The organism is Micromonospora inositola, assembly GCF_900090285.1.
Lineage (GTDB): Bacteria > Actinomycetota > Actinomycetes > Mycobacteriales > Micromonosporaceae > Micromonospora > Micromonospora inositola.
The window spans coordinates 225,237-281,909 of sequence record NZ_LT607754.1 but is presented as its reverse complement, the minus strand read 5'-3'; the positions used below and the strand labels follow the sequence as shown (position 1 = coordinate 281,909).

Below are 56,673 nucleotides of genomic sequence, written 5' to 3'. Positions count from 1 at the left end.
CCGACCCGGGACGGCATCAACGGCTCGGTGCTCGACCGGTTCCTGCACGGCCTCACCGAGACCGCCGACGCCGCCGGCTACCGGGTCATGCTCTACACCGCCACCGACGACGGCCAGGAGATCGCCACCTACGACGACCTGCTCGGCGCGTACGAGCTGGACGGCTTCGTGCTGACCGGCACCGACCACGGCGATCCCCGGACGGCCTGGCTGGCCGACCGGAGCGTGCCCTTCGTGACCTTCGGCCGGCCCTGGGACGCCCCCGAGTCCCACCCCTGGGTCGACGTCGACGGCGCCGCCGGCACCGCCCAGGCCACCTCGCGGCTGCTGGCGAACGGCCACCGCCGGATCGCCTTCCTCGGCTGGCCGGAGGGCTCCGGAGTCGGCGACGACCGGCGCGCCGGCTGGCGTACCACCCTCACCGCGGCCGGCCTCGACCCGGACGGCCTGCACCGGGAGACCGAGGACGGCGTCGCGGACGGCGAGCGGTCGATGCGCGAGCTGCTGGCGACCCCCGAGCCGCCGACCGGCGTGGTCTGCGCCAGCGACTCCCTCGCCCTCGGCGCGCTCCAGGCGGTCCGGGCCGTGGCCGCGGAGACCGCCGTCATCGGATTCGACGACACCCCGGTCGCGGCGGCGGTCGGGTTGACCAGCGTCAGCCAACCGCTCGCGGTCGCCGCGGCCCGCTGCGTCGAGCTGCTCACCGGCGTGCTCGACGGCCACCCCACCGACCCCCAGGTGCTGCTCCAGCCCGCGCTGGTGCTGCGGCACACCGCGTGATCCCCCGTTTCCCCCACCAGGAGAAGAAGATGGCATCTCGATCCCTCACCCGGGCGGCGGTGGCCGGCCTCGCCGCCGTCGCCCTGTTCGGCTCCGCCGCGTGCGGCAGCGGCTTCGACGACTCCTCCAGCGACGCGAAGCAGTCCAGCGGCCCGGCGAACCTGCAGATCCTGATCGGCTCCTCGGGCGAGGCGGAGACCAAGGCCGTCCAGGACGCCGCCGCGAAGTGGGCGTCGTCCTCGGGCAACCAGGCCACCGTCACCCCCGCCCAGGACCTCGTCCAGCAGCTCGGCCAGGCCCTCGCCGGCGGCAGCCCGCCGGACGTGTTCTACGTCGACGCCAGCCGGTTCGCCGACTACGCGAGCGTCGGCGCCCTGGAGCCGTACGCCGACAAGATCAGCAAGCCGGACGACTTCTACGAGAGCCTGCGCACCGCGTTCAGCTACGACGGCAAGTTCTACTGCGCGCCCAAGGACTTCTCCACCCTCGCCCTGCAGATCAACACCGACCTCTGGACGAAGGCCGGGCTGACCGACGCCGACGTGCCGACCACCTGGGACCAGCTCACCGCCACCAGCCAGAAGATCAAGGCCAAGGGTCTGGTGCCGCTCGCGCTCGGTGACACCCGGGACCGGATCGGCGCGTTCCTGGTGCAGAACGGCGGCTGGCTGATCAGCAAGGACGGCAAGCAGCCCACCGCGGACACCCCGGAGAACCTGGCCGCCCTGCAGTACGTCAAGACCCTGCTCACCAGCGGGTACGCGAAGTACCCCAAGCAGCTCGACGCCGGCTGGTCCGGTGAGGCGTTCGGCAAGGGCAAGGCCGTGATGACCATCGAGGGCAACTGGATCAAGGGCGCCCTGCAGAACGACTTCCCGAACGTGAAGTACAAGGTCGTCCCGCTGCCCGCCGGCCCGAAGGGGCAGGGCACGCTCTCCTTCACCAACTGCTGGGGGATCGCGGCGAAGTCGAAGTACAAGGACCAGGCGATCAAGTTCGTCGAGGCGATGACCGCCGGCGAGCAGCAGATGGCCTTCGCCAAGGCGTTCGGCGTGATGCCCTCCCGGCAGTCCGTCCGCGACCAGTACACCGGCGCCTTCCCGGCCGACAAGCCGTTCATCGACGGCGCCGCGTACGCCCAGGGCCCGGTGAACGCCCCGAAGATGGACAGCGTCCTCGGTGACCTGGACACCGGCCTGCAGGGTCTGACCAACGGCGACCCGAAGAAGACCCTGGAGAACTTCGACAAGAACGCCAAGGCGGCGCTCGGCGGCTGAGCGGGACCGGAGGGCCCGGCCCGCACCGGGCCCTCCGGCCGGCTCCCACTCACCAAGGGAGGGGAGATGGCAACCGAAGCACTCGCCGGGGCGGCCATCGCGCAGGCCGGCCCACCCGGCCCGGGACGCGGCATCCGGAGCAACGAGAACATGGCCGGGTGGCTCTTCGTCGCGCCCGTGATCGTCATCCTCGGGCTGTTCCTGCTGTTGCCGATCCTGATGGCGCTCTGGGTGAGCCTCACCGACTGGAACGGGCAGGGCAGCCCCTTCACCGGGAAGGTGCCGTTCGTCGGCGGCGAGAACTACACCCGGCTGTTCAGCGAGGACGGGCTGGCCCGCCGCGACTTCATGACCAGCATCCGGAACAACGTCTACTACGTGGTGATCGTGGTGCCGACGCAGACGGTGCTCGCCCTCGCGCTCGCCCTGGTGGTCAACAACCGGATGCTCAAAGGGAAGGGGTTCTTCCGGACCGCCTTCTACTTCCCCTCGGTCACCAGCTCGGTGGCGATCAGCGTGGTCTTCCTGTTCATGTTCGCCAACTCCGGCGCGGTCAACGCGCTGCTGCGCCTCTTCGGCATCGACGGACCGCAGTGGTTCGCCGACTCGCGGGGCGTGCTGCACCTGCTGCTCGGCGCGGTCGGCGTGGACTCCCCGCCCGCCGCGCTCACCGCCGGCGGCCCGTTCGGGCTGACCTGGTGGGACTGGCTCGCCGGGCCCAGCGTCGCGATGATCTCGATCATCAGCCTGGTGGTGTGGACCACCTCGGGCACCTTCATGCTGATGTTCCTCGCCGCGCTGCAGAACGTCCCGGTGGCGCTGGACGAGGCGAGCATCCTTGACGGGGCCACCCGCTGGCAGCGGTTCCGGCACGTCACCCTGCCGCTGATCAAGCCGACCACGTTCCTGGTGCTCACCCTCGGCCTGATCGGCTCCTGGCAGGTCTTCGACCAGGTGTATGTGATGAGCCAGGGGGAGCCGGCCAAGACCACGCTCACCCCGGCGTACCTGTCGTACCGGACCGCGTTCCGGGACTTCGACTACGGCTCCGGGGCGGCGATCTCGTTCGTCCTCTTCCTGATCATCATCGTGCTCACCCTGGTCCAGCGCCGGGTCATGGCCGACCGGGACGAGCCCCGGCCCCGGCGCGGCCGGTGGCGGCGACGCGTACCGGAAGGGTCGCAGACATGACCGCGCTGACAGACCGGCCGCCGGCGCCGGCGGCCACCGCGCGCCGCGCCGACCGCGGTCCGCGCACCCTGGTTAACAGTTTCGTCGGGTACGCCGTCCTGATCTTCTTCGGGCTGGTCTTCCTCTACCCGTTCGTCATCCAGATCGGCAACTCGCTCAAGACCGAGCCGGACGCGGCCGCGAACCCGCTCTCCCCGGTGCCCGACCCGCTGTCGCTGGCCGGCTTCGAGCGGATCTTCGCGGGCACCGCCTTCCCGCTCTGGCTGGGCAACTCGCTGCTGGTCACGGTGCTGGTGACGCTCGGCCGGGTGTTCTTCGACTCGCTCGCCGGGTACGCCCTCGCGCGGTTGCGGTTCCGCGGCCGGGCCGGGCTGTTCGCCGCGATCATCGCGGTGATGGCGGTGCCCGGTGTGGTGCTGCTGATCCCGAAGTTCCTGGTGCTCAACCAGCTCGGCCTCTACGACAGCTACGCCGGGCTGATCGTGCCGCTGCTCGCCGACGCGGCCGGCGTCTTCATCATGAAGCAGTTCTTCGAGTCGATCCCGGTCAGCGTCGAGGAGGCGGCCCGGATCGACGGCGCCGGCACCTTCCGCACCTTCTGGTCGGTGGTGCTGCCGATGGCGAAGCCGGCGCTGATCACGCTGACCATCCTGTCGTTCCAGGGTTCCTGGAACGAGTTCCCGCACAGCCTCGTCGCGGTCCAGGACCCGGGCCTGTTCACCCTGCCCCGAGGCCTGGCCGACCTGGTCAGCGGCTCGCTCGGCAAGGGCACGCAGTATCCGCTGAAGCTGGGTGCCGCGCTGCTGGCCACCATCCCGGTGGCGGTGCTCTTCGTGATCTTCCAGCGGTACTTCGTCCGGGGCGCCAACGAGGGCGCCGACAAGGGCTGACCCGACCGTCGGCGGTTCCCGGCCGCGCGCCCGGGAACCGCCGACGGTTCACCGCTGTTCGAGCACGGACATGACGTTGCCGGCCGGGTCGGTGAACCAGGCGATGGTCGGGCCGTGGCCGCGCATGATCCCCTTCTCGTCCTGGGGCATCCCCTCGTACCGGGCGAACCGCACCCCGCGCGAGGTCACCTCGTCGACCGCCCGGTCGACGTCCGCCACCGGGAAGTTGAGCACCGTGTAGCTGGCCGGCACGTGGTCGGCCTTCGGATAGACCAGGACCGGCCGATCCCCGGCGATGTGCAGCGTCAGCAGCCCGCCCATCTCGTCGTCCCGCGACACCCGCAGGCCGAGCGTCTCGGCGTAGAACCGCTCGGCGTGGTCGATGTCGTCCACCGAGAACCCGCTGAACGCCTTCGTGTCCCTGAACATCTGGTCTCCTCACTCTCCGTGGCGGTCTTGGTGCTCCTGCTTGTGGCGTACGGGGGGGTGGACGACGCGTGGCGCGTGCTCAGGCCTCCGGGACCGGCTCGGTGGGGACGGCGACGTGCAGCCGGAGCTGGGGGACCAGCATGTCGTCGACATCGAGGGCCCGGGCCGCGCCTTCCGGCTCCCAGCCGGTGCTGGTGAGGAACTTCCGGGTCGCCTCGTCCCCGTCGAACGCCCAGGCCACCGCCCGGGTGAAGCCGTCGGCGCGCCAGAGGTCCACGGCGGCGGCGAGCAGCCGGCTGCCGTGCCCGCGCCGGCCCCAACGCGGCTCGATCAGCAGGTCGGTCACCGCCACCACGCCGTCGGCGAGCGCGTCGGCCGGCTCGCCCGGGGCGAGTGCCTCCGCGTCGGCCGGACCCGATGCGGCGAAACCCACCAGATACGATTGCTCGGCCTGTTCGACGGCGACCAGCACGCGGTGCGCGCCCGAGGGCGGCTCCTGCACCGCCGCGCTCCACCGCCGGGCGAGGTACGCCTCGTCCAGGTTGTCGAGCACGTGCCGGGGCAGGATCCGGCGGTACGCGACCCGCCAGGTCGCGAGCTGGATGCGTGCGATCTCGCCGGCGTCCTCGGGACGCGCCGGGCGGACGTACCCGAGAGCCATGGGACGTGAGCCTACGCAGGGCGAGGGAGGCGACGGTGGCGCAGGGTGCCAGGCGGACGTACGGGCAGGTCGTCGGGGTGCTGGTGCTCGCCGCCGCGGTGGCCGCCTTCCTCTCCGTCGCGGCCGTGCGGCACGGCTTCTTCGACCTGAAGGTCTACTACGGCGCGCTGACCTTCTGGGTGCACGACGGCGGGGAGGTCTACGACTTCCTCAAGGCCGGCACCCAGTACGGCTTCACCTATCCGCCGTTCGCCGCGCTGGTCATGCTGCCGATGGCGTACCTGCCCTGGCCGGCGGCGATCACGGTGAGCGTGGTCGCCAGCGTGGTGACCAGCGCCGTGCTGATCTGGTGGCTGGTCGACCCGATCGCCCGCCGGGCCGGCTGGACCCGCTGGTTCGCCCTCGCGGTGGCGCTCTGCCTGGCCGCCGCGTTCGAGCCGATGCGCGAGACGGTCAACTTCGGCCAGGTCAACACGCTGCTGCTCTTCCTGGTGGCGGTGGACCTGCTGCGACTGCTGCCGGCCGGAAACCGGTGGGCCGGGGTGGGCATCGGCCTGGCCACCGCGATCAAGCTGACTCCGGGCGTCTTCATCGTCTACCTGCTGGTCACCCGGCGCTGGCGGGCCGCGTTCACCGCGATGGCCGCCGCCGCCGGGGCGACCCTGCTCGCCGCGGCGCTCTTCCCGGACGCCTCGCGGGAGTTCTGGACGTCGGCGCTGTGGAACACCGGCCGGGTCGGGGAGCTGGCGTTCGTCTCCAACCAGTCGCTGCGCGGGGTGGTGGCCCGGCTCGATCCGGAGCACCCCAGCACGGTGGCCTGGCTGGCGCTGGTGCTGGCCACCCTCGCCGTCTGGGCCTGGCGGTCCCGGGCCGCGGTGGCCGCCGGCGACGAGGCCACCGGCCTGGCGCTGACCGGCGCGATGATGTGCCTGGTCAGCCCGGTGACCTGGGTGCACCACCTGGTCTGGCTGATCCCCGGACTGATCCTGTTGGTGGACAACGCCATGGCCGCGCCCGCGCGCGGCCGCCGGCGCCGCGTCCTGCTGGCCGCCGCGATCATCGGGTACGGCTTCCTGATCAGCCGGATCGTCTGGGCCTGGGAGAAGGACTTCACCGGCGTGGACGGCTTCCTCGGCAGCAACACCTACGTCTGGATCAGCCTGGCGCTGCTGCTCGGCCTGCCGATCCGCCGCTGGGCCGTGCCGGCCGACGGCGGGCCGGCCCGGGAGCCGGGGCCGGCGGGTTCCGTCGGTGAGCGGGGGCCGGCCGGGTCAGCCGTCGAGCCGGGCGGTGTACCGCAGCTCGACCAGGCCGACGGGTTCGCGGCCGCCGGAGAGCGGCACCGGGTAGACGGACTCCGCCCCGTCGGGTGACAGCCCGGCCCGCTCGTAGAAGCTGCGGGCCCGGACGTTGTCGGCCAGCACCCAGAGCCGGTACTCGGTCCAGCCCCGCTCGGCCAGTCCGGCACGGGCCGCGGCCAGCAGCGCCCGGCCGGTCCCGCCGCCCCAACGCGCCGGCTCCACGTACATGGTCACGATCTCGCCGTACGCCGGGTCGAGGTCGGCCCGGTCCTGGTCGTTCCGGTACGGCCCGAAGGTGGCGAAGCCGGTGACCGCGCCGTCGACCTCGCTGACCAGGGTGGTGAACGGGTGCTCCGGGTCGGCGGTGCCGAGGTCCCGGCGGCGCTGCGCCCAGGCCGCCGGGTTGAGCCGACGCAGCACCTCGTCCGGCATGAACCCGGCGTAGCCGGCCTGCCAGCTCCGCACGTGCACCCGGGCGATCGCCTCGGCGTCGTCCGGCTCCTCCCGGCGAATGGTGAGCATCCGTCCGTTCTATTCCCTCGCGGGCGATCGGTCCAGCGTCCGCTCCGGCGTCGTACCCGTGGATTAGGGTGCCCGACGATGGCTGTACCGGAATCGCTCTCGCTCGCCCAGGCCCGGCGCGTCGCCCTCACGGCCCAGGGCTTCGCCGACCCGGCCCCCGGCGGCGCGCCCACCCGCCGGCACCTGCGCCGGGCGCTCGACCGGGTCGGTCTGATCCAGATGGATTCGGTCAACGTGCTGCAGCGCGCGCACTACCTGCCGCTCTACAGCCGGCTCGGGCCGTACCCGACCGCGCTGCTCGACGCCGCCGCCTACCGCCGCCCCCGCGAGCTCTTCGAGTACTGGGGGCACGAGGCGTCGCTGGTCCCGGTCGGGCTGCACCCGGCGCTGCGCTGGCGGATGGCCAAGGCGCAGGACGAAGCCTGGGGCGGCATGCGCCGGATCGCGCAGGAGCAGCCGGAGCTGGTCGCCTGGGTCCGCGACGAGGTGGCCGCCCGGGGGCCGCTGACCGCCGCCGAGATCGAGCACGACGCGCCCCGGGAGACCGGCAACTGGGGCTGGAACTGGTCGGCGGTGAAGCGGGCGCTGGAGTTCCTGTTCTGGGCCGGCGAGGTGACCGCCGCCGAGCGCACCACCTCGTTCGCCCGCCGCTACGACCTGCCCGAGCGGGTGCTGCCGGCCGCCGTGCTCGACGCCCCCACGCCCACCGACGCCGACGCGTGGCGGGCCCTGGTGTCGATCGCCGCCCGGTCGCTCGGTGTGGCCGCCGAGCCGGAGCTGCGCGACTACTTCCGGCTGCCGCTGGCCGGCGCCCGGCGGGCGGTCGCCGAGCTGGTCGAGGCGGGGGAGCTGACGCCGGTCACGGTGCAGGGCTGGCGGCAGCCGGCGTACCTGCACGCGCAGGCCCGGCTGCCCCGGTGGGTGCGGGGCAACACGCTGGTCAGCCCCTTCGACCCGCTGGTCTGGGAGCGGGCCCGCACGGAGCGGCTCTTCGACTTCAGCTACCGGATCGAGATCTACGTGCCCGCCCCGCAGCGGGTGCACGGCTACTACGTGCTGCCGTTCCTCCAGGGGGAGCGGTTCACCGCCCGGGTCGACCTGAAGGCCGACCGGAAGACGGGAGTGCTGCTCGTGCCGGCCGCCTGGGCCGAGCCCGGGGCCGTCCCGGGGGAGACGGCGATGGCCCTGGCCGCCGAGCTCTACCGGCTGGCCGGCTGGCTCGGTCTCGACGCGGTGGCCCCGCCCGTGGCGGGGGACCTCGCGGTGCCGCTGGCCGCCGCGCTGGCGGGCGTCGCCGGTGTACGGTGAGCGCGTGACGAGCGTCGACCGGCCGGCCACCCAGCCGGGCCAGCAGGTCCCCGACGGTGTCGCCCCGACCGCCCCGGCGGTCCCCGGCGTCGGGCACGCGGAGCCCGGGCCGGCGGCGTGGCCCACCGGCGAGGTCCCGGCCGGCGGCTGGCCGCAGCCGGCGGCCTACCAGCCTGTCGAGCCGGACCGGTTCACCCGGCTCGTGATCCGTCTCCATGAGCGCGCCCCGCGCTGGGCGGTGCCGCTGGCAGCGCTCGGCTGCGTCGGCATGGGCATGGCGTACGCGCTGGTCAGCGACCCCACCCACAGCGACCCGGACGCCCGGCCGACCTGCCTGCTCAAGCTCACCACCGGGCTGGACTGCCCGGGCTGCGGCGGCACCCGCGCCCTCTGGTACGTGCTGCACGGGGACCTGCCGGCCGCCGCCCGGCACCACTTCCTGTTCGTCTTCTCGCTGCCGTTCCTCGCCTATCTCTTCGTCGCCTGGGCGGGAAACCAGGCGTTCGGCTGGCGCCTGCCGGAGCTGCGGCTCAGCCCCAAGGTGATCGGCGGCTTCCTCGCCGCCTGGCTCGCCTTCTCGGTGCTGCGCAACCTGCCCTGGGCCCCCTTCACCTCCCTGTACGTCTGACCGGTCGCGCGGTCTCCGCGTGACCGGGGTTGCACCGGGCGAGCCTGGCTTGGGTACGGGCCCCGGAGGCCACTACAGTCCCAGGAATGCCGGAGATGGTGCAGCCCCAGGTCAAGCTGATCGCGTGGACCCAGTTCCAGGCCCCGGACGACGTGCCGTGGTCGACCGACGCCGAGGGCGGCCAGGCGCTCGCCGAGTTCGCCGGTCGGGCCTGCTACCAGAGCTGGAAGAAGCCGAACCCGGCCACCGCGACGAACGCCGGCTACCTGGCGCACATCCTGGAGGTCGGGCACCTGTCGGTGCTGGAGCACGGCTCGGTGAGCTTCTACTTCAGTGGCGTGTCCCGCTCGTTCACCCACGAGCTGATCCGGCACCGGCACTTCTCGTACTCCCAGCTGTCCCAGCGGTACGTCCCGGAGCGGGACGCCGCCATGGTCGAGCCGACGGTGATCGCCGACGACCCGGAGCTGCACAAGAAGTTCGTCGAGGCCGCCGAGGCGAGCGTCCGGGCGTACAACGAGCTGCTGGAGGGCCTGGAGCAGCGCTTCGCCGACGAGCCGAACCCGACGCTGCGCCGCAAGCAGGCCCGGCAGGCGGCCCGGGCGGTGCTGCCCAACGCCACCGAGACCCGGATCGTGGTCACCGGCAACTACCGGGCCTGGCGGCACTTCATCAAGATGCGCGCCACCGAGCACGCCGACGTGGAGATCCGCGAGCTGGCCGTGGAGTGCCTGCGGCAGCTCAAGGGCGTCGCGCCGAACGTCTTCGCGGACTTCGTGATCTCCGCCCTGCCGGACGGCACCGAGGTGGCGGCCAGCCCGCACGCCGAGTGACTCCTGAACCCTTCCCCGCCGGGGCCCCGGTGGTCGTCCGCTAGGTTGTGAACATGACGCACGACCACCCTGCCGCCCCCGACCGGGGCGCGTCGCGCCCGTTCGGGCGACTGCTCACGGCCATGGTGACCCCGTTCACCCCGGACGGGTCCCTCGACCTCGACGGCGCCGTACGCCTCGCGCAGCACCTCGTCGAGGAGCAGGGCAACGACGCGCTGGTGATCAACGGCACCACCGGCGAGTCGCCGACCACCACCGACGCGGAGAAGGAGATCCTGATCCGCGCCGTCGTGGAGGCGGTCGGCGACCGGGCCAGGATCGTCGCCGGGGTCGGCACCAACGACACGCGGCACACGATCGAGCTGGCCGCGTCGGCGGAGAAGGCCGGCGCGCACGGGCTGCTGGTGGTCACCCCGTACTACAACAAGCCGCCGCAGAGCGGGCTGCTGCGCCACTTCACCGCGGTCGCGGACGCCACCGGGCTGCCGATCATGCTCTACGACATCCCGGGCCGATCGGGCGTGCCGATCGCCACCGAGACGCTGGTGAAGCTCGCCGAGCACGGCCGGATCGTCGCGGTCAAGGACGCCAAGGGCGACCTCACCGCCACCTCCTGGGTGCTCGCCCGCAGCGACCTGGCCTACTACTGCGGCGAGGACTCGCTGACCCTGCCCGCGCTCGCCGTCGGCGGCGTCGGCCTGGTCGGCACCTCGACGCACTTCACCGGGGCGCTGGCCAAGCAGATGATCGAGGCGTACGACGCGGGGGACACCGCCACCGCGCTGCGCCTGCACCGGCGGCTGCTGCCCCTGTTCACCGGCATCTTCCGTACCCAGGGCGTGATCCTGGTGAAGGCGGGCCTGGCGGCCAAGGGCCTGCCGGCCGGCCCGGTACGACCGCCGCTGGTGGACGCCACCGCCGACGAACTGGCCCAGCTGCGCGCGGACTGCGCGGCGGCGGGCCTGGAACTGCCCGAATGATCGAACGACACGACGGACGCCGAGTGACGGCGTCGCAGAATGAGGTGGACGCGTGACCGAGGCGCATTTCGAGGGTGAACTGCCCCCGCCGCTGCCGGAGGGCGGCCTGCGGATCATGCCGCTCGGCGGACTCGGCGCCATCGGCCGGAACATGACCGTCTTCGAGTACGACGGCAAGCTGCTGGTGGTCGACTGCGGGGTGCTCTTCCCCGACGTCGAGCAGCCGGGCGTGGACCTTATCCTGCCCGACTTCGGGCCGATCCTGGACCGGCTCGACGACGTCCAGGCGATCGTGCTCACCCACGGTCACGAGGACCACATCGGCGCGGTGCCGTACCTGCTCGCCCACAAGTCGGACATCCCGCTGGTCGGCTCCCAGTTCACCCTCGCCCTGGTCGAGGCGAAGCTGGCCGAGCGGCGGATCCAGCCGTACACGTTGACCGTGCGGGAGGGCGGCCGGGAGCGGCTCGGCCCGTTCGAGCTGGAGTTCTTCGCCGTCAACCACTCCATCCCGGACGCGCTCGCGGTGGCCATCCGCACGCCGGCCGGCCTGGTGCTGCACACCGGCGACTTCAAGATGGACCAGCTCCCGCTGGACGGCCGGATCACCGACCTGGCCGGCTTCGCCCGGCTCGGCGCCGAGGGCGTCGACCTGCTGCTGTCGGACTCCACCAACGCGGAGATCCCCGGCTTCGTCACCCCGGAGCGGGAGATCGGGCCGGTGCTCGACTCGATCTTCGCGAAGGCCAAGGGGCGGATCATCGTCGCCTCGTTCGCCTCGCACGTGCACCGGGTGCAGCAGGTCTTCGACTCGGCGATCGAGCACGGCCGCAAGGTCGCGCTGATCGGCCGGTCCATGGTCCGGAACATGGGCATCGCCCGGGACCTCGGCCTGCTCAACATCCCGGCCGGCCTGGTGGTCGGCATCGAGGAGGCGACCACGCTGCCGCCCGAGCAGATCGTGCTGATGTCCACCGGCTCGCAGGGCGAGCCGATGAGCGCCCTGGGCCGGATGGCGAGCGGCGACCACCGGCACATCACCATCGCCCCCGGCGACACGGTGGTGCTGGCCTCCTCGCTGGTGCCCGGCAACGAGACCTCCGTCTACCGGGTGATCAACCGGCTGGCCCGGGCCGGCGCGGTGGTCGTGCACAAGGACGTCGCCAAGGTGCACGTCTCCGGCCACGCCCCCGCCGGGGAGCTGCTCTACCTGCTCAACATGGTCCGCCCGAGCAACCTCATGCCGGTGCACGGCGAGTGGCGGCACCTGCGCGCCCACGCCCGCCTCGGCATCGAGTCCGGGGTCGCCCCGGACCGGGTGGTGCTCTGCGAGGACGGCGACGTGGTCGACCTGGTCGAGGGCCGCGCCAGCCTGGTCGGGCACGTGAAGAGCCGGTACGTCTACGTCGACGGTCTCGCCGTCGGCGACGTCAGCGAGTCGTTGCTGACCGAGCGGCGGATCCTCGGCGACGGCGGCTTCATCGCCACCACCGTTGTCGTCGACTCGGTGACCGGCAAGGTGGTTGCCGGCCCGACCCTGTCGGCGAAGGGCTTCTCCGAGGACCCGGCGGCGTTCAACCCGGTGATCCCACTGGTCACCGAGGCGCTCAACCGGGCCGCCGCGGACGGCATCACCGACCCGCACCAGCTCCAGCAGATCGTCCGGCGCACCGTCGGGCGGTGGGTCAACGACGCGTACCGGCGGCGGCCAATGATCGTCCCGACCGTGGTCGAGGTCTGACCCCACCGGCTCCGCACGCCGGTCCACCGTCCGCGGTGGGCCGGCGTCGTCACTCTCCGGGTACGCCCGGATGTCCCCCGACCACGCTCGGTCGATCGTCGTCGGTCGCTTCAACCGATCGGCGTCCGTCTCCGTACTCCGCTCCGGCAGGCGTAACCCGCGCCGGCCGGGAGGAGCGTGGCGGATGGACCGCAGACGGATCACAGCCATCGGCGTACTGGTGGCGGCGGCGGGAGCGGCGGCGGCGGTGACCCTGCCGTCGTTCGCCGGGGAGGGCGCGGCGCCCCGCGGCGGTGCGTCCGCGGCGTCCGACGGCGTCGCGCCGGAGGTGGTCGACGCGCTGAGCCGCGACCTCTCGCTGAGCCGGGAACAGGCCGCGAAGCGCCTGACGACCGAGCGCCGGGCGGCCGCCACCGTCGCCCGGCTCCGGACCGAGCTGGGCGAGGACTACGGCGGCAGCTGGCTCAGCGCCGACGGCAGCCAGCTGATGGTGGCGGTGGCCGACCCGGCGCGGGCGGATCGGGTGCGGGCGGCCGGTGCGGTGCCGAAACCGGTGGACCGGGGCGTCCGCGAGCTGGACGCGGTGAAGAGCCGCCTGGACGCGGCCGGCGGCCAGGCCAGCCCGGACGTCTCCGGCTGGTACGTCGACGTCGCCACCAACTCGGTGGTGGTGCTCGCCTGGCCCGGCGCGGAGGCGGCCGGCCGGCGGTTCGCCGAGGCCAGCGGCGTGCCCGCCGGGTCGGTCCGGGTGCGGGCCGCCGCGGAGGCGCCCCGCCCGCTGTTCGACGTACGCGGCGGCGACGCCTTCTTCATCAACAACGCCGGCCGCTGCTCGGTCGGCTTCTCGGTGGTGGGCGGATTCGTCACCGCCGGGCACTGCGGCCAACCGGGCGACCGGACCACCGGCGCGAACCGGATCGCCCAGGGCACCTTCACCGCCTCGTCGTTCCCGGGAGACGACTGGGCGGTCGTCGAGGTGAACGGCGAGTGGACGCCGCAGGGCGTGGTGAACGACTTCAACGGCGGCACGGTGCCGGTGAACGGCTCCACCGAGGCCGCGGTCGGCGCCTCGGTCTGCCGCTCCGGCTCGACCACCGGCACCCGGTGCGGCGTGATCCAGACCAAGAACGCCACGGTGAACTATCCGGAGGGGACGGTCACCGGGCTGACCCGGACGAACGTCTGCGCCGAACCGGGCGACTCCGGCGGCGCGTGGCTCTCCGGCGACCAGGCGCAGGGGGTCACCTCCGGCGGGTCCGGGGACTGCACGCAGGGCGGGGTGACGTTCTTCCAGCCGGTCAACGAGATCCTCCAGCGCAACAACCTGACCCTGGTCACCGCGACCGGCCGGTCGGCGCCGCCGTCCGAGCCGCCCGCCGGGGGCGGCGCCACCGCCCCGCCCGCCACCGCCGCCCCGGGCGCGCCGCCGGCCGGGGAGCAGGCCGCGTGCACCGGCCAGGTGAGCCGCGTCGGCCAGATCGCCGCCGGCCGGGCGCAGAACCAGCCGGACGGTCGCTGGTTCCGGGCCGCCGCCGGGAGCCAGGAGGCCTGCCTGGAGGCGCCGGAGGGCGCCCTGGTGGCGGTGCGGCTGCAACGCTTCACCGGGACCTCGTTCGAGACCGTGGCCAGCGCCGACACCTCCGGCGGCTTGGCCCGGCTGACCGCCGACACCCCGGCCGGCGTCTACCGTTACCGGGTCGTCGGGCTGGACGGCGCCGGGGCGTACACCCTGGCCTTCGCCGCCCGCTGAGTCGTCGCCGGGCGGCCCGCCCGGCGATCCGGACCGCGGCCCCCGGCCACCACCGCCCGGTGGCCGGGGGTCGCGCCGCGTCCGGCGGTCGGTCAGGGCAGGGCGGCGACCGCGGCGGCGTACCCGACGCCGGTGGCCACCGTCGCGTCGATCAGCACGTCGAGCTGGACGGGGGCCACCCCGTGCTCCAGGTCGGTGCTGACGTCCCCGGCCAGCAGCAGCTCGCCCTCGGCCACCTCGTGCACGTACGCCTTGGGCAGCAGCCGGTCGTGGTTCCAGGCGTTGCAGAACGCGTACGCCTCCGCGCGCCGGGCCGCCGGCAGCCGGCGGGTGGCGACCACCCGGGCGTGCAGGATCTCCCCGCGCCGTCCCAGCCGGCGGTACCGGATCACCGCCTCACCCCAGCGGCCCACCACCGTGCCGTCCGGCTCCACCACGTACCCGTCGCCACGCCGGTCCAGCGCGGCCGTCACCAGGGCCAGGCTGAGCGGGGCCAACTCCTCCTCGGCCGGTTCGGCCCGCCCCGCCGGGTCGTCGGCCGGCCACTCGTCGGAGTCGTCGTCGGCCGGCAGCGGCACCAGGTCGGCGACCGGCCGTTCGGCCAGCCAGGAGGCGATCCGCCCGGACTGGTGGCCGGTGCCGTTGCGGGCGTCGAAGCTGCCCGCCAGCTCGGTCGCCAGCGCGAACAGGTCCGCGCCGAGGGTCGCCACGTCCACCTCCGCCGCCGGCCGCCGGCCGTGTCCGGGACGGTGGACCCGGCGGCCGCCCCGGCCGGCCTCGGCGGCCAGCGCGCAGAGCAGCGCGCCGGCGGCGGCGAACTCCATCGCGGACAGGTCGTCGTACGGGTGGTCGAGCCGGGGCAGCTGCTCGGCGAGGATGTCCAGCCCCCGGTCCAGGTGCCCGCCCAGCGCGCAGAACCGCAGGTGCGCGGCGAGCTGCGGGAAGGCGGTGCGTTCCCGCCGGTGCCGCCGGTACGCCCGCAGGTGCGCCCGGGCCGCCCGTTCCGGCTCGCCGCCGCGCAGCCACGGCAGCAGCGCCACCGCGAGGGCCCGCTCCGGCTGGTCGGTGCAGCGCACCTCGCCGTCGAGCACCGGCCGCAGCGCGTCGAGCGCCGCCGCGCGCTCGCCCCAGCCGGCCAGCAGTTCGCCCCGGCGGGCCGGGGCGCAGCCGGGGCAGCCGCCGGCCGGGTCGGGCACGGCCGGCTGTTCCGGGTCCTGGCGCGGCGTCAGACGCGCCGAGCCGGAATGGTCGTACGACTGTTCAGGGTCGCGGCGCCAACGGTCGTACTCCCGGCGCGCGGTCGGCTCGTCGCCGAGGTGGTCGGCGAGCCGGCAGCGTAGCTCGGCGACCGGCGCGGCGTCCGGGCCGAGCCGGTCGGCGAGGTCGTCCAGCAGCGACCGGGCCTGGTCCAGGCCGACCCGCGGGGTGCCGAGGAACGCCTCCACCGCCTGCCGGTGGTGGCGGCGCAGCGCCTCCGCGTCGCCGGGGCGGCCGTCCAGCAGCCCGGGCGCCCGGTCGACCGCCGCCAGGCAGCGGCGCACCGGTTCGAGCAGCCGCCACCGCTCCCCGTGGTGCAGGTACGCCTCGATCAGCGCGAACCGGGCGGCCAGCCCGGTGGCCGGCTCGCCGGTCGCGTCGGCCTGACCGGCGATCCGCTCCAGCTCGGCGAAGCGGGCCTCGCCGTCGGGCAGGTCCCGGGCGTCGGCGAGCGCCTCGGCCAGCCCCCGGTCCCGGGAGGTGGTCACCGGACCGACCCGCCGGGCAGGCCGCCGACGGCGGCGGCGAGCTGGCAGCCGGTGGAGATGCCGCAGTCGATCAGTTGGTCGAGCTGGTGCGGGGTGACCCCGCGTTCCAGATCGGTGATCACCTCGCCGCAGACCTGGGCCAGCCCGTCGTCGGCGACGTGCACGAACGCCTTGGGCCAGAGCCGGTCGTGGTTCCAGGTGTTGCAGAAGGCGTACAGGTCCGGCACCTGCTCGATGCCGAAGCGGGGGGCGGCCACGGTGCGGACCTGGAACAGCTCGCCCGCGGCGCCCCGACGGAAGAACCAGATCAGGCTCTCCTCCCCGCGGCCCACCAGGTCGCCGTCGGCGTCCGCGGCGACCGCGTAGCCCCGGTTCGCCAGCACCGCGGCGATCAGCTCGCCGGTGAGCGGCCGCAACGCCTGCGGGTGTCCGGCCAGGGGGCCGTCCGGACCGTCCTCGATCTCCGGCGACGCCATCGGCATCCCTTCTGAGGCGAATAACACAACGGACGGCGCGGCCCGTGCTGCGACGCGCGGACACGACCCGGAAAAGCGGCGATCTGCCGGGTGACGCCGTTACGGTGAGCGTATGGCGGGCCGTACCTCTCAGGCGAGCCGGCGGCGCGGCGCGTCGCCGCGCGGCACCACGAACAGCCGTGCCCGCCAGCCGGCGAAGAAGACCACCCGGGCCGCGGCCCGGCGGCGACCCGCGGCCCGGCCCGGCCCGGCCGTCTACGTCGGACGCGCGGTCGGCGCGGTCTGGATGGGGCTGGCGCACGGGGTGGGCTGGGCGGTCCGGGCGGCCGGCCGGCAGGCCGCGACGGCCCGCGACCTGGATCCGGAGCACCGCCGCGACGGCGCCGGGCTGCTGCTCTTCGGCTTCGCCATCCTTACCGCGGTGGCCATCTGGTTCGGCGGCGCCGGGCCGGTCGGCGCCCGGCTGGCCGACACCGTGCGGCTCTTCCTCGGCGCGATCGCGATCGTGGTGCCGGTGCTGCTGATGATCGGCGCGTGGCGGCTGATGCGCACGCCGGCCGATCCCGAGCACCGGGGCCGTGGCCTGGTCGGCTGGGGGTCGATGCTGATCGCCACGGCGGCGATGCTGCACATCGGACAGGACCCGGTCGACTCCGTGCAGCGGGACTACGCGGGCGGCCTGATCGGCGCGGGCATCGGGGACCTGCTGGAGACGGCGATCACCGCCTGGGTGGCCGTGCCGCTGCTGATCCTGCTGCTCCTCTTCGGCCTGCTGGTGGTCACCGCGACCCCGATCAACAAGATCCCGGAGCGGCTCGGGCTGCTCGCCGGCACCCTGGTCGCGCCGCCGGCCACCGACGAGGTCGAGGCGGTCGAGAAGCCGGCCCGCAAGCGGCCGGCCAAGCGAATGCCGCCGCTGGACCCGGACGACCCGGACGCCGACTACGAGGGCGTCGACCTCCAGGACACCCTGGTGCTGCCCCGCAAGCCGCCGGCGAAGGTGCCCGCCAGCCGCAAGCCGGCCGAGCCGCCGGAGCACTCGCCCGCGCCCACCCGGGCCGAGCAGCTCGCGCTCACCGGGCTGGCCGGCGACTACACCCTGCCGCCGGCCAACATGCTCAGCAGCGGCGCCGCCCCGAAGACCCGGAGCAAGGCCAACGACGAGGTGATCGCGGCGCTGACCGGCGTCTTCGACCAGTTCGACGTGGACGCCGCCGTCACCGGCTTCACCCGGGGCCCGACGGTCACCCGGTACGAGGTCGAGCTGGGCCACGGTGTCAAGGTCGAGCGGATCACCCAGCTCTCCCGCAACATCGCGTACGCGGTGAAGTCGCCGGACGTGCGGATCCTCAGCCCGATCCCGGGCAAGAGCGCGGTCGGCGTGGAGATCCCCAACACCGACCCCGAGAACGTCGCGCTCGGCGACGTGCTCCGCTCGCGGGCCGCGAAGAGCGACCACCACCCGATGGTGGTGGCGCTCGGCAAGGACATCGAGGGCGGCTACGTGGTGGCCAACCTCGCGAAGATGCCCCACATCCTCATTGCGGGGGCCACGGGTGCTGGTAAATCGAGCTGCCTCAATACCCTGCTCGTGTCGATCCTTACCCGGGCCACGCCGGACGAGGTGCGGCTGCTGCTGATCGACCCGAAGCGGGTCGAGATGACCGGCTACGAGGGGATCCCGCACCTGGTCACGCCGATCGTGACCAACGCCAAGAAGGCGGCCGACTCGCTGGACTGGGTCGTCCGCGAGATGGACATGCGCTACGACGACCTCGCCGCCAACGGGGTCCGGCACATCGACGACTTCAACCGCAAGGTGCGCAACGGCGAGATCAAGGCCCCGCCGGGCAGCGAGCGGGAGATGCGGCCGTACCCGTACCTGCTGGTGATCGTGGACGAGCTGGCCGACCTGATGATGGTCGCCCCGCGCGACGTGGAGGACTCGGTCGTCCGGATCACCCAGCTCGCCCGGGCCGCCGGCATCCACCTCGTGCTGGCCACCCAGCGGCCCTCGGTCGACGTGGTCACCGGCCTGATCAAGGCGAACGTGCCGTCCCGGCTGGCGTTCGCCACCTCCTCCCTCGCGGACTCGCGGGTCATCCTCGACCAGCCCGGCGCGGAGAAGCTGCTCGGCCGCGGCGACGGGCTCTTCCTGCCGATGGGCGCCTCGAAGCCGATCCGCATCCAGGGCGCCTGGGTGACCGAGCGCGAGATCGCCGACGTGGTGAAGTTCTGCAAGAACCAGCGCGAGCCGGAGTTCCGCCCGGACGTGCTCGCCCCGGCGCAGGACAGCAAGAAGAAGATCGACGAGGACATCGGCGACGACCTGGACCTGCTGGTGCAGGCGGTCGAGCTGGTGGTCACCTCGCAGTTCGGCTCGACGTCGATGCTCCAGCGCAAGCTGCGGGTCGGCTTCGCCAAGGCGGGCCGGCTGATGGACCTGATGGAGACCCGGGGCGTGGTCGGCCCGTCCGAGGGCTCCAAGGCGCGCGACGTGCTGGTCAAGCCCGACGAGCTGGAAGAGGTGCTGGTCGGCCTGCGCGGCGGCGAGGAGTAGGCCCCGCCCGGGTATGCCCCGACGCGACAAGGCCCGCCGGGATCCGGCGGGCCTCGGTCGTGCCGCGGTTGGTCAGGAGTTTATCAGCGCGGCGCCGATGATCATGCCGAGGATCGCGCCGACCACGCTCGCGCCAGCGGCGTACCAGCCCAGCGGCTTGTCGCCGAGGACCGCGCCGACGATGCCGAGGATCAGACCGGCCAGGCCGAACAACGGCGGCAGGAAGAACACCGCGATGACGGCGAAGACGAAACCCAGGATGGTGCAGATCCGCGCGGCGCCGCTGCGCGGGCGGGCGGTGGCGTGAATGTCTGCCATGGTGTCCTCCGTGAGTAGGCCCTTCGGTGGGTGACCGGTCTCTACCCAGTCCGCGCTCGCGGTACGCATCCGGTGCGATACGCCCCGGCGGGGGTGGTACCGGTCAGTGAAAGACCTTCAGGCCCACGACGCCGGCCACGACCAGGAGCAGGCAGACGATCCGGGGGAGGCTGGCCGGCTCGTGCAGGGCGAGCATGCCGACCAGGGCGGTGCCCACCGCGCCGATGCCGACCCAGACCGCATAGCCGGTGCCGACCGGGATCTCGCGCAGCGCGTACGCCAGGCCGCCCATGCTCAGCACCAGGGTGACGGCGAAGACGGCGGAGGGGAGGGGGCGGCTGAAGCCCGCGCTGCGGTCGAGGGAGATCGCCCACGCGGTCTCGAGGAGTCCGGAGAGCACCAGCACGATCCAGGCCATGGCAGTCACCTCTGCGGGCGGGCCCGGCCGCCGGGGCCGGGACGAGTCGGAGTGGTCACGCAGGGGCGTCTTGGCCTGACCGGGTACGCCCACGACTCGTCCGGGGCGGCTCGGCGGTTGGTGCGCCGGCGGTGCCGCCGCAGCCGACGTTAGCACCGGCCGGGCACGGCGGCGGTGAGGTACCCCACCACCGGTGGATCTCAACTTAACTTCAGGTTGCAGGATGGGGTCATGACGCTGCTCTTCTCCGACGAGGACGTCGCCGCCACCCTGGACGCCACGGTCACCGTCGTCGCGATGCGGGACGCCCTGCTGGCCGCGTACGCCGGTCGGCTGGTCGCCCCGCCCCGGGCGAGCGCGCCGCTCGGCGGCGGCCGGATGGTGCTCACCGCCGGCCACCTGACCGGGGAGTGGTACGGCTTCCGGTCGTACGACACCTTCGGGCACCCGGAGAGCGGGCAGCTGGTCGTGCTGCACGACGCGCGGACCGGGGCGGTACGGGCGATCGCGGTCGGTGAGGAGCTGGGCTCCCGGCGGACCGGGGGACTGGGCGGCGTGGCCGTGGACGCCCTCGCCCGCCCCGACGCGGCCACCCTCGGCGTGGTCGGCTCCGGCCGCCAGGCGTGGACGCAGGTGTGGGCCGCCGCCGCGGTGCGCCCGCTGCGCAAGGTCACCGTGCACAGCCGGTCGGCGGCCCGGCGGGAGGCGTTCGCCGCCCGGGTCCGGGCCGAGCTGGGGGTGCCGGCCCGGGCGGTGGGGTCCGCCCGCGAGGCGGTGGCCGGCCGGGACCTGGTGGTGCTCGCCACCACCAGCAGCACCCCGGTGCTCGACGCCGCCGACCTCGCCCCGGGCACCCACGTCAACACCGTCGGCTTCAAGCAGGCCAACCGGCACGAGTTCGGCGCCGACCTGCTGGACGCCGCCGACGTCCTGGTCACCGACTCGCCGGCGCAGGCCGCCGCGTACGCCCCGCCGATGCTCGCCGCGGTCGAGCCGTACGCCGGGCGGCTGCGCGACCTGGGGGCGGTGCTGGCCGGGGCGGTCCCGGGCCGGACCGGCGCGGACGAGATCTCGGTCTTCTGCTCGACCGGCCTGGCCGGCACCGAGGTCTTCCTGCTCGACCGGCTGGTCCGGGTCGGTGCGGCGGCGGTCTGAGCGGGCCGGTCGGGCCGGCGCGGCGGTGGCCGGGCCGGCGGGCGCCAGCCGGCGGATGTGAGTCGGCCGATGCCGGCGGCCCGCCGTTGGCGGGGACCCGGACCCGGCCCGGTACCCTCGGATGGTGTCTGCCACCTCCCCTTCCGACAACTCCAGCTCGGCTGGCGGCCATAATTCGGCCTCCGCGCCGCTGGGCGGCGCTCCGGACCGAATGAAGGCCGGTCTGGCGCCGCGCCGCGACCTGGAGCTGTCGTCCGCCGCCGACGGCCGCCGCGTCGCCCTGCTGACCCTGGGCTGCGCCCGTAACGAGGTCGACTCGGAGGAGCTGGCCGCCCGGCTGCACGCCGACGGCTGGCAGGTGACCACCGACGGCGAGGGCGCCGACGTGGTGGTCGTCAACACCTGCGGCTTCGTGGAGAAGGCCAAGCAGGACTCGATCCAGACGCTGCTCGCCGCCGCCGACACCGGCGCCAAGGTGGTGGCCGCCGGCTGCATGGCCGAGCGGTACGGCCGGGAGCTTGCCGACAGCCTGCCCGAGGCGCAGGCGGTGCTGAGCTTCGACGACTACCCGGACATCTCCGCCCGGCTGAACGCCGTGGTGGCCGGCGAGGCGATCGACGCGCACACCCCGCGCGACCGGCGCGAGCTGCTGCCGCTCACCCCGGTCTCCCGGCGCGACTCGGCCGTCTCGCTGCCCGGCCACGGCACCCCCACCCGGGCGGTCACCGAGACCGACGAGCACACCCCGGCCCACCTGCGTCAGGTGCTGCGGCACCGCCTCGACACCGGCCCGGTCGCCTCGCTCAAGCTGGCCAGCGGCTGCGACCGGCGCTGCGCGTTCTGCGCCATCCCCGCCTTCCGCGGCGCCTTCGTCTCGCGTACGCCGGACGAGCTGCTGGCCGAGGCGGAGTGGTTGGCCAAGACCGGCGTCCGCGAGCTGGTGCTGGTCAGCGAGAACTCGACGTCGTACGGCAAGGACCTGGGCGACCCGCGGGCGCTGGAGAAGCTGCTTCCGCAGCTCGCCGCGATCGACGGGATCGTCCGGGTGCGGGCCAGCTACCTCCAGCCCGCCGAGACCCGACCCGGCCTGGTCGAGGTGATCGCCACCACGCCCGGTGTCGCGCCCTACTTCGACCTGTCGTTCCAGCACTCCAGCGAGCCGGTGCTGCGCCGGATGCGCCGCTTCGGCTCCACCGACCGATTCCTGGAGCTGCTGGCCAGCGCCCGCGAGCTGGCCCCGACGGCGGGCGCCCGGAGCAACTTCATCGTCGGCTTCCCCGGGGAGACCCGGGCCGACGTGGACGAGCTGGTCCGGTTCCTGACCGAGGCGCGGCTCGACGCCATCGGCATGTTCGACTACAGCGACGAGGACGGCACCGAGGCCGCCGGGCTGCCCGGCAAGGTCTCGGCCGCCACCATCAAGCGCCGGTACGACAAGCTCAGCGCGCTCGCCGACGAGCTCTGCTCGCAGCGGGCCGAGGACCGGATCGGCTCGGCGGTCGAGGTGCTGGTCGACTCGGTCGCCGACGGCGTCGTCGAGGGGCGGGCGGCCCATCAGGCCCCCGAGGTCGACGGTTCGACCACCCTGGTCGTGCCGGACGATGGCGGGGTCGACCTGGCGGCGCTGCGCCCCGGTGACCTGGTCCGGGCCACGGTCACCGCGACCGAGGGTGTCGACCTGGTCGCCGTGCCGGATGAGATGATCTCGGCGGCGCCCGGCGCGGCACGGTGACGACGGGCCCGGACAAAACGGGGGAGCCACGTGGTGGGGTGCCAGGGACGCCACGGCGGCCGGAGCGGGGTGCGGCGATGATCGGAGCGGAGTCCACGGTGGTGGCCCGGGTGCCGGTGCTCAACGCGGCGAACGCGTTGACCGCGCTGCGGCTGGCGCTGGTCCCGGTCTTCGCGGCGACCGTGGTCGCCTCGGGCCTGACCCAGGCCGGTTGGCGGATGACCGCCTGCCTGATCTTCGTCGTCGCGTCGGTGACCGACCTGGTGGACGGCTGGATCGCCCGCCGGTTCAAGCTCGTCACCTCGGTCGGCAAGGTCGCCGATCCGATCGCCGACAAGGCGCTCACCGGGGCGGCCCTGGTGCTGCTCTCCTGGTACGACCTGCTGCCCTGGTGGGTGACCGCGGTGATCCTCGCCCGCGAGCTGGGGATCACCGCGCTGCGCTTCTGGGTGATCCGGCACGGGGTGATCGCGGCCAGCCGGGGCGGGAAGATCAAGACCGCGCTCCAGATCCTGGCCATCACCTGGTACCTGTGGCCGATGCCCGCCGCCCTGGCCGCCGTCGGTCCGTGGATCATGGGCGTCGCCGTGATCGTCACGGTGCTGACCGGCTTCGACTACATCGCCCAGGCCCTCCGCCTCCGCCGCTCCACCCCCTGACCCCCCACCCGGCCCCGGCCCCGGCCCCCCGGGCCCCGGCGCGCCCCGGCGATCATGAAGTTGTTGTCCGCCGGCCCGGCGTGTCGTGGCGATCACTTCATGATCAAAGAATCGGGGCGGCGGATGAGTAGGGCGGGACTGGGAGGGAAAGGAGAGCGGGGCATGGGGACGGACGCGAAGCACGAGCGGACCGCCGGTAATCCGGCGGCGGGCGTGGTGCACAGCCTGCACGAGCGGCACGAGACCCTGGCCACCGTCGAATCCCTCACCGGAGGGCTGCTCTCCGCCTCGGTCGTGGAGATCGCCGGGGTGAGCGGCGTCTACCGGGGCGGCCTGGTGGTCTACGCCACCGAGCTGAAGTCCGAGCTGGCCGGTGTACCGGCGAAACTGCTCGCCGAGCGCGGGCCGGTCGATCCGGACGTGGCGGTCGCGCTCGCCGACGGCGGACGCCGGCGCTGCGGGGCCGACTGGGGGCTGGCCACCACCGGCGTGGCCGGGCCGGAGCCGCAGGACGGCAAGCCGGTCGGCCTGGTGTATGTCGCCGTGTCCGGCCCGGCCGGGACGGACGTGCGGCAGCTCGACCTGGACGGCGGCCGGGACCACATCCGCTCGGCCGCGGTGATCGAGGCGCTGCGGCTGCTGGCCGAGCGGATCCGCGACGCCGACGAGGCCGACGCGGCCCGGGCCGCCGACCCGGCGGGCCCGGGTCACCGGTGACCCGGGCCGCGGTGCGGAACCCGACCCGCCCGACGGCGTGGACGCCGCCCACCCCGCCGCCGGGGACCGGTGCGGGCGGATCGGCTGGATTGGAGGGGCGGGGCGGGATGTCGCCGGGACGGTCAACGGGTACGGTTGCGGGAAGGCTCCGACGGTCGACGTCGGCGCCGGGGCGGCCCGCCGCGTCCGGCGCGGCCCGCCGGGTCGGAGATGGTGGTCCCGTCAGGGGGAGGTGCGATGGTCCTGCTACGCCGCGTGATCGGTGACGCACTGCGGGCGCGCCGGCAGGGGCAGCAGCGCACCCTGCGCGAGGTCTCCTCCGCCGCCAACGTGAGCCTCGGCTACCTCTCCGAGATCGAGCGCGGCCAGAAGGAGCCCTCCAGCGAGCTGCTGGCCGCCATCTGCGACGCGCTCGGCGCCCGCCTCTCCGAGCTGCTCCGCGAGGTCAGCGACACCGTCGCCCTGGCCGAGCAGATGCCGGGGGTGCTGGTCCCGGTGGTCGACGAGCCGGCGCCGGTCCCGGCGGCCGCCGTCCGGAAGGCCACCAACCGGGGGGTCCGCCAGGTCACCTCCGACGGCGCGGTGGCCGTCCAGGTCCGCCAGGACTCGCCGCTCAAGGCCACGCTGCGCAGCACCCGGGTTCGCCCCAAGGAGCGGGACGTGGTCTGCGCCGCCTGACCCGCGCGCGCACCGTGGCCGGGGTGGCCCCCGCCGCGTAGGGTTTGATCAGGGTCGCGCGACCGCCCCCTCGCCGGACTGATGCCGGGCTGGCGTCGGGCTGGGACGATGGAGGCACGCCGCGCGGCCCGGTCGAGGCGGAGCGACGCTACTGAGGGGACAACGCGGAGATGGCTAACCCGTTCGCCAAGGGTTGGAAGTACCTGATGGCGCTCTTCGGCGCGAAGATCGACGAGCACGCCGACCCGAAGGTGCAGATCCAGCAGGCCATCGAGGAGGCCCAGCGGCAGCACCAGGCGCTGGTCCAGCAGGCGGCCGCCGTGATCGGCAACCAGCGCCAGCTCGAGATGAAGCTCTCCCGGCAGATGTCCGAGGTCGAGCAGCTCCAGGCCAACGCCCGGCAGGCCCTGGTCCTCTCCGACCAGGCCCGGGCCAAGGGTGACGAGGCCGAGGCCGGCCGGTACGAGCAGTCCGCCCAGCTGCTGGCCACCCAGCTGGTCTCCGCCGAGCAGGCCACCGAGGACCTGAAGACGCTGCACGACCAGGCGCTCGGCGCGGCCGCCCAGGCCCGCAAGGCGGTGGAGAACAACTCGATGATCCTCCAGCAGAAGCTGGCCGAGCGGACCAAGCTGCTCAGCCAGCTCGAGCAGGCCAAGATGCAGGAGAGCGTGGCCCGCTCGCTGGAGTCGATGTCCTCGCTGACCGCCCCCGGCAGCACCCCGTCGCTGAACGAGGTGCGGGACCGGATCGAGCGCCGGTACGCCACCGCGATGGGCCGGGCCGAGCTGGCGGGCAACTCGGTCGAGGGCCGGATGCTCGAGATCCAGAAGGCGACCCTCGACTCGGCCGGGTCGGCCAGACTGGAGCAGATCCGGTCGAGCATGGCCGGCGAGCAGCTCACCGGCCGGCAGGAGCGGCCCGCGGTGGCGCAGGCCGGCGAGAGCGCGCCGGCCACCGACCCGGCGGCCGCCGCCCGGCTCGACGAGATCCGGGCCACCATGAGCCGGGAACGCGGCACCGGGGACAGCGCCACCGCGGGCTGACCCGGACGGGGCGAGGAGGCGGGGATGGCAGACGAGCGAGCGCGACACTTCCGCCGGCTGCGGCGGTTGCGACGCTCCGCCCGGCGGTGGAGCGTACTGGCCGGTGGGCTCGGCGGCGCCGCCGCCGTGCTGACCCCGTACGCCGGTCTCGGCCTGCCGGACGCGGCCTGGGCCGGCGCGGCCGGCAGCGCGATCGCCGTCGCCGCCTGGCGCTGGATCGACCTGCGGGCGCTCGCCGCCGTGCCGGCGCCTCCCGCGCTCGACCCGGCCGAGGCCGCCGCCCGTTCCCGGGCCCGGCTGCTCGCCGCCGTCGAGCGGCTGCCAGTCGGCCCCGGCGTGCTGGCCGAGGTGCGCCGGGTGCGCTCCCGGCTGGCGCTGCGCGGCACCACCGCGGCCGAAGCCTGGGCCCGCCTGGACCGGGCCGCGCTGACCCTGGCCGGGATGACCGGCCGGTTGACCGGGCTGGCCGAGCCGGCCGTGCGGGAGGCGGCCGCCGCCGACGGCTCGCTGCGGGACCTGGCCGGGCGGGTGGCCAGCGTGGAACGCGCGCTGCGGCTCGCCCCGGCCGAGGCCCGGGAGCCGCTGGCCGAGGCGCACGGCACCCTGGTCGCCCAGCTGGACGCCGGGGTGTCCGCGTACGAACGGCTGGTCGTGGCGGCGGCCGGCTACGTCGCCGAGGACGCCCGGCCGACCACCGAGCACCCGGCGGCCGCCCGGCTCACCGAGGCGACCGACCTGCTGCACGGGGTGGCCGCCGCGCTCGCCGAGCTGCGGACCGTCGGCACGCCCCTGCGCACCCCCTGAGCCGGGCCTCCGGGCGGCTCACCCCGGGGTGGTGACCGGGACCGGGCCGGTCCAGGCGGAGGTGCCCACGACGTTGAACGACCGGATCCGGTAGTGGTAGGTGATGCCCCGGGCCAGCCCGGTGTTGGTGAAGCCCCGGCCGGTGACGGTGAAGGTGGCCAGCTCCTGGCCGAACGCCGGGTCGAGCGCCCGCTGCACCACGAACCCGGACCCCGGCCCGGCGGGGGTGCTGGCCCACCAGCTCAGGATCACGGTCGCGGTGTCCGGCGTGGGGGCGGTGGCGGTGGCGCTCACCGTGCCCGGTGTCCCGGGCCGGGGCGGGGTGGTCACGGTGGCGACCGGGGACCAGGGTGACGCCGCGCCGAGGTAGGTGGTGCGGACCCGGTAGTAGTACGTGGTGTCCGGGGCGACGGCCGGGTCGACGTGGTGGTCGCCGACCGCGATGGCGGTGGTGCCCGGCCCGCTGGTGAACGTCGGGTTGGTGGCCCGCTGCACGTCGACCCCGGTGGCGAACGAGCGGTTGGCCCAGCGCAGCGCCACCCGCAGCGGCGCGGCCGGCGGGACCGCCGCGCTCAGCCTGGCCGGCGCGGTGAGCTGCACCGACGCCGGGACGCTGTTCGACCAGGCCGAGCAGCTCACCGCGTTCTCCGCCCGGATCCGGTAGTGGTAGGTCAGCCCCGGGGTGACCGTGGCGTCGGTGTACCGGGTGGCGGTGGCAGCCACGGTGATCTCGGTCAGACCCGCGGTGAAGGTGGCGTCGGTCGCCCGTTGCAGCAGGTGGCTGGTGGCCGGCGGTCGACTGCCGTTGCCGGTCCAGGCCAGCGCGATCGCCGGCAGCGCGGTCGCCGAGCCCGGCGCCGGGGTGGCGGTCAGCCCGGTCGGGGCCCTGGGGGAGACCCGCAGCACCAGCGGCCGGCTCATGCCCTGGTCCCGCAGGCCCGCGGCCCGGGTGTGCCAGCGGTACTCCCAGCCGAGGTTGACCAGCTGGTTCACCACCGTGGCGGGCCGCCCGTCGAGCGGGCTGATCGGCGAGGCGTCGAGCCGGGCGCCGGCCGGCCGGGTGGGATCGAGCAGCCGTACGCTGTCGCCGATCTTGAACGGCAGGGTGGGCGGCACCGGGCGCAGCGCCACGATCACGTCCTCCCGGGGATTGACCCGGACGGTCTCCTTCCAGCCCAGCTCGTTGGCGTCCGGCGGGCGGACGGTGCCGTCCCAGCCGACCCGGTTGACCAGCTGCACGTCGCAGCCCTCCACGTGCACCGGATGGGTCTGCGGGGCGTCGCCGACGATCCGCCAGAGCTGGGTGCCGTCGGCCGGGGCGCCCACCGGAACGGTCGGGTCGGCCGCGAAGAGCACCTCGGTCGCCGGGTCGACGGGGCCGAGCGGCAGGGTGGCCGGGGTGAGCGGGCCGGCCTGCGGGTGGCCGACGCCGAGCCGGCCCACCGCGCGGCCGTGCCGCGGCTCGAAGACCTGCCCGACCGTCTTCACGGCGAGCGGGAGGGTGACCGGGGCGGCGGCGCCCGGCGGGGTGAAGCTGACCGAGGTGGCGCGCGCCGGCACCAGCGTCTCCCGGGGCGTCCGGGTGCCGAACGCCGGGTCGTACGCCGGTTGCGGCACGATGGGCGGGCGCTGGCTGGCGGCGTACGCGCCGGGGAGGCGCTCGGCGAGCCGGGCGAGGTCGTACCGGGGTGCCGGGGCGCCGGCCACCCGGATCTGGAGCAGCGTCCTCGTGTTCGGGCCGTACCCGGGCCGGGTGGGCGGGAGCCCGCCGACGGCGGTGCGGTCCGGGGCGTCGCTGTGGTGGTCGTACCTGGGGTCGAAGCGGGGCAGCGGGGCGGGGCAGTCGTTGTAGAGAATCAGCGTGGCGCCGGGGGGCACGGCGGAGAAGTCCACCACCACGTCGGCCCGCTCGCCGGGGGCGAGCAGCAGCGCGTGGCCGTCCACGTTGAGCACGGTCGGGTCCTGCCGGTCGTACCGGTAGCCCACCGGCCGGTTGGCCAGCACCACGGGAGCGGGCAGCAGGCCGCACTCGTTGCCGATCTGGGCCAGCTCCGGGCCGGCCGCCCGGGGATCCGGCACCCCACCGTCCCGCCCGTCGGTGGGCCAGGACGCCGGGCGGTCCGCCGCCCGGACCGCCTCGACCATCGGCACCTCCCCGGCGTCCGGGTCGACCGGGCCGCCGTCGTCCGGCCACAGCGGACCGTCCGAGCGGGCCCGGTAGAGCTGGAGGTTGAGGCTGCGGTCGGCGCAGGCGTTGAGGATCCGGAACCGGTACGCCCTCGGCTCGACGGTCAGGTACGGGTAGGCCGCGCCGTTGACCAGCATGATGTCCCCGTACGCCGCGGGGACGGCCGATGGGTGCGGCACGCCCGGGGTCAGCGGCGGCTCGTCCGGCTCGACGACCGGGTCGTGGTGCGGGTTCGGCACCGGGGCGACCCACGGGCTGCCGCCGCCGTCGGGGTCGTGGGTCCACGGCCCGTAGTCCCAGCGCCCGGTCGGGTTCGTCCCGGCGGTGCGGTACGGGTTCTGCCGGGGCTGGTAGACGTGCGGATGCCACAGGTTGCCCTTGGTGCCCCAGCGGTCCCGGTCCCAGGTCGGGTCCTGGGCGGCGAGCTGGTCGTCGTCCGGCACGAAGGTCCTGTCCTGGATCACCAGCGGCAGCTGGTCGGCCGGGAGCACGCCGTCGGCGACGAGCCGCTCCTCCGCCGGGTCGGTGAGCAGATAGAGCGCCAGCTGTCCGGAGTAGACGGTGAGCCGGCACAGCCCGACGGTGTTGTCGTGCAGCCACATCAGCCGGCCGCTCTGCTCGTTCGGGAAGTAGAGCGTGGTGGCGCCCGCGCCCGGCGGCGGCATGTCCGGCACCGGCGTCAACCCGACCCCGATCGGGTACGGGGTGATCTCGCCCGCCGGGGTGACCCACCGCCACGGGTTGCCCGCGCTGATCCAGGCCGTCTGCGCGCCGGCCAGGTGCGGGACCGCCCGGTTCTGCGGGTACGGCGCCGGACCGTCCAGCGGACCCACGCCCGCCCCGTCGACCGTCTCGTCGACCGGCAGGAAGAGCTCCCCGGCCCGGCCGGTCGGGAGCAGGTTGATGAACTTGATCCGTACCGGCCGGCCGCGCCGGGCCCGGATCAGCGGTCCGAGGTGCCAGGGGCGGTCCGGCGGGGCCACCGTGTTGTGCCCGGACGGGTCGGTGCCGAGGTTGAGTTGGCGGTAGCCGCGCAGCCGGGTGGCCGGCAGGTCCCGGTGCAGCCGCTGGGTGTACTCCTGCAAACCGATCTCGTAGTAGTCGCAGCCCGGCCAGGTGATGGTGTCCGGCACCGCGACCGGCAGGTGGGCCCCCAACCCGTTGCGGCCCAGCGGCCCGGGCAGGGGAAGCGCGTCGACGAACTTGCGGATGCCGGTGCCGGGCACCGCCCGGCCGTGCCGGTCCACGACCGGCAGCGGGCTGCCGGCGAAGTTGGGCACCGGACCGAAGCAGCGCGGCACGGCGGCCGGGTCGAGGCTGGCCGGCGCGGGGTCGCCCGGCTCCCCGGTCCGGGCGGCGGGCACGGTCGGGGTGTGGTCCTCGCCGGCGCGGACCGCGCGGTCCGCCCAGCTCGGCCGCAGTCTGCGGAACAGGGCCATGGCTCTCCCCCGGATCGGGACGCGACGGCCGTCACTGCGGCGTGACGGGCGGACGCCCTGCTGACGATCGGTGAGCACTCCACCGCAGCATGCGACGCGGACGCCGGGGGAGGGAAGTACCCAATCATCCGTATCTCGGCGATCTTGACCGGTTCGTGGAAGTTCTACGTCGGGCCGCCCGGGGTCCGACGCCTACCTGTGCTCCGGCATCGTGCTCTGCGAGCTGTGCCAGCGTCCCCTGACGGGCCGCCCGCGCGCCAACATGTCCCCCGCCGCGCCGCCGAAGTGGAGAGTGTCGCTCTGGCCGTCAGCGGGAAGCGCCGTGCGCTCGACGCGGAGATCGTGGAGGCGGAAGAACTCGCGGGGCAGCGAAGACGAGGCCGCGGGCGCGGACCCGCGAATCGTCGCCGCCGTAGCCGACAGCAGTCTGGTGAGGGCGAGCGGAGTGCCCGCCCTGGCGTCCCACGGCTGAACACCCTCCGGGTAGGCGATCTGCCGTACTACTCGCTCGACGGCTGACATGAGGGGCACCAGTAGGCCAGTCGGGCAAGCGGCTCTGAGCCGTGCTGACCCCGGATGATCACCGTCCCGCATCGTCGGCACGGCTGCCCTTGCCGTCCATAGACCCAAAGACCCCGGCCTCGGCGCGTGTCGCCGGTTGTCACCTGAGCGGTTCTCCCACGGTTCGCCCACAGGAGTCGCCGGGCGAGCCGAACCACTCTTCGGAGGTCCCCGACCCGACCCACGGTGGTGAGCGTGCTGACCCCGGCAAGGAACAGCACCTCGGCGGTGTAGATGGTCCCCAGGCCCGCCAGGTTTCGTTGATCGAGCAGGGCCTCTCCGATCAGCCGGTCGGGCTGTGCCGCGAGCCGGCGGACCGCTTCGCCCTCAACCCAGAACCCGCGCCGCACAAGATCGGAGTCACTCGGCCCGACTGTGACCAATTTGCTACCGACCCCGGCCACGTTGCGCCGGTCCAGCAGCGCCTCGCCGATGGTGGCGTCCGGCTGCGCGGCCAGCCGGCGGACCGCCTCGGCCGGGTCCCAGTCCGGGCCGAGCAGGTCCGGCCCGAGGTGACCGACCAGCGACTCCTCCTGGTCGGTCGGGACCAACGCCAGCTCGTGCAGGTGGTACCCGACCGCGACCGCCCCGGCGGAGCGGAGCACCACCCGGATCAGGTGCGCCGGCCGGGCCGCCCACCGCTCGCCCGGCGCGTACGCCCGCCAGGCGCCGTCCATCCGCAGGTGCGAGTGCAGCGTCCAGTCCCGCCCGCCGCCGGGCTGCCCGGCCGAGGCCGTGCCGTCAGCGCTGGACGCGCCGGCCGCGGTGAGCCGGAGCAGCAGGTGCTTGCCGCGGCTGGCCGACTCGCGGACGGTCCAGCCGGTCAGGTCGGTCGCGGCGAGCTGCGGCACCCGGAAGTCGGAGCCGGTGAGCCGGGCGCCGGCCAGCGCCCGCTGCAGGACGCGGGCGGTGTTCCAGACGGTGTCGCCTTCGGGCACCTGCCCATTGTCCCTCGCCGCAGCGGATGCGTTCGCCACGGCTCGATCCGGTCAGGCTCCCTGACACGCCCTGCCAGCGGGCCGGTGGGCGTTTCGGTCAGGGCCGCTCGTCGGGGCGGGCCGTGCGGACCATGTCCTGGTAGCGCGGGTGGCTGGCGCCGTAGACGGCGAAGTTCAGCCGGGCGTGGGCGAGGCTCAGGTCACCGTTGGGCCCCTCCCGCACGACGTCAACGTCCGCGTCGGACTGGCCGTCGTCGGTCCAGAAGCACACCGGGCAGGTGCCCCCGCCGGTCCGGGACGCGCAACACGGACAGGCGACCGGAACCCAGTGCTCACCCACCGGAGCAGCATTCCACACCCGACGCCGGCGGTGGGCACGCGATCTCAGGTGCCGGTCACCGACAGCACGTCCCCGGGGCGGGCGGCGAGCAGATCGGCGGCCCGGCCGTTGTTGACCGCGACCGCCACCAGGCCGGCGGAGTCGACGTACACCACCAGCGCGCCGACCGGCGCGTCGGCGAAGGTGCGCCCGCGCGCCGCCTGCCGGCCGGCCACCCGGACCCGGGCGGGCAGCCCGTCCAGCAGGGCGGCCGGGGCGGCGAGCTGGACATTGCCGAAGTGGTCCACGGTGAGCACCTCGGCGGCGAACCCGTCGGCGGTCGGGCGGACCACCGGCGCCGGCAACCGGACCAGCGCCTCCGGGTCCACCGCGGGGCCGGCCTCGCCCAGCGGTGCGCCGGACGCGAGCCGGGCCGCGACCGGCGCGAATACATCCCGGCCGTGGAAGGTGCGGGACACCTCCGGAGCCAGCCACGCCGGGTTGGTCAGCTCGACCGCCGCGGTGACCCCACCGAGGGCTTCGGCGGCGTCGGGCAGCAGTCCGTTGTCCGGCCCGACCAGCAGCCCGCCCGGGCTGGCCAGGGCGATCCCACGCCGGGCCGTACCGACCCCCGGGTCGACCACCGCGACGTGCACCCCCGCCGGCAGGTACGGGACGGTCTGGGCGAGCACCGCCGCGCCCCGGCGGACGTCGGCCGGCGGCACCAGGTGGGTCACGTCGATCACCCGTACCGCCGGCGCGGTTCTGGCGATCACGCCGTGGCACGCCGCCACGAAACCGTCGGCGAAACCGTAGTCGGTGGTCAACGAGATCCAGGTGTAGCCCATGCCGGCAGGCTAACGCCGTGGGCCGGGTCGGGTTCCGCGGCGGGCGCTCGACCCCACCGGGTGGAAAGCTGACATTTATTCACGAAGCAGACACCTGGCTCGCGGCCCTCATGGAAGGGTCGCTACGGGCGCCCAACGACTCGGGACGGCGAAAGGCTCCACAAGTACCCCTCTCCGAAGCCAGCTGTGGCTGCCCGTGCCCGTGCCCGTGCCCGTGACCGCCACCTGGCTCACCGGCGGGCGCAGGCTTCCCTGTCAGCCGATGCAAAGGAGCAGAAATGGCGACGAAGATCGCGCGGCTGGTGACAATCGGGGCGGTGGCGGCGGCCACCGCCGTGGGCAGTCCGGCGATGGCGGACGACGGAGGTCACGGTGAAGACCGCGCTCCCCGCTTCGATGTCATCAACCAGGTGTCAGACCAGGAATCCCGAAGACCCGCCGTCGTCGACCCCGACGCGGTCAACTCCTGGGGTCTGGCCCTGGGACCGAGGACGCCGCTGTGGGTGGCCAACAACGGCACGAACACGGCCACCGTGTATCGCGGGGGCGTGGACGGCGAGCCCGTCAAGAAGGTGGATCTCACCGTCACCATTCCCGGCGGCGCGCCGACCGGAGCCGCGTTCAACGACACGGATGGCTTCGAGGTGCCGGGACGGGGTGACGACGAACCGGCCCGGTTCATCTTCGTGAGCGAGGGTGGCGACGTCACGGCCTGGAACCCGAACGCGGGCACCAAGGCGGTCGTCGTCGCCCACCGGGACGACGCGATCTACAAGGGAGTCGCGCTGCTGAAGACGGACTTCGGCGACTTCCTGCTCGCCACCGATTTCCACAACGCGCGCATCGACGTGTTCAATGAGGACTTCGAGAAGGTCGCGCTGCCGGACTTCGCCTTCCAGGACGAGGACATCCCCGACGGGTTCGCGCCGTTCAACGTGTTCACGGTCGACGAGCGGGTCTACGTCACCTACGCGAAGCAGGACGCGGACGCCGAGGACGACGTGGCCGGTGCGGGATTCGGCTTCGTGGACCTCTTCACCCACTTCGGGACGGACGTACGCCGGGTCGCCAGCGAGGGGACTCTCAACGCGCCGTGGGGCCTGGCCATCGCGCCGGACAGCTTCGGCGAGTTCGCCGGCGACCTGCTGGTCGGCAACTTCGGCGACGGCCGGATCAACGTCTTCGACGGCGACGAGTTCGAGGGCCAGTTGCGCGACGATGACGGTGACACGATCAGCATCGACGGCCTGTGGGCGTTGCTGCCCGGCACCGAGACGACCGGCGGCGAGGACGCGCTCTGGTTCAGCGCCGGGCCGGACGACGAGCAGCACGGCCTCGTGGGTCAGTTGATCCCGACGAGCTGACAGTCGGCTCGCAGCTGCCGCGCCGCCGGGGCACCCCGGGGGCGCGGCGGCGTGCTGCCCGGGCACGGGTGAGTGGGCGATCAGCCGCGCAGGCGCAGGCCGCGGGGGGTGGCCCGGAAGCCGGCGGCGGTCAGCGCGTCGCGCAGCGGCGAGGAGTGCACCGCCTCGCCGTCGGCGCGTTCCACCGACATCGCGCCGAGCGCGCCGGAGTGCACCGCGTCGGCGAGCGCCTTGCCGGCGACGGCGAGCGTGTCGGTGTCGTCGGTGAAGGAGAGGATCGTCCGCCCGCCCCGCTCCACGTAGAGCACCAGGTCGCCGCCGACCAGCACCACCAGCGCGCCGGCCTTGCGCCCGGCCCGGTGCCCGGTGGCCGGGGTCGCGCCGTCACCCGAGTCGACCACCCGCTCCGGCCAGGGCAGCGCCGCGCCGTACGGGTTGGCCGGGTCGGTGGCGGCGAGCACCAGGGTCGGGCCGCCCCGGCCCCGGCCGCCGTCGGCCGGGTCGGCCAGGGCGCGGATCCGGTCCACCGCGCCGGGGACGGCGAACTGGGCGGCGCCCAGCCCCTCGACGAAGTAGCCCCGGCGGGCCGCCCCGCGCTCCTCGAGCGCCGACAGCACCGGGTAGACCGCGGCGAAGCCGCCGACCACCTGTTCCGCCATGACCGCGCCCCGGGTGACCACCCCGTGCCGTTCGAGCAGCAGGTCGGCGAGGGCGGCGGCCCGGCGGGTCGGGTCGAGGTCCCGCTCGGGCAGCCGCGACCACCGCCCGGCCACCGTCGGCGGGCCGCTGCGGCTGGGCAGCGCCACCCGCCCCGGACGGCGGTAGCGGGTCCGCGGCGCGGACGGGCGGGACCGGTGGGCACCGCCGCCGCCCAGCGCCGCCCGCAGCGGGGCGAGCGTGTCGTTGGTGAGGTGGCCGGCCCAGACCAGGTCCCAGACGGCGGCGGCCAGCGCGGCGTCGTCGGTGGCTCCCACCCGGTCCGACAGCGAGCGGAAGAAGAGCGCCTGGCCGTCGCCGAGCGCGTCGAGCACCGCGTCGTGCAGCGGGGTGCGGGCGAGCGCCTCGTCGGGCGGCGGAAGCAGCAGCGGCGCGGCGTCCGCGTACGCCAGGGTGACCCAGCCGTCGCCGCCGGAGATCGCCCCGGACCCGGCCCAGACCACCTCGCCGCTGGCGCAGAGCTCGTCGAGCTGGGCGGGAGAGTAGTCGGCGACCCGGGCGGGCAGCACGAGGCGTTCCAGCGCGGACGCCGGCACCGCCGCGCCCTGCAGCTGCTCGACGGCGGCGGCGAGCGCCTCGACGCCCCGCGTCGACGAGCCGACCTGCTGCCAGCGGGGCAGGAACGCCGCGAGGGCCCGGGGCGGCACCGGCTCGATCTCCCGGCGCAGCGCGGCCAGCGAGCGGCGGCGCAGCAGCCGCAGCACCTCCGCGTCGCACCACTGGGTGCCGACGCTGTCCGGGGCGAACTCCCCGGAGACCACCCGACCGGTGGCGGCGAGCCGGCGCAGCGTCTGCTCCACCACGAAGACGCCGAGCCCGAACCGGGCGGCGCAGGTGGCCGCTGCGAACGGGCCGTGGGTGCGGGCGTACCGGACCACCAGGTCGCCGAGCGGGTCGGCCACCGGCGCCAGGTACGCCTCGGCCACCCCGACCGGCAGCGCCACGCCGAGCGCGTCGCGCAGCCGGGCGGCGTCCTCGACGCCCACCCAACGTTCCTCCCCGGCGATGCGGACCCGCAGCACCCGGCGGGCAGATTCCAGCTCGGTCAGCCACTCGACCGGCGCGCCCCGCTCGGCCAGCTCCGCCTCGCTCAGGTCGCCGACCACCCGGAGCAGCTCGACCACGTCCTCGGCGTCGCGCGGGCGGCGCTGCTCGGTCAGCCAGCGCAGCTGCCGTTCGGTCTCGGCGAGCACCGTCGGGTCGAGCAGTTCCCGCAGGTCGACCCGGCCGAGCAGCTCGCCGAGCAGCCCCGAGTCCAGGGCCAGGGCGGCGGCCCGGCGCTCCGCGAGGGGGGCGTCGCCCTCGTAGAGGAACGCTCCGACGTAGCCGAAGAGCAGCGAGCGGGCGAACGGCGAGGGCCGCTCGGACTCCACCTCGACCAGCCGCACCTTGCGGGCGGCGAGGTCGCGCATCAGCTCGGCCAGGGCGGGCTGGTCGAAGACGTCCTGGAGGCACTCGCGCGCGGCCTCCAGGGTGACCGGGAAGTCGGCGTACTCGCGGGCGACGTCGAGGAGCTGGGCGGCGCGCTGGCGCTGCTGCCAGAGCGGCTGCCGGCGGCGCGGGTCGCGGCGGGGCAGCAGCAGCGACCGGGCCGCGCACTCGCGGAACCGGGCGGCGAAGAGCGCGGAGGTGCCGACGGACTCCTCGACGAGCTGGGCGATCTCGTCGGGCTCGAAGACCACCACGTCCGCGCCGGGTGGCTCGTCGGCGGTGTCGGGCAGCCGGACCACGATGCCGTCGTCGGAGGGCATCACCTGGGCGTCCACGCCGTACCGCTCGGCGAGCCGGCGGCCGATGGCCAGGGCCCACGGGCCGTTGACCCGGGCGCCGAGCACCGAGTGCACGGCGAGCCGCCAGTCGCCGAGCTCGTCGCGGAACCGTTCGACGACCACGGTCCGGTCGTCCGGCAGGGAGCGGGTGGCCTCCTTCTGCTCGCGCAGGTACGCCATCAGGTTGCCGGCGGCCCAGTCGTCCAGCCCGCCGGCGCGCAGCGCGGCCGTCGCGGTCTCGTCGTCCTGCCGGAGCAGGGCGCGGACCCGGGCGCCGATGGCCCGACCCAGCTCGACCGGGCGGCCGAGCTGGTCGCCCTTCCAGAACGGCATCCGGGCGGCCTGGCCGGGGGCGGGGGAGACCAGCACCCGGTCGGGGGTGATCTCCTCGATCCGCCAGGAGGAGGAGCCGAGCAGGAAGACGTCGCCGACCCGGGACTCGTAGACCATCTCCTCGTCCAGCTCGCCGACCCGGGCGGCGCGTTCCGCGCCGGCCAGGAAGACCCCGAAGAGACCCCGGTCGGGGATGGTGCCGCCGCTGGTCACCGCGAGCCGCTGGGCGCCGGGTCGACCGGTGAGCACGTCGGTGGCCCGGTCCCAGACCAGCCGGGGCCGCAGCTCGGCGAAGGCGGTCGACGGGTACCGCCCGGAGAGCATGTCCAGCACCGCGTGCAGCGCTGAGTCGGGCAGCTCGGCGAAGGGCGCCGCCCGGCGGACCAGCACTGCCAGGTCGCCCAGCCGCCACGGCTCCAGCGCGACCATCGCCACGATCTGCTGGGCCAGCACGTCGAGCGGGTTGCGCGGGTAGTGCAGCTCCTCGATGGCGCCGTCGGCCATCCGCTCGGCGACCACGGTGCAGGAGAGCAGGTCGCCGCGGTGCTTGGGGAAGACCACGCCGCGGGAGACCGCGCCCACCTGGTGCCCGGCCCGGCCGACCCGTTGCAGGCCGGCGGCGACGCTCGGCGGCGCCTCGATCTGCACCACCAGGTCGACCGCGCCCATGTCGATGCCCAGCTCCAGGCTGGAGGTGGCGACCACGGCCGGGAGCTGGCCGGACTTGAGCGCCTCCTCGATGTGCTTGCGCTCCTCCCGGGAGACGCTGCCGTGGTGGGCCCGGGCGATCACCGGCGGCGCGCCCGCCGCCGCCCCGGACTGGGCCATCACCTCGGCCGGCTGGCGGGGCGCCCGCAGCGGCCCGACCGGACCGCCGAAGGCGTCCGCGTCGCGCGCCGACCCGTCCGGTCCGCCCTCCGGTCCGCCGGCCAGCTCCTCGGCGGCCAGCTCGTTGAGCCGGGCGCAGAGCCGTTCCGCGCTGCGCCGCGAGTTGGTGAAGACGATGGTCGAGCGGTGCGCCCGGATCAGCGCGAAGACCCGCTCCTCCACCGCCGGCCAGATCGACGCCCGCGGCGGGCCGCCGGGGCCGCCCAGGTCGTCGGCCGGCTGCTCCTGCTCGTCGAGGCGGGTCATGTCCTCCACCGGGACCTGGACGCTGACCTCGATGGTCTTGCTGCTGCGCGGCTGCACCACGTCGACCGGGTGGGCTCCGCCGAGGAAGCGGGCGCAGACGTCGATCGGCCGGACGGTGGCGGAGAGGCCGATCCGCTGCGCGGGCGTCTCCAGCAGTTCGTCGAGGCGTTCCAGGGAGAGCGCCAGGTGGGCGCCGCGCTTCGTCCCGGCCACCGCGTGCACCTCGTCGACGATCACCGTCTCGATCCCGCGCAGCGAGTCCCGGGCGGCGGAGGTGAGCAGCAGGAAGAGCGACTCGGGAGTGGTGATGAGGATGTCCGGCGGGGTGCGGGCGAAGGCGCGCCGCTCGTCGGCCGGGGTGTCGCCGGTGCGCATCCCGACGGTGATGTCCGGCGGGGCGACGCCGAGCCGGGTGGCGGCCTGCCGGATGCCGGCGAGCGGGGCGCGCAGGTTGCGCTCCACGTCGACGGCCAGCGCCTTCAGCGGGCTGACGTAGAGCACCCGGCAGCGCTGCCGCGCCTCGGCGGGCGGCGGCTCCTTGGCCAGCCGGTCGAGCGACCAGAGGAACGCGGCGAGGGTCTTGCCGGAGCCGGTGGGGGCGACGACCAGGGCGTTGCGCCCGGCAGCCACCGAACGCCAGGCGCCGGCCTGGGCGGCGGTGGGCGCGGCGAACGCCGCGGTGAACCACTCCCGGGTCGCCGCGCCGAAATCCGCCAGCACCGCCGCGTCGCCGGTCGCCTCGTTCGCCACGCCTCCCATCCTGCCCCGCCGGTGCGACAACCCGCCCGCGGCGGGCGCGGGTTCTGTCCGGGTCCGGCTCTTACGCGACGGATGCGACGTTGAACGCGTTAAGTCTTACTTAACTGCTTGCTTGTGCCGCGCAACATAAAGTAACTTCACTCACAACGCAGCGTGGGGTGGAGGGCTTTGGATGACCGTCGAGGAGCGAGGCTCCGGGCCCGGGACCGACGTGCTCATCCGTAAGGTCGACAGCCATCTCGCCGCGCTCCGCACCGGCCTGCAGGGCCCCGAGTTGGAGCTCGCCGAGCAGCTCGCCAGCTGCCTGCGGGAGCTGGTCATCGCCACCGCCCACTCCAGCGCCGCCGACCGGGGGCTGGTCCGCGCCGCGGTGCACTACTTCGTCCTGCGCCGGGAGAGTCGCGGCCGGCTCCTCTCGGTGCGGTCCCTCGCCGCCGCCCAGCGGGTGGTCAACAAGGCCGTGCGCCAGCTCGGCCGACCCGACCTGCTGGTGGAGACCCGGCGGGAGCGGCCGTCCCGCGCGCCGGCGCTCTCCGCCGGCGAAGGCTCGCTCCGCTGACCCGGATCCGGTACGCCGTACCGCGTCGCTGATCCGGTCCGGTCCCGGTCGGACCGTTTTCGGCAAACCCGCCCCTGGGTCGGCGATCTGACGTCTGATCGGTCGTGGCCGGAGCGTGCCCGTCCCGGCGTGCGGTCCCACTCGACCTGGAGCGTGTGTGCTCGTACTGCTGATCCTGCACCTGGTGGCGGCCCTGCTCGCGCCGCTGCTGGTCCGCTGGTGGGGTCCGCGCGCCTGCTACCCGCTCGCCCTCGCGCCGGCCGCCGCGTTCGGCTGGGCCATCGCCCACACCCCGGCGGTCCGCGACGGCGGCGCGGTCGTCGAGACGTACCCGTGGATCGGCCAACTCCGGCTCGACCTCGCGCTGCGGGTCACCACCCTGTCCTGGCTGATGGTGCTGCTGGTCGGCGGCATCGGCGCGCTGGTGCTGGTCTACTCCGCCCACTACTTCCACCCCGGCTCGGCGGGGCTGGCCCGGTTCGCGGCCGTGCTGGTCGCCTTCGCCGGGGCGATGCTCGGCCTGGTGGTCGCCGACGACCTGCTGCTCCTCTACGTCTTCTGGGAGCTGACCACGGTCTTCTCCTACCTGCTGATCGGGCACAGCACCGAGCGACGGTCCAGCCGGTGGGCGGCCGCCCAGGCGCTGACCGTGACCACCCTCGGCGGGCTGGCCATGCTGGTCGGCTTCCTCCTGCTCGGCCGGCACGCCGGCGGCTACCGCTGGTCGGCGATCACCGCCGCGCCGCTGCCCGGTGGCGGGTACCTCGCCGTGGCGGTGCTGCTGATCCTGACCGGGGCGCTGGCCAAGTCCGCCGTCTTCCCGTTCAGCTCCTGGCTGCCGGTGGCGATGGCCGCGCCGACGCCGGTCAGCGCGTACCTGCACGCGGCGGCGATGGTGAAGGCCGGGGTCTACCTGGTCGGGCTGCTCGCCCCGGTGCTCGCGATCGCCGGCCCGTGGCGTCCGGTCACCGTGGTCGCCGGGCTGGTCACCCTGGTCGCCGGGGGCTGGGCGGCGCTGCGGCAGACCGACCTGAAGCTGCTGCTGGCGTACGGGACGGTCAGCCAGCTCGGCCTGCTGACCGTGGTGATCGGCGCGGGCACGCCGAAGGCCGCGCTGGCCGGCACGGCGATGCTGCTGGCGCACGCGCTGTTCAAGGCGGCCCTGTTCCTCGTCGTGGGCCTCCTCGACCACTGTGCCGGCAGCCGTGACCTGCGCGAGCTCTCCGGGGTCGGGCGTACCGCGCCGCTGCTGGCGGTGGTCGCCGGGCTCGCCGCCGCGTCGATGGCCGGGCTGCCGCCGCTGTTCGGCTTCGTCGCGAAGGAGGCGGTCCTCGCCGCCTTCACCGACCGGCCGCTCGTGCTCGCCGTGCTGGTCGGCGGCACCGCCCTCACCGTCGCGTACAGCATCCGCTTCCTCTGGGGCGCCTTCGCCAGCCGCCCCGGCACGCCGCCCACCGAACTGGCCGCCGCCCCGGCCGCGATGCTGGCGCCACCGGCCCTGCTCGCCGCCGCCGGGCTGGCCGCCGGTCCCGCCGCCGGCTGGCTGGGCGGCCTGTTCCACCCGTACGCCGAGCTCTTCGGCCCGGGGGAGGCGCACCTCGCGCTCTGGCCCGGGCCGAACCTGGCGCTGGGGCTCTCCGCGGTCGCGGTCGCCGGCGGCGTCGCGCTGCACCTGGTACGCGGCCCGCTCGCCCCCGCGCTCGGCCGGCTGCACGTCCCGGTCGGCGGCAACCAGGGCTACGAGTGGGTGACCCACCGGTTCGACCGGTTCGCCATCGAGGTCACCGGCGCCACCCAGCGCGGCTCGCTGCCGCAGTACCTCGGCGCCATCCTGCTCGCGCTGGTGCTGGTGCCCGGCGCGGCGATGCTGGCCGCCCGCCCCTGGCGGGAGCGGATCGCGCTCTGGGACACCCCCGCCCAGCTCGTGGTCGGCCTGATCATCGCGGTGGCGGCGGTGCTCGCCGTCGGCGCCCGCCGCCGGCTCACCGCGATGCTGCTGGTCGGGGTTACCGGCTACGGCACCGCGATGATGTTCGTCCTCTACGGCGCGCCCGATCTGGCGCTCACCCAGTTCCTGGTCGAGACCGCCACCATCGTGCTCTTCGTGCTGGTGCTGCGGCGCCTGCCGGACCGCTTCTCGGCCCGACCCTTGCGTCGCAGTCGCTGGCTGCGGCGGGGGATCGGGGTGGCGGCCGGGCTGGTGCTGGCCGGCCTCGCGCTGGCGGCGGCCGGCGCCCGGCGGACGCCGTCGATCTCGCTCGCCTACCCCGACCTGGCGGTCGCCCAGGGCTACGGCCGCAACGTGGTCAACGTGGCCCTGGTCGACATCCGTGCCTGGGACACCATGGGCGAGATCTCCGTGCTGGTGGTGGCCGCGACCGGGGTGGCCAGCCTGATCTTCGAACGGTCCCGCACCGGGCCGCGGCCGCGCCGCCCCGCGCCGTCCGCGCCCCGACGGGACCGGCGGCCGGTGTGGCTGCGCGGCGGGGCGACCCTGCGCGAGCGGCGACGGTCGATCGTCTTCGAGGTGGTCACCCGGCTGATCTTCCACACCGTGTTGCTCTTCTCCCTCTTCCTGCTCTTCTCCGGGCACAACGCCCCCGGCGGCGGCTTCGCCGGTGGCCTGGTGGCCGGCCTCGCCCTCGCGGTCCGCTACCTGGCCGGCGGCCGGTACGAGCTGGCCGAGGCGGCGCCGGTGGGGGCCGGGACCGTGCTCGGCGCCGGGCTGGCCGTCTCCGTCGGCACCGGCGCGGTCGGGCTGCTCCGCACCGGATCCGTGCTGGAGAGCGTGAAGGTCGACCTCTGGCTGCCCGCCGTCGGTCACTGCTACCTGGTCACGTCGCTCTTCTTCGACGTGGGCGTCTACCTGATCGTGGTCGGGCTGATGCTGGACATCCTGCGCAGCCTCGGCGCCGAGGTGGACCGGCACATCGAAGCGAGCGGCGGCCCGGAGGGGGGCCTGGCGGTCGACCGGGAGGGGGATCGGACGTGAGTGCGAGGAGTGAGCCGGTTCTGCGAGCCCCGCAGTCGCGAACAGAGGTGGCGCGGTGAGCGCGGGCGGGGCGGGACCCACCCTGGTGCTGGTGATCGCCGTCGGGGTGCTGGTGGCCACCGGCGTCATCCTGCTGCTGGAGCGCAGCCTGAGCCGGATCCTGCTCGGCGTCATCCTGCTCGGCAACGGGGTGAACCTGCTGATCCTGCTCGGCGGCCGGTCGGGGGCCGCCCCGGTGGTGGGCACCGCGCCGACCGGGGAGTTGAGCGACGCGCTGCCCCAGGCCATGGTGCTCACCGCCGTGGTGATCACCTTCGGGCTGACCGCGTTCCTGCTCGCGGTCGCGTACCGGAGCTGGTATCTCAGCGGCGACGACGAGGTGCAGGACGACCTGGAGGACCGGCAGATCGTCCGGCTCGCCGAGCGCAACGAGGTGTCCACCGCGGACCTCGGCGGCGAGGGCCCGGACAACGACCCGGAGCAGGTGGACCCGGGGCCCGCCTTGCGCCGGCTGCGCCGACGGCGGGACCAGCGGTGAGCGCGGGGAGTGAGCCGGTCCTGCGAGCCCCGCAGTCGCGAACGGAGACGGCCGAGTGACCGCCGCGCTGGTGCCGCTGCCGGTGGTGGTGCCGCTGCTCGGCGCCGCGCTGACGCTGATCCTGGCCAACCGGCCCCGGCTGCAACGGTCGGTCAGCGTGGTCGGCCTCGCCACCAACCTGGCGGTCGCGGTGACGCTGCTGGTCGAGGCGTACCGGCACGGACCGGTCGTGGTGCAGGTGGGTGGCTGGCCGGCGCCGGTGGGCATCGTGCTGGTCGCCGACCAGCTCGCCGCGCTGATGCTGGTGGTCTCCTCGGCGGTGACGCTCTGCGTGCTGCTCTACTCGATCGGCCAGGGGCGCGGGGAGACCAGCGAGAGCGCGCCGGTGAGCATCTACCACCCGACCTACCTGGTGCTGACCGCCGGCGTCACCAACGCCTTCCTGGCCGGGGACCTGTTCAACCTCTTCGTCGGGTTCGAGATCCTGCTGGCGGCGAGCTTCGTGCTGATCACGCTGGGCAGCACCGAGACCCGGATCCGGACCGGCTCGACGTACGTGGTGGTCAGCATCCTCTCCTCGATGATCTTCCTGGCCGCGCTGGGGCTGGTGTACGCGGCCACCGGCACCCTCAACATGGCCCAGCTCGCCGGGCGGCTGGACGGCCTGCCGGACAGCGTACGGCTGGGGTTGCAGCTCATGCTGCTGCTCGCCTTCGGCATCAAGGCGGCGGTCTTCCCGGTCTCCGCCTGGCTGCCGGACAGCTACCCGACCGCCCCGGCCCCGGTCACCGCGGTCTTCGCCGGCCTGCTCACCAAGGTCGGCGTGTACGCCATCATCCGCACCGAGACGCTGCTCTTCCCTGGCGGCCAGGCCAACCGGCTGCTCATGGTGGTGGCCGGGCTGACCATGGTGGTCGGCATCCTCGGCGCGGTGGCCCAGTCCGACATGAAGCGCCTCTTCTCGTTCACCCTGGTGAGTCACATCGGCTTCATGATCTTCGGGGTGGCGCTGAGCAGCGTTGCCGGCCTCTCCGGGGCGATCTTCTACGTGGTGCACCACATCACCATTCAGACCACCCTGTTCCTGGTCGCCGGCCTGGTCGAGGAGCGCGCCGGCAGTACCGACCTGCGTCGGCTCGGCGGGCTCGCCCGGGTCGCCCCGCTGCTCGCGGTGCTCTTCTTCGTCCCGGCGATGAACCTCGCCGGCATCCCGCCCCTCTCCGGCTTCCTCGGCAAGCTCGGCCTGCTCCAGGCCGGCGTGGCGGCGCGCGGGGTGCTGCCCGGGGTGCTGGTCGGGGCCGGGACGGTGACCAGCCTGCTCACCCTCTACGCCGCCTCCCGGGTGTGGAACATCGCGTTCTGGCGGTCGCCCCGGCTGGCCACCGCCGACCCGGCCGTACGGCTGCCGGCGCTGATGGTCGGCGCGACCGCGGCCCTGGTGGCGCTCGGTGTGGGCCTGACCCTCGCCGCCGGGCCGCTCTTCGAGGTCACCGCGGACGCCGCCGCCGACCTGCGCGAACGTACCCCCTACGTGCGGGCCGTCTTCCCGGCCGGCGTCCCGTGACGGCCGGCGGGCCGTCCGGTCGCGACGGGGCCGGGCCGCCGGGTCCTCCGCCGGCCCGCGGTGCCGGCCCGTCCGGTCCGCCGCCCGGCGGCGACGGCACGGACGGACCGCAGCCGGCGGCGTCCCGGCGCGGCGGCCGGTGGCGGGACGAGGCGGTCGCGCTCGGCTGGCTGGTGCTGACCTGGCTGCTGCTCTGGGGGGACGTGACCTGGGGCAACGTGCTCGGCGGGCTGGTCGTGGGCGCCGCGGTGCTGCTCTTCTTCCCGCTGCCGCCGGTCACCTTCGGCGGCCGGCTCCGCCCTAGGGCGCTGCTCGTCCTGGCGGCCACGTTCGCCGGTGAGCTGGTCAGCGCCAGCTTCCACGTCGCCGCGATCGCCGTCCGCCCCGGCTACCGGCCGCGCGGCGCGATCATCGCGGTGCCGCTGCGGGTACGCACCGACCTCAACCTGGCGCTCACCGCCGAGGTGATCTCCCTGGTCCCGGGCACCCTCATCCTCGAGGTGGACCGGGACCAGGGCGTCCTCTACGCGCACGTGCTCGACGTCCGCGGCCCGCAGGACCTGACCGCGAGCCGGGACCGGATCCTCGCCGTCGAGCGGCGCCTCGTCCGCGCGATCGGCTCGCCCGCCGAGGTACGCCAGCTGCGCACCGAACCCGTCGACCGGAGGAAGAATCCGTGACCATGCTCCTCGCCGTCGTGCTGACCGTGCTGCTCTCGGTCACCGCGCTGCTCGCCCTGGCCCGCATCTACCGGGGGCCGTCGCTGCTGGACCGGGTCGTCGGCGCCGACCTGCTGCTCTCCACCATGCTCGGCGCGGTCGGCGCGGAGGCGGCGGTCAACCGGCACGCCGCCACGCTGCCCGTGCTCGTGGTGCTCTCCCTGCTCGGCTTCGTCGGCTCGGTGGCCCTGGTCCGCTTCGCCGTCCGCGAGGCGGCGTGATGGGGGTGCTCGCCGACTGGCTCGGTGCGGCCTGCCTGACCGCCGGGGCCCTGCTCAGCCTGGCCGCCGGGATCGGCGTGCTGCGCTTCCCGGATGTGCTGGACCGGATGCACGCGGCCACCAAGCCGCAGGTGCTAGGCGTGCTGCTCCTGCTGGCCGGGGTGGCGCTGCGCCTGCGCACGCCGTCGGACCTGGGCATGCTGGCCCTGGTCGCGGCCTTCCAACTGGCCACCGCGCCGGTCGCCGCCCAGATGGTCGGCCGGGCCGCGTACCGGTCGGGTCGGGTCGACCGGGCCCTCCTCGACACGGACGAGCTGGCGGACCGCTGACCGGGTGGAACCGGACAACTGTGCCACCCCCAGCGGGCGTCCAGCCAGCGCAGATAAAATGGGTGCATGATCGACTCCTCTGCCCAGGAGGGCAGCAGTAGCCAGCCGGGTCGTGCCCGGCATCCCGTCGCCCTTACGACCCCGGGAGCCCTGAACCTCCCGTGTTGATCGTCGTGGGTCTCGTACTCATCATCGTGCTCACCGCCGCCACCGGATACTTCGTGGCCCAGGAGTTCGGTTACGTCGCCGTGGACCGCGGCAAGCTCAAGCAGCTCGCCGACGCCGGCGACGTGGCCGCCGCCCGGGCCCTGGAGGTGACCGGCCGGTTGTCGTTCGTGCTCTCCGGCGCCCAGCTCGGCATCACCGTGACCGCCCTGCTCGTCGGTTACGTCGCCGAGCCGTACCTCGGCGCCGGGCTGGCCGACCTGCTCGGCGTCGCCGGGGTGTCCACCGCGGTCAGCCTGCCGCTCTCGGTGGTGCTGGCCCTGATCATCGCCACCGTGGTGCAGATGGTCCTCGGCGAGCTGGCCCCGAAGAACCTGGCCATCGCCCGCGCCGAGCCCCTCGCGCGGGCGCTGAGCCGGTCCACCCTGATCTACCTGAAGCTCGCCGGCCCGGTGATCACCCTCTTTGACCGGTCCGCCGTCCGGCTGCTGCGCCGGCTCGGCATCGAGCCGATCGAGGAGCTGCCCGGCGGCGCCACGCCGGCGGACCTGGAGCAGATCATCGCCGAGTCCCGCGAGGAGGGGAGCCTCGACGCCGCGATGTCCGACCTGCTCGACCGGGGCCTGGACTTCCGCGAGCTGACCGCCGGGGAGGCCATGGTGCCCCGGGTCGACGTGCACACCGTACGCGCCGACGAGCCGGTCAGCCGGGTCGTCGAACTGCTCGACACCGGGCACTCCCGCTTCCCGGTCCGCGGCGCCGAGGGCGTCGACGACCTGGTGGGCGTGGTCGGCATCGCCGACGTGCTCGGCGTGCCGCCGGCCGAGCGCGCGACCACCCGGGTCGCCGCGGTGGCCGTACCGCCGTTGCTGGTGCCGGAGACGCTGCCGCTGCCGACGGTGCTGGACCGGCTCCGGGTCGGCCACCGGCAGCTCGCCTGCGTGGTCGACGAGTACGGCGGCTTCGCCGGCGTGATCACCCTGGAGGACATCGCCGAGGAGCTGGTCGGGCCGATCCGCGACGAGGACGACCCGCCGGAGCGGGCCCCGGCCCGGCAGGACGACGGCTCCTGGGTGGTGCCGGCCCGCTGGCGGATCGACGAGGTCGCCGACAGCACCGGCATCGCATTGCCCGAGGCCCCCGAGTACGACACCCTCTCCGGGCTGGTCATGCGGGAGCTGGGCCGGGTGCCCGAGGTCGGCGACCGGCTGGAGATCAACCTCGTCGTCGACGGGGAGGTCCCCGACACCGAGCACCGGGCGCTGGTCGAGGTGCTGGCCGTGGACCGGCACGTGGCCGACTCCGTCCGGCTCCGGATGACCGAGGCCGAAGGCGGGGAGGAGGCGGCATGAGCGAGCGGAGCGAGCGAATCATCGAACTCGGCGCGGACAAGGCTCATGCCGACGCCGAGCGAAGCGAGGTGGCGGCATGAGTCCGGGACTCGCGCTCTTCTTCTCCGTGGTGCTGCTGGCGCTGAACGGGTTCTTCGTGGCCGCCGAGTTCGCCCTGGTGGCCGCCAAGCGGTACCGGCTGGAGCACGCGGCGGTCGGTGGCGGGCGGGCCGCCCGGGCGGCCCTGGACGGCGTCCGCGAGCTGTCGCTGATGCTGGCCGGCGCCCAGCTCGGCATCACGCTGTGCACCCTGGGCCTGGGCGCCCTGGCCGAGCCGGCGATCGAGCACCTGCTCAGCCCGCTGCTGCACGCGGTGGGCCTGCCGGACGCGGTCAGCCACCTGGTGGCGCTGCTCTTCGCCCTCGGCCTGGTGACCTTCCTGCACCTGGTGGTCGGTGAGATGGCCCCGAAGTCGTGGGCGATCACCGACGCGGAGCGGTCGGCGACGCTGCTGGCGCTGCCGTTCCGGGCCTTCGCCCGGGTCGCCCGCCCGGTGCTCTCCGCGCTCAACGCGCTGGCCAACGGCGTCCTCCGGCTGGTGGGCGTGCACCAGCAGGACCAGCTCGCCCAGGTGCACGGCCCCGACGAGCTGCGCATCCTGCTGCAGCAGTCCCGCGAGCGCGGCCTGCTCGGCGCGGAGCAGCACCAGCTGCTGACCAGCATGCTGGAGCTGCAGGGCACCACGGTGGCGCAGGTGATGGAGCCGTTCGACCGGATCGTCACGGTCCGCCGGGACGACACCGCCGAGCGGATCGAGCACGTCTCCCGGGACAGCGGCCGGTCCCGGCTGGCCGTGCTCGACTCCGGCGGCGAGGTCTGCGGCCTGGTGCACGTCCGGGAGGCGGTCCGGGCGGTGACCACCGGCCGGCCGGCGACCGCCGGTGAGCTGATGACCCCGGCCTTCACCCTGCCCGGGCAGGCCTCGGTCACCGAGGCGGTGGCGGCGATGCGGGGCCGGCAGGCCCAGCTGGCGCTGGTCCGCAACGGCGGTGGCCCGACCCGGCCGATCGGCTTCGTCGCCTTGGAGGACCTGCTGGAGGAGGTCATTGGCGAGTTCGACGACGAGACCGACCCGGTGCCGAGGGGCCGGCGCCTGCGCTGATCGACCGTCCGGCCGCCGGGTCCGCGTGACCGACGGCCGGACGCGTTCGGAACGGCCGCGGCCGGGAAAGCGGCCTCGTCGGCGCGGAAACGGGGGGAGCGGGGTGCGGCTGACCGGGGTGTCGTCGGAGTCCGGCTGGACCGGACTGTCGGTGACCACCACCCTGACCAACCCGAGCACCCGCCCCGGCCTGCGCCTGCCCGGGCGGGTGACGCTCGCCGCCGGGGGAGAGGACGTGCTGGTCCGACACATCCGGCTCGGCCTGGTCGCCCAGGCCGAGCCGGAGGATCCGGCCTCGCCGCGCCGCCTGGTGCAGTACCACCAGGTGCCGATCGCCGGCCGGTTCGTAGTGCCGGCGGGGCGGCGGCGGGCGGTGGACTTCGTGCTGCCGCTGCCCTGGGAGACCCCGGTGACGATCTTCGGCGGGGTGCCGCTGATGGGTCTGCGCACCGGTCTGCGCACCGAGGTGTCGGTGGACCCGGACCTGGACCAGGGGGCGATGGTGCCGGTCTTCGTCCACCCGCTCCCCACCCAGCAGCACATCCTCGCCGCGCTGGAAACCCTCGGCTTCGTGATGCGGCAGGCGGCTCTGCAGCACGGCCGGCTGCCCGGGGTGGAGCAGACGCTGCCCCTCCACGAGCGGCTGGGCTACTGGGTGGCGCCGCTCTACGCCGGCCCGATCACCGAGCTGGAACTGATCTTCGTGACCAACGCGGCGGGGGTGGAGGTGCTGCTCTGGCTGGACCGCCGGCTCTCCCTGGCCGGGGTCACCCACCAGAGCATCAGCCGGTTCCGGGTCTGGCACGCGGGTCAGGACCGGCGCGACTGGGTGGCCACCGTCGACGGCTGGCTGCGGCACGCCGTCAACCGGCACGCGGCCGCCGCCGCGCCTGCCGACTGGTCCGCCGCGATCAGCGAGTCCGCCCACGTCAGCCGCCACCCCGACGACCCGGTCGCACCCGGCTACGGCCTGGGCGGCACGGCCGGCGGTGGCGGCATCGGCGGTGGTGGCGGCGACGGCACCTGACGCCGCGTGGTCAGACCGAGGCCGTGGCGAGCTTGATGCTGAAGCCGAGGAAGAGGGCGGCGACCGCGGTGGTGCCGCCGACGGCGAGCCGGCGGCGCCGGTGGAACTGGGCGGCCAGGAAGGTCCCGGCGAAGATCAGCGCGGTCAGGTAGAGCGCGCTGGTCACCTGGGCGATCAGGCCGAGCAGCAGGAACGACAGCGCCGGCCAGGCGTACCCGGGGTCGACGAACTGGATGAAGAACGAGATGAAGAAGAGGATCGCCTTCGGGTTCAGCAGGCTGATCACCAGCGCCTTGCGGAACGGGCTGCGCAGCGCCGCCGGCTCGGCCGCGTCGATCAGCCGCGGCGTGCTCGGGTCGTTGCGGTCGCGCCAGCGCCGCAAGGCGCCGCGCAGCATCGTCAACCCCACATAGCCGAGGTACGCCGCGCCGGCGTACTTGATCACCAGGAAGAGCGGGGGGTACGCCTTGAGCAGCGACGCCACCCCGGCGGCCGAGAGGATCATCAGCACCGAGTCGCCGACGAACACCCCGCCCGCGGCCCGGTAGCCGGCCCCCACCCCGCGCCTGGCGGCGGTGGAGAGCACGAAGAGCGAGTTCGGCCCGGGGAGCAGGATGATCGCCACGGTCCCCAGCAGGTACGTCCAGATGTCGGTGATGCCCAGCACGCCGGACATCATGACCCCACCGGCGCCCCCGGGCGAAGCCTTTCCCGCAGCCTGACCTGTGCATTCGGCCACTCATCGACCGTCATCGCGTACTGCACGGTGTCCCGCCAGGAACCGTCGGCGCGCGGTCGGTGCATCCGCAGCACCCCCTCACGGGTCGCACCCAGCCGTTCGATGGCCCGCTGTGAGCGCTCGTTGCGGATGTCGGTGTGCCAGACCACCCGCACGGCGCCCAGCTCCTCGAAGGCCCGGGTGAGCAGCAGCAGCTTCGCCTCGGTGTTGATCCCGCTCCGCCACCAGGGCCGGCCGAGCCAGGTGTAACCGATGGCGACGGACCGCCGGTCCGGGTCGACCTCGTAGAACGACGTGGTGCCGACCACGACCCTGGTGGCGGCGCAGCGCTGTACCCAGGGCACCCGCTCGCCCCGGTGATGCGCGGCCAGGTAGGCGGCGATGACCTCGCCCATCTCGGTGGCATCGACCGGCTGCCGGCCGCCGAGGTGCCGCCACACCTCCGGGTCGGCGGTGGCGGCGTACAGCTCCTCGGCGTGCGCCGGGTCGAGGGGTTCCAGCACCACGTGCTCGCCGCGCAGCACCACCGGCTCCAGCCAGGCCGACCGGGCCGGCCGCAGGTACGCCGGCAGCGGCGCGGTCACCCCGGGGGCCGGCTCCGGCGGTCCGGCGGTCAGCCGCAGCGGCAGCACCCCGGCCCAGTACGGCAGGTCGAGGTCGGCCGGGTCGTCGTTGACCCCGCCGGTGCGGGTGCGGACCGACACCTCGCGCAGCGGCAGCGCCAGCACGGCGGTCTCGGCCAGCTCCCGGCGGCTCGGCGGGCGGCTGTCCGCGCTGCGCCCGGCGGCGGCCTTCTCCACCAGCGCGGTCATCGCGTCGGTCTTCTCCCGCTCGTCGGTGACCAGCCGCGCGGTGCCGTGGGCGACCACCGAGCGGTAGTTGGCGCTGTGGTGGAACTGGGAGCGGGCGTAGATCAGCGCGTCGAGCAGGGTCACCGCGACGCAGACCGGCAGCCCGGCGTCGCCCCGGGCCGCGAGCAGCGGCCGGCTGCCGGTGGAGCCGTGCAGGTAGAGGGTGTCGCCGACGCGGACGTGCAGGGTGGGCAGCACCCGCGGCTCACCGTCCACGGTGAACCCCAGGGCGCAGTGGTACGCCTCGTCGAGGACGGCGTGCGCGGCGGTCTCGTCGTAGCTCATCCGGTCGCGGGTGCGGGTGGCGATGGTCCGTTCGGTCCGGGGGTACATGCGACATCCCACCTTTGTTCTAGTACAATGCCTGAACTGTGGCAGCACATTATCAGATCGAGGGGTCGACGTCGGCCGCCATTTCGGCCAGCGTGGAGAGCGGGGTCCGCAGCGGGGCACTCGCCCCGGGCGACGCCCTGCCCGCCGTCCGCGCCCTCGCCACCGGGCTGGCGGTGAGCCCCGCCACCGTCGCCAGGGCGTACCAGGAGCTGCGGCAACGCGGCCTCGTGGTCACCGCCGGCCGGCAGGGCACCCGGGTCCGGCCGCGCCCGCCGGTCGCCGCCCGCCGCGCCGGCCTGCTGCCGACGCCGCTGCCCGGCGCCCGCGACCTCTCCGCCGGGCAGCCCGACCCCCGGCTGCTGCCGCCCCTCGGTCCGCACCTGGCCGCGCTCGCCGCCGAGATCGGCCCGCCCACCGGGTACGCGGCCACCGCCGTCGTCCCCGAGCTCGCCGACGCCGCCCGGGAACGGCTCACCGCCGACGGCGTACCGGCCGAGGAGATCACCGTCACCGGCGGCGCGCTGGACGGCATCGAGCGGCTGCTCGCCGCCCACCTCCGGCCCGGTGACGCGGTGGCGGTCGAGGACCCGGGCTGGGCCAACCTGCTGGACCTGGTCGCCGCGCTCGGGCTGCGCGCCATCGGCGTGCCGGTCGACGACGAGGGCCCCACCGAGCCGGGGGTACGGGCCGCCCTCGCCGCCGGGGCCCGCGCGCTGATCGTCACCAGCCGTGCCCAGAACCCGACCGGCGCGGCCGTGTCCGCCGACCGCGCCGACGCGCTGCGGGCGCTGCTCGCCGGCCGGTCCGACCTGCTGCTGATCGAGGACGACCACGCCGCCGAGCTGGCCCGCGTACCGCTGCGTCCGCTCGCCGGGGCGACCCCGGCCTGGGCCTTCGTCCGGTCGGTGAGCAAGCCCTACGGCCCGGACCTGCGCCTGGCGGTGCTGGCCGGCGACGAGGCCACGGTGGCCCGGGTCGCCGGCCGGGCCCGGGTCGGCGCCGGCTGGGTCTCCACCGTGCTGCAACGCCTCGTCCTGACGCTCTGGCGCGACCCCGGCACCACCGACCTGGTGCGCCGGGCCGGGGAGAGCTACGAGCGACGGCGGAACGGGCTGGCGGACGCGCTCGCCGCGCACGGCCTGGCCGCCCACGGCCGCACCGGGATCAACGTCTGGGTGCCCGTCCCGGACGAGACCGTGGTGGTCACCGCGCTGCGGGACGCCGGCTGGTCGGTCGCCCCCGGCGCGCTCAACCGGATCGCCGCCGGTCCCGGCGTCCGGATCACGGTCAGCTCCCTCGACGAGGCCGACCTCGCCCCGCTTGCCGCCGCGGTCGCCCGCGCGGTACGCCCCACCGCGCCGTTCGGGTTCACCGCCTGACCGCGCCGGGCATGCCGGCCGCATCTGCGGGAATGCCGCGCCGGGAGGTGGTCGACCATGGCTTCGAACAGGTCCCGGACCGGACTCTGGATCGCCATCGCGGTGGCGGTGATCATCGTGATCATCGTGATCGCGCTGGCCATGCGCGGCGGCGGCGGAGGAGGAGGTGGCGGTTACTGACGCACGGACGCGTGCCTCGCGATGCGCGGCACCCGCCGTCCGGGACGAAACCGGTATATAAAGTCGGCATGGCCGAGCAGACCGAGAGCGCCCCCGGCGCCCAGCAGTTCATCCCGCCGCAGGCCGACACCATCGACGAGCTGCGCGCCGCCGCGGCCGGCTGCCAGGGGTGCGAGCTCTACCGGGACGCCTCGCAGACGGTATTCGGCCGGGGCGACGAGAGCGCCCGGGTGGTCTTCGTGGGCGAGCAGCCCGGGGACATGGAGGACCAGAAGGGGCTGCCCTTCGTCGGCCCGGCCGGCCGGCTGCTGCGTAAGGCGGTGGACGACGCCGGGATCGACCCCGGTCACATCTACCTGACGAACGCCGTGAAGCACTTCCGCTTCGAACTGCGCGGCAAGCGCCGGATCCACCAGACGCCGGACCGGGTGCACATCACCGCGTGCCGGCCCTGGCTGGTCGCCGAGTTCGCCCGGCTGCACCCCGAGATCGTGGTGGTGCTCGGGGCCACCGCCGCCAAGGCGCTGCTCGGCCCGACGTTCCGGGTGACGAAGCAGCGCGGCGGGCTGCTGCCCTGGCCCGCCTCCGCGCAGCGCCCCGAGGACTTCATCCGGGTGCCGGTGGACAACGCCGGGAAGGTCGCCGACGCCCCCGAGGCCCGGCTGCTGGCCACCATCCACCCGTCGGCGGTGCTGCGCGCCGACGACCAGGACACCGCGTACGCCGGCCTGGTCTCCGACCTGACGGTCGCCGCCCGCGCCCTCGCCGCCTGAGCCGGGTCCCATCCGCCGTACCCCGGCTGATCCGGGTGCGTCGGCTGGAGCAACCGCCCCTGGGCAGCTCCGGTGAGCGGTGCCACACTGGCCGCCATGGAGCAGCATCTCTACGAGCCCGTCCACGAAGAGTTCCGGGACCTGTGCCGCCGGTTCCTGACCCGGGAGGCCGTCCCGCACCACGACCGCTGGGAGGCCGACGGGATCGTCGACCGGGAGGTGTGGCGCAAGGCCGGCGCGGCGGGGCTGCTCGGCATGGACGTCGACCCGGAGTACGGCGGCGGCGGTCAGCAGGACTTCCGGTTCAACGCGGTGCTGGACGAGGAGATCGTCGCGGCCGGCTGCTCCGGGCTCGGCTTCGGCCTGCACAACGACGTGGCGGCGCCGTACCTGACCGACCTGACCACCGACGACCAGCGCAAGCGCTGGCTGCCGGGCTTCTGCTCGGGCGACCTGGTCACGGCGATCGCGATGAGCGAGCCGGGGGCCGGCTCCGACCTGGCCGGGGTGCGTACCAGCGCGGTCCGCGACGGGAATTCCTACGTCCTCAACGGGCAGAAGACGTTCATCACCAACGGGGAGATGGCCGATCTGGTCGTGGTGGTGGTCCGGACCTCCGATCAGGGCGCACACGGGGTAAGCCTGGTCGCGGTGGAGACCGGCGCGCCCGGCTTCAGCCGGGGCCGGCGGCTGGCCAAGGTCGGCCTGAAGGCCAACGACACCGCGGAGCTCTTCTTCGACGACTGCCGGGTGCCGGCGGAGAACCTGATCGGCACCGAGAACCACGGCTTCTACCACCTGATGGGGAACCTGCCCCGGGAGCGGCTGAGCATCGCGGTGGCCGCGGTGGCGGCGGCGGAGAAGCTGCTCGCGGTCACCCTGGAGTACGCCCGCTCCCGGGAGGCGTTCGGCCGGCCGATCGGGAAGTTCCAGCACAACCGCTTCCTCCTGGCCGAGCTGGACACCGAGGTCACCATCGCCCGGACGTTCGTCAACCACTGCGTGGCCGAGTTCAACGCCGGCCGGCTGTCGGTGACCGACGCGGCGAAGGCCAAATGGTGGACCACCGAGCTGCAGAACAAGGTGGCCGACCGCTGCGTGCAGCTGCACGGCGGCTACGGCTTCATGCTGGAGTACCCGGTGGCGAAGGCCTGGCTGGACGGGCGGGTGCAGACGATCTACGGCGGCACCACCGAGATCATGAAGGAGATCATCGGCAGGGGGCTCGGCCTGTAGCGAAACCGGCTCCCGCGGGACGGGGTCGGTTTGCAAGGATGGGGCGGCGTCTGACCCCTTACTGAGGAGGCCGGCATGGCCACCGACCTGACCGCGCCGGCCCGTACCCGGCCGGATGTCGCGCCGATCCAGCGGCGGACCCTGCGCCTGCTCTTCGCCACCCAGATCATCGGCGGGATCGGCGTCACCATCGGCATCGCCGTCGGGGCGCTGCTCGCCGCCCGGATCGCCGGCACCGCGGTCGCCGGCCTGGCGCAGAGCGCCGCCGTGGTCGGCGGGGCCCTGCTCGCGGTCCCGGTCACCCGGATCATGAACGGGCACGGCCGGCGCCCCGGACTGGCCGTCGCCTACCTGGCGGGCGCGGTCGGCGCCGTCCTGGTGGTGCTCGCCACGGTCACCCGCTTCGTGCCGCTGCTCTTCCTCGGCATGCTGCTCTTCGGCGGCGGCACCGCGGCGAACCTCCAGGCCCGCTACACCGCGGTGGACCTCGCCGAGCCGGCCCGCCGGGGCCGCCAGCTCTCGCTGATCGTGTGGGCCACCACCATCGGCGCGGTGGCCGCGCCGAACTTCGCCGCGCTGGCCGATCGCACCACCAGCGGCTGGGGGTTGCCGCCGCTGGCCGGCCCGTTCGCGTTCAGCGCCGCCGCGTTCGTGCTCGCCGCCGTCGTACTCCTGGTGCTGCTGCGGCCCGACCCGCTGCTCACCGCGCGCCGGCTGGCGGCGGCCGACGCCCCGGTTGCGGACTCCGTCGCCGCGCCGGACGTCACCCCGCCGGTGGACGCCGTCGCCGCGCAGGCGGAGCCCGCCCGGCGCGGTGCGGGGATGCGGGCGGCCTGGCAGGTGGTACGCGGGCGCCCGGCCGCCCGGCTCGGCATCGCGTCGGTGGCGGTGGGCCACGTGGTGATGGTCGCGGTGATGTCGATGACGCCGGTACGCCTCGGCGAGTCGCACGGCGATGCGGATGTGTTGCGGCTGGTCGGCATCGTGCTGAGCCTGCACATTGCCGGCATGTACGCCCTCAGCCCGCTGGTTGGCTGGCTCACCGACCGGCTGGGTCGGCGCGCGGTCGTCCTCGGCGGCGTCGGGCTGCTGCTGGCCGCGTGCGCGGTCGCCGGCACCGCCGGGCACCACACGCCGCGGCTCTCGGTCGGCCTGGTCCTGCTCGGGCTGGGTTGGTCCGGCACGATGGTGGCCGGCTCCACCCTGCTGTCGGAGTCGGTGCCGGCGGCGGTCCGCCCCAGCGTGCAGGGGTTCTCCGACCTGACGATGGGGCTGGCCGGCGCCAGCGCCGCCGCGGTCAGCGGGTTTGTGGTGCGGGCGGCCGGTTATCCGGTGCTCACCCTGCTCGCGGCGATCGCGGTGGTGCCCCTGGTGGCGCTAGCGTTGCGTCCGGTGCCCGGGCGGGTGCCCGACGAGGAGGACTGATCACGTGCGGCTGACCGACTTCTGGGCGCGGCTGGAGGAGGTGTTCGGGCCCGGCTATGCGGCCAGCATCGCCCGCGACCAGGTGCTGTCCCAACTCGGCGGGCGGACCATCGAGCAGGCGCTCAGGTCGGGTGAGCAGACCCACGTGGTCTGGCGGGCCGTCGTCGCCGCCTATCCCGACCGGG

General features: G+C 74.5%; 50 protein-coding genes and 1 riboswitch (2 of these 51 running past the window's edge). Of the genes, 36 read left to right on the top strand and 14 right to left on the bottom strand.

The genetic code is table 11. The annotated features are described in order from the left end of the window. The 4 genes from GA0070613_RS01290 to GA0070613_RS01275 all read left to right on the top strand — a co-directional run. On the top strand, window positions 1-780 hold the 3' portion of the coding sequence (locus GA0070613_RS01290) for a LacI family DNA-binding transcriptional regulator (RefSeq protein WP_089010588.1). 210 nt of this gene lie to the left of the window's left edge; only the last 780 of its 990 coding nucleotides appear in the window; its start codon lies off the left edge, out of view; its stop codon occupies window positions 778-780. A 29-nt stretch (window positions 781-809) separates the two neighbouring features. Next, entirely contained in the window at window positions 810-2,057 is a 1,248-nt protein-coding gene (locus GA0070613_RS01285; protein WP_089010587.1) for a sugar ABC transporter substrate-binding protein, read from the top strand. 66 nt (window positions 2,058-2,123) lie between these two features. Continuing rightward, window positions 2,124-3,248, top strand: a complete 1,125-nt coding sequence (locus GA0070613_RS01280) for a carbohydrate ABC transporter permease (RefSeq protein ID WP_089010586.1) — start codon at window positions 2,124-2,126, stop codon at window positions 3,246-3,248. After that, window positions 3,245-4,138, top strand: coding sequence for a carbohydrate ABC transporter permease (locus tag GA0070613_RS01275; RefSeq protein WP_089010585.1), 894 nt, complete (start codon window positions 3,245-3,247; stop codon window positions 4,136-4,138). Before GA0070613_RS01280 ends, GA0070613_RS01275 begins: the two co-directional genes overlap by 4 nt. 48 nt (window positions 4,139-4,186) lie before the next feature. Here GA0070613_RS01275 and GA0070613_RS01270 read toward each other — a convergent pair whose 3' ends face one another. Together GA0070613_RS01270 and GA0070613_RS01265 are read right to left on the bottom strand one after the other, a co-directional pair. Then, the gene (locus GA0070613_RS01270) at window positions 4,187-4,567 is read right to left on the bottom strand and encodes a VOC family protein (RefSeq protein WP_089010584.1); all 381 of its coding nucleotides are present in this window, start codon (window positions 4,565-4,567) and stop codon (window positions 4,187-4,189) included. A gap of 79 nt (window positions 4,568-4,646) precedes the next feature. Next, entirely contained in the window at window positions 4,647-5,228 is a 582-nt protein-coding gene (locus GA0070613_RS01265) for a GNAT family N-acetyltransferase (protein WP_089010583.1), read from the bottom strand. 35 nt (window positions 5,229-5,263) lie between these two features. Between GA0070613_RS01265 and GA0070613_RS01260 the strand changes: the two genes are divergently transcribed. Continuing rightward, a complete protein-coding gene (locus GA0070613_RS01260) occupies window positions 5,264-6,601 on the top strand; it encodes a glycosyltransferase family 87 protein (protein WP_089010582.1) in 1,338 nt (445 codons plus the stop codon). Here GA0070613_RS01260 and GA0070613_RS01255 read toward each other — a convergent pair. Then, window positions 6,500-7,051 carry a GNAT family N-acetyltransferase gene (locus GA0070613_RS01255; protein ID WP_089010581.1) on the bottom strand — a complete coding sequence of 184 codons (552 nt, stop codon included), beginning with the start codon at window positions 7,049-7,051 and terminating at the stop codon, window positions 6,500-6,502. The two genes, GA0070613_RS01260 and GA0070613_RS01255, sit on opposite strands and share 102 nt — an antisense overlap. A gap of 78 nt (window positions 7,052-7,129) precedes the next feature. Here GA0070613_RS01255 and GA0070613_RS01250 point away from each other — a divergent pair, with 78 nt between their 5' ends. The 6 genes from GA0070613_RS01250 to GA0070613_RS01225 all read left to right on the top strand — a co-directional run bounded on the left by GA0070613_RS01250 (window position 7,130) and on the right by GA0070613_RS01225 (window position 14,291). Beyond that, a complete protein-coding gene (locus GA0070613_RS01250; RefSeq protein ID WP_089010580.1) occupies window positions 7,130-8,359 on the top strand; it encodes a winged helix-turn-helix domain-containing protein in 1,230 nt (409 codons plus the stop codon). Beyond that, window positions 8,349-8,987 (top strand): DUF2752 domain-containing protein, encoded by a 639-nt coding sequence (locus GA0070613_RS01245; RefSeq protein WP_172875733.1) that lies wholly within the window; start codon window positions 8,349-8,351, stop codon window positions 8,985-8,987. Before GA0070613_RS01250 ends, GA0070613_RS01245 begins: the two co-directional genes overlap by 11 nt. Window positions 8,988-9,082: 95 nt before the next feature. Beyond that, entirely contained in the window at window positions 9,083-9,820 is a 738-nt protein-coding gene (thyX, locus tag GA0070613_RS01240; RefSeq protein ID WP_089015673.1) for an FAD-dependent thymidylate synthase, read from the top strand. 53 nt (window positions 9,821-9,873) lie between these two features. After that, window positions 9,874-10,800: a 4-hydroxy-tetrahydrodipicolinate synthase gene (gene dapA / locus GA0070613_RS01235; RefSeq protein ID WP_089010579.1), complete on the top strand. Its 927-nt coding sequence runs from the start codon at window positions 9,874-9,876 to the stop codon at window positions 10,798-10,800. 52 nt (window positions 10,801-10,852) lie between these two features. Next, complete coding sequence (locus GA0070613_RS01230) at window positions 10,853-12,541, top strand: ribonuclease J (protein WP_089010578.1); 1,689 nt, start codon at window positions 10,853-10,855, stop codon at window positions 12,539-12,541. Between the two features lie 184 nt (window positions 12,542-12,725). Further along, entirely contained in the window at window positions 12,726-14,291 is a 1,566-nt protein-coding gene (locus GA0070613_RS01225; protein WP_089010577.1) for a S1 family peptidase, read from the top strand. Between the two features lie 92 nt (window positions 14,292-14,383). Here GA0070613_RS01225 and GA0070613_RS01220 read toward each other — a convergent pair whose 3' ends face one another. Together GA0070613_RS01220 and GA0070613_RS01215 are read right to left on the bottom strand one after the other, a co-directional pair. Further along, entirely contained in the window at window positions 14,384-16,084 is a 1,701-nt protein-coding gene (locus tag GA0070613_RS01220; protein WP_408631030.1) for a YbjN domain-containing protein, read from the bottom strand. After that, window positions 16,033-16,512 carry a YbjN domain-containing protein gene (locus tag GA0070613_RS01215; RefSeq protein WP_089010575.1) on the bottom strand — a complete coding sequence of 160 codons (480 nt, stop codon included), beginning with the start codon at window positions 16,510-16,512 and terminating at the stop codon, window positions 16,033-16,035. The genes GA0070613_RS01220 and GA0070613_RS01215 overlap by 52 nt, the downstream gene beginning before the upstream one ends. Window positions 16,513-16,624: 112 nt before the next feature. On the opposite strand from GA0070613_RS01215, the gene GA0070613_RS01210 reads away from it, so the two are divergent. Further along, the gene (locus GA0070613_RS01210; RefSeq protein WP_089010574.1) at window positions 16,625-19,072 is read left to right on the top strand and encodes an FtsK/SpoIIIE family DNA translocase; all 2,448 of its coding nucleotides are present in this window, start codon (window positions 16,625-16,627) and stop codon (window positions 19,070-19,072) included. Window positions 19,073-19,144: 72 nt separating this feature from the next. On the opposite strand, the gene GA0070613_RS01205 is transcribed toward GA0070613_RS01210, so the two are convergent. Continuing rightward, window positions 19,145-19,390, bottom strand: coding sequence for a hypothetical protein (locus tag GA0070613_RS01205; protein ID WP_089015672.1), 246 nt, complete (start codon window positions 19,388-19,390; stop codon window positions 19,145-19,147). A gap of 103 nt (window positions 19,391-19,493) precedes the next feature. After that, window positions 19,494-19,808 carry a DMT family transporter gene (locus GA0070613_RS01200; protein ID WP_089010573.1) on the bottom strand — a complete coding sequence of 105 codons (315 nt, stop codon included), beginning with the start codon at window positions 19,806-19,808 and terminating at the stop codon, window positions 19,494-19,496. Between the two features lie 59 nt (window positions 19,809-19,867). Further along, window positions 19,868-19,926: riboswitch (guanidine-III (ykkC-III) riboswitch) on the bottom strand. A gap of 113 nt (window positions 19,927-20,039) precedes the next feature. On the opposite strand from GA0070613_RS01200, the gene GA0070613_RS01195 reads away from it, so the two are divergent. From GA0070613_RS01195 to pspM, 7 genes are all read left to right on the top strand, one after another. Beyond that, window positions 20,040-20,963, top strand: coding sequence for an ornithine cyclodeaminase family protein (locus GA0070613_RS01195; protein WP_089010572.1), 924 nt, complete (start codon window positions 20,040-20,042; stop codon window positions 20,961-20,963). A gap of 211 nt (window positions 20,964-21,174) precedes the next feature. Then, window positions 21,175-22,695: a 30S ribosomal protein S12 methylthiotransferase RimO gene (gene rimO, locus GA0070613_RS01190; protein WP_089010571.1), complete on the top strand. Its 1,521-nt coding sequence runs from the start codon at window positions 21,175-21,177 to the stop codon at window positions 22,693-22,695. A gap of 77 nt (window positions 22,696-22,772) precedes the next feature. Further along, window positions 22,773-23,354, top strand: a complete 582-nt coding sequence (gene pgsA, locus GA0070613_RS01185; RefSeq protein ID WP_089010570.1) for a CDP-diacylglycerol--glycerol-3-phosphate 3-phosphatidyltransferase — start codon at window positions 22,773-22,775, stop codon at window positions 23,352-23,354. A 162-nt stretch (window positions 23,355-23,516) separates the two neighbouring features. Continuing rightward, entirely contained in the window at window positions 23,517-24,071 is a 555-nt protein-coding gene (locus GA0070613_RS01180) for a CinA family protein (protein WP_089010569.1), read from the top strand. Between the two features lie 237 nt (window positions 24,072-24,308). Next, entirely contained in the window at window positions 24,309-24,749 is a 441-nt protein-coding gene (locus GA0070613_RS01175) for a helix-turn-helix domain-containing protein (RefSeq protein ID WP_089010568.1), read from the top strand. A 170-nt stretch (window positions 24,750-24,919) separates the two neighbouring features. Next, on the top strand, window positions 24,920-25,792 hold the full coding sequence (locus GA0070613_RS01170) for a PspA/IM30 family protein (protein WP_089010567.1): 873 nt from the start codon (window positions 24,920-24,922) through the stop codon (window positions 25,790-25,792). Between the two features lie 24 nt (window positions 25,793-25,816). Then, window positions 25,817-26,596: a phage shock envelope stress response protein PspM gene (gene pspM, locus GA0070613_RS01165; RefSeq protein WP_089010566.1), complete on the top strand. Its 780-nt coding sequence runs from the start codon at window positions 25,817-25,819 to the stop codon at window positions 26,594-26,596. Window positions 26,597-26,614: 18 nt separating this feature from the next. On the opposite strand, the gene GA0070613_RS01160 is transcribed toward pspM, so the two are convergent. From GA0070613_RS01160 to GA0070613_RS01140, 4 genes are all read right to left on the bottom strand, one after another. Next, window positions 26,615-30,223 (bottom strand): multicopper oxidase domain-containing protein, encoded by a 3,609-nt coding sequence (locus GA0070613_RS01160; RefSeq protein ID WP_089010565.1) that lies wholly within the window; start codon window positions 30,221-30,223, stop codon window positions 26,615-26,617. Window positions 30,224-30,723: 500 nt separating this feature from the next. Next, window positions 30,724-31,722, bottom strand: coding sequence for a DNA-formamidopyrimidine glycosylase family protein (locus GA0070613_RS01150; protein WP_089010563.1), 999 nt, complete (start codon window positions 31,720-31,722; stop codon window positions 30,724-30,726). Window positions 31,723-31,819: 97 nt separating this feature from the next. Next, the gene (locus GA0070613_RS01145) at window positions 31,820-32,062 is read right to left on the bottom strand and encodes a CPCC family cysteine-rich protein (RefSeq protein ID WP_089010562.1); all 243 of its coding nucleotides are present in this window, start codon (window positions 32,060-32,062) and stop codon (window positions 31,820-31,822) included. Window positions 32,063-32,106: 44 nt separating this feature from the next. Beyond that, window positions 32,107-32,889, bottom strand: a complete 783-nt coding sequence (locus tag GA0070613_RS01140; protein WP_089010561.1) for an SAM hydrolase/SAM-dependent halogenase family protein — start codon at window positions 32,887-32,889, stop codon at window positions 32,107-32,109. A 278-nt stretch (window positions 32,890-33,167) separates the two neighbouring features. On the opposite strand from GA0070613_RS01140, the gene GA0070613_RS01135 reads away from it, so the two are divergent. Beyond that, window positions 33,168-34,253 (top strand): TIGR03118 family protein, encoded by a 1,086-nt coding sequence (locus GA0070613_RS01135; RefSeq protein WP_089010560.1) that lies wholly within the window; start codon window positions 33,168-33,170, stop codon window positions 34,251-34,253. Window positions 34,254-34,333: 80 nt separating this feature from the next. On the opposite strand, the gene GA0070613_RS01130 is transcribed toward GA0070613_RS01135, so the two are convergent. Next, window positions 34,334-38,965, bottom strand: coding sequence for an ATP-dependent helicase (locus GA0070613_RS01130; protein WP_089010559.1), 4,632 nt, complete (start codon window positions 38,963-38,965; stop codon window positions 34,334-34,336). A 172-nt stretch (window positions 38,966-39,137) separates the two neighbouring features. On the opposite strand from GA0070613_RS01130, the gene GA0070613_RS01125 reads away from it, so the two are divergent. The 10 genes from GA0070613_RS01125 (at window position 39,138) to GA0070613_RS01080 (ending at window position 49,572) form a co-directional block, all read left to right on the top strand. Further along, on the top strand, window positions 39,138-39,524 hold the full coding sequence (locus GA0070613_RS01125) for a hypothetical protein (RefSeq protein ID WP_089010558.1): 387 nt from the start codon (window positions 39,138-39,140) through the stop codon (window positions 39,522-39,524). 157 nt (window positions 39,525-39,681) lie between these two features. After that, complete coding sequence (locus GA0070613_RS01120; protein ID WP_089010557.1) at window positions 39,682-42,516, top strand: Na+/H+ antiporter subunit A; 2,835 nt, start codon at window positions 39,682-39,684, stop codon at window positions 42,514-42,516. Between the two features lie 55 nt (window positions 42,517-42,571). Then, window positions 42,572-43,054, top strand: coding sequence for a Na(+)/H(+) antiporter subunit C (locus GA0070613_RS01115; RefSeq protein WP_089010556.1), 483 nt, complete (start codon window positions 42,572-42,574; stop codon window positions 43,052-43,054). 55 nt (window positions 43,055-43,109) lie between these two features. Beyond that, entirely contained in the window at window positions 43,110-44,618 is a 1,509-nt protein-coding gene (locus GA0070613_RS01110) for a Na+/H+ antiporter subunit D (protein ID WP_089010555.1), read from the top strand. Next, entirely contained in the window at window positions 44,615-45,298 is a 684-nt protein-coding gene (locus GA0070613_RS01105; RefSeq protein ID WP_089010554.1) for a Na+/H+ antiporter subunit E, read from the top strand. The genes GA0070613_RS01110 and GA0070613_RS01105 overlap by 4 nt, the downstream gene beginning before the upstream one ends. Further along, window positions 45,295-45,558 carry a monovalent cation/H+ antiporter complex subunit F gene (locus tag GA0070613_RS01100; RefSeq protein WP_089010553.1) on the top strand — a complete coding sequence of 88 codons (264 nt, stop codon included), beginning with the start codon at window positions 45,295-45,297 and terminating at the stop codon, window positions 45,556-45,558. Before GA0070613_RS01105 ends, GA0070613_RS01100 begins: the two co-directional genes overlap by 4 nt. Next, window positions 45,558-45,887, top strand: coding sequence for a monovalent cation/H(+) antiporter subunit G (gene mnhG / locus GA0070613_RS01095; RefSeq protein ID WP_089010552.1), 330 nt, complete (start codon window positions 45,558-45,560; stop codon window positions 45,885-45,887). Before GA0070613_RS01100 ends, mnhG begins: the two co-directional genes overlap by 1 nt. A 161-nt stretch (window positions 45,888-46,048) precedes the next feature. Beyond that, complete coding sequence (locus GA0070613_RS01090; protein WP_089010551.1) at window positions 46,049-47,404, top strand: hemolysin family protein; 1,356 nt, start codon at window positions 46,049-46,051, stop codon at window positions 47,402-47,404. A 76-nt stretch (window positions 47,405-47,480) separates the two neighbouring features. Continuing rightward, window positions 47,481-48,545, top strand: coding sequence for a hemolysin family protein (locus GA0070613_RS01085; protein WP_089010550.1), 1,065 nt, complete (start codon window positions 47,481-47,483; stop codon window positions 48,543-48,545). Between the two features lie 103 nt (window positions 48,546-48,648). Continuing rightward, on the top strand, window positions 48,649-49,572 hold the full coding sequence (locus tag GA0070613_RS01080; protein WP_089010549.1) for a sporulation protein: 924 nt from the start codon (window positions 48,649-48,651) through the stop codon (window positions 49,570-49,572). 10 nt (window positions 49,573-49,582) lie between these two features. Here the strand turns inward: GA0070613_RS01080 and leuE are convergent, their stop codons facing one another. Then, the gene (gene leuE, locus GA0070613_RS01075) at window positions 49,583-50,251 is read right to left on the bottom strand and encodes a leucine efflux protein LeuE (protein WP_089010548.1); all 669 of its coding nucleotides are present in this window, start codon (window positions 50,249-50,251) and stop codon (window positions 49,583-49,585) included. After that, a complete protein-coding gene (locus tag GA0070613_RS01070) occupies window positions 50,248-51,495 on the bottom strand; it encodes a bifunctional pyridoxamine 5'-phosphate oxidase family protein/GNAT family N-acetyltransferase (protein WP_089010547.1) in 1,248 nt (415 codons plus the stop codon). The genes leuE and GA0070613_RS01070 overlap by 4 nt, the downstream gene beginning before the upstream one ends. A gap of 38 nt (window positions 51,496-51,533) precedes the next feature. Between GA0070613_RS01070 and GA0070613_RS01065 the strand changes: the two genes are divergently transcribed. The 6 genes from GA0070613_RS01065 to GA0070613_RS01045 all read left to right on the top strand — a co-directional run. Beyond that, complete coding sequence (locus tag GA0070613_RS01065; RefSeq protein WP_089010546.1) at window positions 51,534-52,874, top strand: aminotransferase class I/II-fold pyridoxal phosphate-dependent enzyme; 1,341 nt, start codon at window positions 51,534-51,536, stop codon at window positions 52,872-52,874. A gap of 57 nt (window positions 52,875-52,931) precedes the next feature. Then, window positions 52,932-53,054, top strand: a complete 123-nt coding sequence (locus GA0070613_RS33910) for a hypothetical protein (protein ID WP_269459028.1) — start codon at window positions 52,932-52,934, stop codon at window positions 53,052-53,054. A gap of 68 nt (window positions 53,055-53,122) precedes the next feature. Beyond that, on the top strand, window positions 53,123-53,827 hold the full coding sequence (locus GA0070613_RS01060) for a UdgX family uracil-DNA binding protein (protein ID WP_089010545.1): 705 nt from the start codon (window positions 53,123-53,125) through the stop codon (window positions 53,825-53,827). 96 nt (window positions 53,828-53,923) lie between these two features. Beyond that, the gene (locus GA0070613_RS01055; RefSeq protein WP_089010544.1) at window positions 53,924-55,063 is read left to right on the top strand and encodes an acyl-CoA dehydrogenase family protein; all 1,140 of its coding nucleotides are present in this window, start codon (window positions 53,924-53,926) and stop codon (window positions 55,061-55,063) included. A 75-nt stretch (window positions 55,064-55,138) separates the two neighbouring features. Beyond that, entirely contained in the window at window positions 55,139-56,488 is a 1,350-nt protein-coding gene (locus GA0070613_RS01050) for an MFS transporter (protein WP_089010543.1), read from the top strand. A 4-nt stretch (window positions 56,489-56,492) separates the two neighbouring features. After that, on the top strand, window positions 56,493-56,673 hold the 5' portion of the coding sequence (locus GA0070613_RS01045) for a DUF3046 domain-containing protein (protein WP_089010542.1). It continues 20 nt past the right edge of the window; only the first 181 of its 201 coding nucleotides appear in the window; the start codon lies at window positions 56,493-56,495; its stop codon lies beyond the right edge, outside the window.

Coding starts and splice junctions, on each gene's coding strand:
- GA0070613_RS01210 (WP_089010574.1), top strand. CDS start 16,625: ATGGCGGGCCGTACCTCTCAGGCGAGCCGGCGGCGCGGCGCGTCGCCG.
- GA0070613_RS01085 (WP_089010550.1), top strand. CDS start 47,481: ATGAGTCCGGGACTCGCGCTCTTCTTCTCCGTGGTGCTGCTGGCGCTG.
- GA0070613_RS01125 (WP_089010558.1), top strand. CDS start 39,138: ATGACCGTCGAGGAGCGAGGCTCCGGGCCCGGGACCGACGTGCTCATC.
- GA0070613_RS01200 (WP_089010573.1), bottom strand. CDS start 19,808: ATGGCCTGGATCGTGCTGGTGCTCTCCGGACTCCTCGAGACCGCGTGG.
- GA0070613_RS01170 (WP_089010567.1), top strand. CDS start 24,920: ATGGCTAACCCGTTCGCCAAGGGTTGGAAGTACCTGATGGCGCTCTTC.
- GA0070613_RS01175 (WP_089010568.1), top strand. CDS start 24,309: ATGGTCCTGCTACGCCGCGTGATCGGTGACGCACTGCGGGCGCGCCGG.
- GA0070613_RS01225 (WP_089010577.1), top strand. CDS start 12,726: ATGGACCGCAGACGGATCACAGCCATCGGCGTACTGGTGGCGGCGGCG.
- pspM (WP_089010566.1), top strand. CDS start 25,817: ATGGCAGACGAGCGAGCGCGACACTTCCGCCGGCTGCGGCGGTTGCGA.
- GA0070613_RS01070 (WP_089010547.1), bottom strand. CDS start 51,495: ATGTACCCCCGGACCGAACGGACCATCGCCACCCGCACCCGCGACCGG.
- GA0070613_RS01140 (WP_089010561.1), bottom strand. CDS start 32,889: ATGGGCTACACCTGGATCTCGTTGACCACCGACTACGGTTTCGCCGAC.
- GA0070613_RS01250 (WP_089010580.1), top strand. CDS start 7,130: ATGGCTGTACCGGAATCGCTCTCGCTCGCCCAGGCCCGGCGCGTCGCC.
- GA0070613_RS01255 (WP_089010581.1), bottom strand. CDS start 7,051: ATGCTCACCATTCGCCGGGAGGAGCCGGACGACGCCGAGGCGATCGCC.
- GA0070613_RS01275 (WP_089010585.1), top strand. CDS start 3,245: ATGACCGCGCTGACAGACCGGCCGCCGGCGCCGGCGGCCACCGCGCGC.
- GA0070613_RS01180 (WP_089010569.1), top strand. CDS start 23,517: ATGGGGACGGACGCGAAGCACGAGCGGACCGCCGGTAATCCGGCGGCG.
- GA0070613_RS01285 (WP_089010587.1), top strand. CDS start 810: ATGGCATCTCGATCCCTCACCCGGGCGGCGGTGGCCGGCCTCGCCGCC.
- GA0070613_RS33910 (WP_269459028.1), top strand. CDS start 52,932: ATGGCTTCGAACAGGTCCCGGACCGGACTCTGGATCGCCATCGCGGTG.
- GA0070613_RS01160 (WP_089010565.1), bottom strand. CDS start 30,223: ATGGCCCTGTTCCGCAGACTGCGGCCGAGCTGGGCGGACCGCGCGGTC.
- GA0070613_RS01270 (WP_089010584.1), bottom strand. CDS start 4,567: ATGTTCAGGGACACGAAGGCGTTCAGCGGGTTCTCGGTGGACGACATC.
- GA0070613_RS01280 (WP_089010586.1), top strand. CDS start 2,124: ATGGCAACCGAAGCACTCGCCGGGGCGGCCATCGCGCAGGCCGGCCCA.
- thyX (WP_089015673.1), top strand. CDS start 9,083: ATGGTGCAGCCCCAGGTCAAGCTGATCGCGTGGACCCAGTTCCAGGCC.
- GA0070613_RS01135 (WP_089010560.1), top strand. CDS start 33,168: ATGGCGACGAAGATCGCGCGGCTGGTGACAATCGGGGCGGTGGCGGCG.
- GA0070613_RS01195 (WP_089010572.1), top strand. CDS start 20,040: ATGACGCTGCTCTTCTCCGACGAGGACGTCGCCGCCACCCTGGACGCC.
- GA0070613_RS01055 (WP_089010544.1), top strand. CDS start 53,924: ATGGAGCAGCATCTCTACGAGCCCGTCCACGAAGAGTTCCGGGACCTG.
- GA0070613_RS01050 (WP_089010543.1), top strand. CDS start 55,139: ATGGCCACCGACCTGACCGCGCCGGCCCGTACCCGGCCGGATGTCGCG.
- pgsA (WP_089010570.1), top strand. CDS start 22,773: ATGATCGGAGCGGAGTCCACGGTGGTGGCCCGGGTGCCGGTGCTCAAC.
- dapA (WP_089010579.1), top strand. CDS start 9,874: ATGACGCACGACCACCCTGCCGCCCCCGACCGGGGCGCGTCGCGCCCG.
- GA0070613_RS01130 (WP_089010559.1), bottom strand. CDS start 38,965: ATGGGAGGCGTGGCGAACGAGGCGACCGGCGACGCGGCGGTGCTGGCG.
- GA0070613_RS01205 (WP_089015672.1), bottom strand. CDS start 19,390: ATGGCAGACATTCACGCCACCGCCCGCCCGCGCAGCGGCGCCGCGCGG.
- mnhG (WP_089010552.1), top strand. CDS start 45,558: ATGGGGGTGCTCGCCGACTGGCTCGGTGCGGCCTGCCTGACCGCCGGG.
- GA0070613_RS01215 (WP_089010575.1), bottom strand. CDS start 16,512: ATGGCGTCGCCGGAGATCGAGGACGGTCCGGACGGCCCCCTGGCCGGA.
- GA0070613_RS01265 (WP_089010583.1), bottom strand. CDS start 5,228: ATGGCTCTCGGGTACGTCCGCCCGGCGCGTCCCGAGGACGCCGGCGAG.
- leuE (WP_089010548.1), bottom strand. CDS start 50,251: ATGATGTCCGGCGTGCTGGGCATCACCGACATCTGGACGTACCTGCTG.
- GA0070613_RS01060 (WP_089010545.1), top strand. CDS start 53,123: ATGGCCGAGCAGACCGAGAGCGCCCCCGGCGCCCAGCAGTTCATCCCG.
- rimO (WP_089010571.1), top strand. CDS start 21,175: ATGAAGGCCGGTCTGGCGCCGCGCCGCGACCTGGAGCTGTCGTCCGCC.